The organism is Neisseria sp. HMSC064D07 (genome assembly GCF_001837185.1).
Taxonomy (GTDB): Bacteria; Pseudomonadota; Gammaproteobacteria; order Burkholderiales; family Neisseriaceae; genus Neisseria; species Neisseria flavescens_C.
Window position 1 is genome coordinate 20,290 of record NZ_KV831701.1, and the last position, 57,671, is coordinate 77,960.

General features: G+C 49.6%; 56 protein-coding genes (1 of these 56 running past the window's edge). 25 read left to right on the forward strand and 31 right to left on the reverse strand.

Going from position 1 to position 57,671, the window contains the following annotated elements; genetic code table 11:
• Positions 1–100: 100 nt before the first annotated feature.
• From HMPREF2608_RS07160 to lpxK, 13 genes are all read right to left on the reverse strand, one after another.
• Positions 101–388, reverse strand: a complete 288-nt coding sequence (locus HMPREF2608_RS07160) for a barstar family protein (protein WP_070826456.1) — start codon at positions 386–388, stop codon at positions 101–103.
• A 408-nt stretch (positions 389–796) separates the two neighbouring features.
• Complete coding sequence (locus tag HMPREF2608_RS07165; protein ID WP_070461500.1) at positions 797–1,141, reverse strand: hypothetical protein; 345 nt, start codon at positions 1,139–1,141, stop codon at positions 797–799.
• A 455-nt stretch (positions 1,142–1,596) separates the two neighbouring features.
• Entirely contained in the window at positions 1,597–2,601 is a 1,005-nt protein-coding gene (gene rfaD, locus HMPREF2608_RS07170; protein WP_070826457.1) for an ADP-glyceromanno-heptose 6-epimerase, read from the reverse strand.
• Positions 2,602–2,740: 139 nt separating this feature from the next.
• Positions 2,741–3,703, reverse strand: a complete 963-nt coding sequence (rfaE1, locus tag HMPREF2608_RS07175) for a D-glycero-beta-D-manno-heptose-7-phosphate kinase (RefSeq protein ID WP_070826458.1) — start codon at positions 3,701–3,703, stop codon at positions 2,741–2,743.
• Positions 3,704–3,807: 104 nt separating this feature from the next.
• On the reverse strand, positions 3,808–4,200 hold the full coding sequence (locus HMPREF2608_RS07180) for a DUF2185 domain-containing protein (RefSeq protein WP_070826459.1): 393 nt from the start codon (positions 4,198–4,200) through the stop codon (positions 3,808–3,810).
• Between the two features lie 94 nt (positions 4,201–4,294).
• Positions 4,295–5,026 carry an orotidine-5'-phosphate decarboxylase gene (gene pyrF, locus HMPREF2608_RS07185; RefSeq protein ID WP_070826460.1) on the reverse strand — a complete coding sequence of 244 codons (732 nt, stop codon included), beginning with the start codon at positions 5,024–5,026 and terminating at the stop codon, positions 4,295–4,297.
• A 110-nt stretch (positions 5,027–5,136) separates the two neighbouring features.
• Entirely contained in the window at positions 5,137–5,784 is a 648-nt protein-coding gene (gene adk, locus HMPREF2608_RS07190) for an adenylate kinase (protein WP_003682888.1), read from the reverse strand.
• Between the two features lie 57 nt (positions 5,785–5,841).
• Positions 5,842–6,375 carry a 3-deoxy-manno-octulosonate cytidylyltransferase gene (locus HMPREF2608_RS07195; protein ID WP_070826461.1) on the reverse strand — a complete coding sequence of 178 codons (534 nt, stop codon included), beginning with the start codon at positions 6,373–6,375 and terminating at the stop codon, positions 5,842–5,844.
• An 11-nt stretch (positions 6,376–6,386) separates the two neighbouring features.
• A complete protein-coding gene (gene kdsB / locus HMPREF2608_RS07200; protein ID WP_070826462.1) occupies positions 6,387–7,148 on the reverse strand; it encodes a 3-deoxy-manno-octulosonate cytidylyltransferase in 762 nt (253 codons plus the stop codon).
• Positions 7,145–7,327, reverse strand: coding sequence for a Trm112 family protein (locus HMPREF2608_RS07205; protein WP_002221286.1), 183 nt, complete (start codon positions 7,325–7,327; stop codon positions 7,145–7,147). The genes kdsB and HMPREF2608_RS07205 overlap by 4 nt, the downstream gene beginning before the upstream one ends.
• A gap of 61 nt (positions 7,328–7,388) precedes the next feature.
• On the reverse strand, positions 7,389–7,970 hold the full coding sequence (locus HMPREF2608_RS07210) for a DUF2059 domain-containing protein (RefSeq protein ID WP_070826463.1): 582 nt from the start codon (positions 7,968–7,970) through the stop codon (positions 7,389–7,391).
• A 46-nt stretch (positions 7,971–8,016) separates the two neighbouring features.
• Positions 8,017–8,682: a DUF2059 domain-containing protein gene (locus tag HMPREF2608_RS07215; protein ID WP_070826464.1), complete on the reverse strand. Its 666-nt coding sequence runs from the start codon at positions 8,680–8,682 to the stop codon at positions 8,017–8,019.
• Between the two features lie 64 nt (positions 8,683–8,746).
• Positions 8,747–9,757 (reverse strand): tetraacyldisaccharide 4'-kinase, encoded by a 1,011-nt coding sequence (gene lpxK, locus HMPREF2608_RS07220; RefSeq protein ID WP_070826465.1) that lies wholly within the window; start codon positions 9,755–9,757, stop codon positions 8,747–8,749.
• A 181-nt stretch (positions 9,758–9,938) separates the two neighbouring features.
• Here lpxK and xseA point away from each other — a divergent pair, with 181 nt between their 5' ends.
• From xseA to HMPREF2608_RS07235, 3 genes are all read left to right on the forward strand, one after another.
• Positions 9,939–11,288, forward strand: a complete 1,350-nt coding sequence (gene xseA / locus HMPREF2608_RS07225) for an exodeoxyribonuclease VII large subunit (RefSeq protein ID WP_070826466.1) — start codon at positions 9,939–9,941, stop codon at positions 11,286–11,288.
• 123 nt (positions 11,289–11,411) lie between these two features.
• Entirely contained in the window at positions 11,412–12,191 is a 780-nt protein-coding gene (gene pssA / locus HMPREF2608_RS07230; protein WP_070826467.1) for a CDP-diacylglycerol--serine O-phosphatidyltransferase, read from the forward strand.
• A 1-nt stretch (position 12,192) separates the two neighbouring features.
• Positions 12,193–13,002, forward strand: a complete 810-nt coding sequence (locus tag HMPREF2608_RS07235; protein ID WP_070826468.1) for a sulfite exporter TauE/SafE family protein — start codon at positions 12,193–12,195, stop codon at positions 13,000–13,002.
• An 86-nt stretch (positions 13,003–13,088) separates the two neighbouring features.
• On the opposite strand, the gene HMPREF2608_RS07240 is transcribed toward HMPREF2608_RS07235, so the two are convergent.
• The 6 genes from HMPREF2608_RS07240 to HMPREF2608_RS07265 all read right to left on the reverse strand — a co-directional run bounded on the left by HMPREF2608_RS07240 (position 13,089) and on the right by HMPREF2608_RS07265 (position 18,439).
• On the reverse strand, positions 13,089–13,769 hold the full coding sequence (locus HMPREF2608_RS07240; RefSeq protein WP_003680951.1) for a sulfite exporter TauE/SafE family protein: 681 nt from the start codon (positions 13,767–13,769) through the stop codon (positions 13,089–13,091).
• Positions 13,770–13,879: 110 nt separating this feature from the next.
• Positions 13,880–14,920, reverse strand: coding sequence for an ABC transporter permease (locus HMPREF2608_RS07245; protein ID WP_070826469.1), 1,041 nt, complete (start codon positions 14,918–14,920; stop codon positions 13,880–13,882).
• Positions 14,921–14,956: 36 nt separating this feature from the next.
• Entirely contained in the window at positions 14,957–16,012 is a 1,056-nt protein-coding gene (locus HMPREF2608_RS07250) for an ABC transporter permease subunit (protein ID WP_039862485.1), read from the reverse strand.
• A gap of 98 nt (positions 16,013–16,110) precedes the next feature.
• On the reverse strand, positions 16,111–17,040 hold the full coding sequence (locus HMPREF2608_RS07255) for a CobW family GTP-binding protein (protein WP_070461484.1): 930 nt from the start codon (positions 17,038–17,040) through the stop codon (positions 16,111–16,113).
• Positions 17,028–17,501, reverse strand: a complete 474-nt coding sequence (locus tag HMPREF2608_RS07260; protein WP_070826470.1) for a Fur family transcriptional regulator — start codon at positions 17,499–17,501, stop codon at positions 17,028–17,030. The genes HMPREF2608_RS07255 and HMPREF2608_RS07260 overlap by 13 nt, the downstream gene beginning before the upstream one ends.
• Positions 17,502–17,614: 113 nt before the next feature.
• A complete protein-coding gene (locus tag HMPREF2608_RS07265) occupies positions 17,615–18,439 on the reverse strand; it encodes an SDR family oxidoreductase (protein WP_070633432.1) in 825 nt (274 codons plus the stop codon).
• Positions 18,440–18,571: 132 nt separating this feature from the next.
• Between HMPREF2608_RS07265 and HMPREF2608_RS07270 the strand changes: the two genes are divergently transcribed.
• Together HMPREF2608_RS07270 and HMPREF2608_RS07275 are read left to right on the forward strand one after the other, a co-directional pair.
• Positions 18,572–19,033 (forward strand): c-type cytochrome, encoded by a 462-nt coding sequence (locus HMPREF2608_RS07270; protein WP_070826471.1) that lies wholly within the window; start codon positions 18,572–18,574, stop codon positions 19,031–19,033.
• 385 nt (positions 19,034–19,418) lie between these two features.
• A complete protein-coding gene (locus HMPREF2608_RS07275; RefSeq protein ID WP_070826472.1) occupies positions 19,419–22,181 on the forward strand; it encodes a TonB-dependent receptor domain-containing protein in 2,763 nt (920 codons plus the stop codon).
• A gap of 149 nt (positions 22,182–22,330) precedes the next feature.
• Here the strand turns inward: HMPREF2608_RS07275 and HMPREF2608_RS07280 are convergent, their stop codons facing one another.
• Positions 22,331–23,527, reverse strand: a complete 1,197-nt coding sequence (locus tag HMPREF2608_RS07280) for an acetate kinase (RefSeq protein ID WP_070826473.1) — start codon at positions 23,525–23,527, stop codon at positions 22,331–22,333.
• Positions 23,528–23,762: 235 nt separating this feature from the next.
• Between HMPREF2608_RS07280 and HMPREF2608_RS07285 the strand changes: the two genes are divergently transcribed.
• The 9 genes from HMPREF2608_RS07285 (at position 23,763) to trxA (ending at position 32,010) form a co-directional block, all read left to right on the forward strand.
• Positions 23,763–24,068, forward strand: coding sequence for an HLGFF motif protein (locus tag HMPREF2608_RS07285; RefSeq protein ID WP_003681461.1), 306 nt, complete (start codon positions 23,763–23,765; stop codon positions 24,066–24,068).
• Entirely contained in the window at positions 24,068–24,256 is a 189-nt protein-coding gene (ccoS, locus tag HMPREF2608_RS07290) for a cbb3-type cytochrome oxidase assembly protein CcoS (RefSeq protein WP_049333240.1), read from the forward strand. The genes HMPREF2608_RS07285 and ccoS overlap by 1 nt, the downstream gene beginning before the upstream one ends.
• Positions 24,253–25,569 (forward strand): MFS transporter, encoded by a 1,317-nt coding sequence (locus HMPREF2608_RS07295; RefSeq protein ID WP_070826474.1) that lies wholly within the window; start codon positions 24,253–24,255, stop codon positions 25,567–25,569. Before ccoS ends, HMPREF2608_RS07295 begins: the two co-directional genes overlap by 4 nt.
• A gap of 322 nt (positions 25,570–25,891) precedes the next feature.
• The gene (locus HMPREF2608_RS07300) at positions 25,892–26,872 is read left to right on the forward strand and encodes a DNA polymerase III subunit delta' (RefSeq protein WP_070826475.1); all 981 of its coding nucleotides are present in this window, start codon (positions 25,892–25,894) and stop codon (positions 26,870–26,872) included.
• Positions 26,873–26,882: 10 nt separating this feature from the next.
• Positions 26,883–27,236, forward strand: coding sequence for a PilZ domain-containing protein (locus tag HMPREF2608_RS07305; protein ID WP_003682949.1), 354 nt, complete (start codon positions 26,883–26,885; stop codon positions 27,234–27,236).
• A gap of 4 nt (positions 27,237–27,240) precedes the next feature.
• Entirely contained in the window at positions 27,241–28,026 is a 786-nt protein-coding gene (locus tag HMPREF2608_RS07310) for a TatD family hydrolase (RefSeq protein WP_070826476.1), read from the forward strand.
• Positions 28,027–28,346: 320 nt separating this feature from the next.
• Positions 28,347–29,900: a fatty acid--CoA ligase gene (locus HMPREF2608_RS07315; protein ID WP_070588366.1), complete on the forward strand. Its 1,554-nt coding sequence runs from the start codon at positions 28,347–28,349 to the stop codon at positions 29,898–29,900.
• 85 nt (positions 29,901–29,985) lie between these two features.
• Complete coding sequence (locus tag HMPREF2608_RS07320; protein ID WP_049335567.1) at positions 29,986–31,551, forward strand: ABC transporter ATP-binding protein; 1,566 nt, start codon at positions 29,986–29,988, stop codon at positions 31,549–31,551.
• Between the two features lie 126 nt (positions 31,552–31,677).
• A complete protein-coding gene (trxA, locus tag HMPREF2608_RS07325) occupies positions 31,678–32,010 on the forward strand; it encodes a thioredoxin TrxA (protein ID WP_070826477.1) in 333 nt (110 codons plus the stop codon).
• A gap of 61 nt (positions 32,011–32,071) precedes the next feature.
• On the opposite strand, the gene HMPREF2608_RS07330 is transcribed toward trxA, so the two are convergent.
• From HMPREF2608_RS07330 to HMPREF2608_RS07355, 6 genes are all read right to left on the reverse strand, one after another.
• On the reverse strand, positions 32,072–32,389 hold the full coding sequence (locus tag HMPREF2608_RS07330; RefSeq protein ID WP_049335566.1) for a DUF2322 family protein: 318 nt from the start codon (positions 32,387–32,389) through the stop codon (positions 32,072–32,074).
• A gap of 97 nt (positions 32,390–32,486) precedes the next feature.
• Positions 32,487–33,113: a uracil phosphoribosyltransferase gene (upp, locus tag HMPREF2608_RS07335; protein ID WP_004519527.1), complete on the reverse strand. Its 627-nt coding sequence runs from the start codon at positions 33,111–33,113 to the stop codon at positions 32,487–32,489.
• A 146-nt stretch (positions 33,114–33,259) separates the two neighbouring features.
• A complete protein-coding gene (gene grxD / locus HMPREF2608_RS07340) occupies positions 33,260–33,571 on the reverse strand; it encodes a Grx4 family monothiol glutaredoxin (protein WP_003681608.1) in 312 nt (103 codons plus the stop codon).
• 88 nt (positions 33,572–33,659) lie between these two features.
• Positions 33,660–34,910, reverse strand: a complete 1,251-nt coding sequence (locus HMPREF2608_RS07345) for a glutamate-5-semialdehyde dehydrogenase (protein WP_070826478.1) — start codon at positions 34,908–34,910, stop codon at positions 33,660–33,662.
• A gap of 9 nt (positions 34,911–34,919) precedes the next feature.
• Positions 34,920–35,723 (reverse strand): glutamate 5-kinase, encoded by an 804-nt coding sequence (gene proB / locus HMPREF2608_RS07350; protein WP_003683195.1) that lies wholly within the window; start codon positions 35,721–35,723, stop codon positions 34,920–34,922.
• 263 nt (positions 35,724–35,986) lie between these two features.
• Positions 35,987–36,772, reverse strand: coding sequence for an inositol monophosphatase family protein (locus HMPREF2608_RS07355; protein WP_070461469.1), 786 nt, complete (start codon positions 36,770–36,772; stop codon positions 35,987–35,989).
• A gap of 175 nt (positions 36,773–36,947) precedes the next feature.
• Here HMPREF2608_RS07355 and HMPREF2608_RS07360 point away from each other — a divergent pair, with 175 nt between their 5' ends.
• The 6 genes from HMPREF2608_RS07360 to HMPREF2608_RS07385 all read left to right on the forward strand — a co-directional run bounded on the left by HMPREF2608_RS07360 (position 36,948) and on the right by HMPREF2608_RS07385 (position 45,050).
• A complete protein-coding gene (locus tag HMPREF2608_RS07360) occupies positions 36,948–37,763 on the forward strand; it encodes an RNA methyltransferase (protein WP_070826479.1) in 816 nt (271 codons plus the stop codon).
• A gap of 39 nt (positions 37,764–37,802) precedes the next feature.
• Entirely contained in the window at positions 37,803–38,672 is an 870-nt protein-coding gene (locus tag HMPREF2608_RS07365) for a DUF1853 family protein (protein WP_070826480.1), read from the forward strand.
• A gap of 34 nt (positions 38,673–38,706) precedes the next feature.
• A complete protein-coding gene (locus tag HMPREF2608_RS07370) occupies positions 38,707–39,966 on the forward strand; it encodes an RsmB/NOP family class I SAM-dependent RNA methyltransferase (protein ID WP_070826481.1) in 1,260 nt (419 codons plus the stop codon).
• Positions 39,967–40,270: 304 nt separating this feature from the next.
• The gene (locus HMPREF2608_RS07375) at positions 40,271–41,500 is read left to right on the forward strand and encodes a TolC family protein (protein ID WP_070826482.1); all 1,230 of its coding nucleotides are present in this window, start codon (positions 40,271–40,273) and stop codon (positions 41,498–41,500) included.
• 42 nt (positions 41,501–41,542) lie between these two features.
• The gene (locus tag HMPREF2608_RS07380) at positions 41,543–43,732 is read left to right on the forward strand and encodes a type I secretion system permease/ATPase (RefSeq protein ID WP_070826483.1); all 2,190 of its coding nucleotides are present in this window, start codon (positions 41,543–41,545) and stop codon (positions 43,730–43,732) included.
• An 88-nt stretch (positions 43,733–43,820) separates the two neighbouring features.
• Positions 43,821–45,050 (forward strand): HlyD family type I secretion periplasmic adaptor subunit, encoded by a 1,230-nt coding sequence (locus tag HMPREF2608_RS07385; protein WP_070826484.1) that lies wholly within the window; start codon positions 43,821–43,823, stop codon positions 45,048–45,050.
• Between the two features lie 86 nt (positions 45,051–45,136).
• Here HMPREF2608_RS07385 and prfH read toward each other — a convergent pair whose 3' ends face one another.
• The 3 genes from prfH to pheA form a co-directional block, all read right to left on the reverse strand.
• A complete protein-coding gene (gene prfH / locus HMPREF2608_RS07390; RefSeq protein ID WP_070826485.1) occupies positions 45,137–45,775 on the reverse strand; it encodes a peptide chain release factor H in 639 nt (212 codons plus the stop codon).
• 2 nt (positions 45,776–45,777) lie between these two features.
• A complete protein-coding gene (locus HMPREF2608_RS07395; protein WP_070826486.1) occupies positions 45,778–46,911 on the reverse strand; it encodes an RNA ligase RtcB family protein in 1,134 nt (377 codons plus the stop codon).
• Between the two features lie 397 nt (positions 46,912–47,308).
• Positions 47,309–48,397 (reverse strand): prephenate dehydratase, encoded by a 1,089-nt coding sequence (gene pheA / locus HMPREF2608_RS07400; RefSeq protein ID WP_049323519.1) that lies wholly within the window; start codon positions 48,395–48,397, stop codon positions 47,309–47,311.
• 171 nt (positions 48,398–48,568) lie between these two features.
• Here pheA and tsaE point away from each other — a divergent pair, with 171 nt between their 5' ends.
• Both tsaE and HMPREF2608_RS07410 read left to right on the forward strand, forming a co-directional pair.
• Positions 48,569–49,039: a tRNA (adenosine(37)-N6)-threonylcarbamoyltransferase complex ATPase subunit type 1 TsaE gene (gene tsaE / locus HMPREF2608_RS07405; RefSeq protein WP_070826487.1), complete on the forward strand. Its 471-nt coding sequence runs from the start codon at positions 48,569–48,571 to the stop codon at positions 49,037–49,039.
• Positions 49,027–50,274 (forward strand): N-acetylmuramoyl-L-alanine amidase, encoded by a 1,248-nt coding sequence (locus HMPREF2608_RS07410; protein ID WP_070826488.1) that lies wholly within the window; start codon positions 49,027–49,029, stop codon positions 50,272–50,274. The genes tsaE and HMPREF2608_RS07410 overlap by 13 nt, the downstream gene beginning before the upstream one ends.
• Positions 50,275–50,440: 166 nt before the next feature.
• Here the strand turns inward: HMPREF2608_RS07410 and HMPREF2608_RS11150 are convergent, their stop codons facing one another.
• On the reverse strand, positions 50,441–50,899 hold the full coding sequence (locus tag HMPREF2608_RS11150; RefSeq protein WP_084824603.1) for a hypothetical protein: 459 nt from the start codon (positions 50,897–50,899) through the stop codon (positions 50,441–50,443).
• A 1-nt stretch (position 50,900) separates the two neighbouring features.
• Complete coding sequence (locus HMPREF2608_RS07420) at positions 50,901–51,503, reverse strand: DUF4230 domain-containing protein (protein WP_070826490.1); 603 nt, start codon at positions 51,501–51,503, stop codon at positions 50,901–50,903.
• A gap of 196 nt (positions 51,504–51,699) precedes the next feature.
• Here HMPREF2608_RS07420 and ribBA point away from each other — a divergent pair, with 196 nt between their 5' ends.
• The 3 genes from ribBA to HMPREF2608_RS07435 all read left to right on the forward strand — a co-directional run.
• Positions 51,700–53,043 (forward strand): bifunctional 3,4-dihydroxy-2-butanone-4-phosphate synthase/GTP cyclohydrolase II, encoded by a 1,344-nt coding sequence (ribBA, locus tag HMPREF2608_RS07425; RefSeq protein ID WP_180947866.1) that lies wholly within the window; start codon positions 51,700–51,702, stop codon positions 53,041–53,043.
• Between the two features lie 254 nt (positions 53,044–53,297).
• Complete coding sequence (locus HMPREF2608_RS07430; RefSeq protein WP_063068229.1) at positions 53,298–56,741, forward strand: TonB-dependent receptor domain-containing protein; 3,444 nt, start codon at positions 53,298–53,300, stop codon at positions 56,739–56,741.
• 159 nt (positions 56,742–56,900) lie between these two features.
• Positions 56,901–57,671: the 5' portion of a Slam-dependent surface lipoprotein gene (locus tag HMPREF2608_RS07435; protein ID WP_070826491.1), read on the forward strand. It continues 195 nt past the right edge of the window; the window shows 771 of its 966 coding nt (coding positions 1–771); it begins with the start codon at positions 56,901–56,903; its stop codon lies off the right edge, out of view.

The window sequence follows — 57,671 nt, forward strand, 5'->3', positions numbered from 1 at the left end:
CACATGCTACTTGTTGAGTTTAAGTTTTATATGGATTACGGCTTGCTTAATTGGCTTTGGGGAGTTTTAAGCCTGTGTACGTAATGTAATTAGGGTTTACTTACTCTAAAATATAATTAAATTTTTCTTCGAATCCATAATCCTCATCTTGTTTCTTAACTCTTTCTAAAACCTTTACTATTTCAATAAATATATTTTCTAATTGATTTTTTGAGAACATAGCATCTTTCCATACCAAAGTAATCGGTCGTTCTACATTTTTGCTTAATAAATCCCACAGAGCATCAAGATTGTTCCCATAATAATCTTGTATAGAAAATATTTTTGAAATTTGATTATGAAAATCTTGTTCCGTATAAATTTTACTACCGATAATCTCTAATTGCATAAGTTATACTCCTATTTCCAAGTTCCAATTTGTATTGCAGAGATATAATGATCAGTTGTTATATAGCAATCCATCATTGGAATATAACAATCTAGTACCAGCCTGATTCGATCTTGACATAGTGTTTATTAAGCTAATGTTCGCTTCATACCATATCCTACCCTGTTTAGCAGGTAAAATATTTGTAGAATTTACAAAATATCTCCCCTATGTTGCCTATATGGATGTGGAGGTAGGCTGCTTTTGTCTGATTGCTGTGGCAACTTATTAAAAGAAAGGTATTTGTTGTTTCAGACGACCTTTTGGCTCAAACCTTGAGAACCGCATGCGTGCGTTCTGCACACATGCTACTTGTTGAGTTTAAGTTTTATATGGGCTATGGTTTGGATTTCCAAATGCGCTTGTTATTTAAAAAAAGAAAAATAAACCTGTCTGTTTGGAAATAGCCAGCTGAGTTAAAAATAAAATATTTTGATATATTCTAAGAGGGATATCTGTCAATGCCTGATGGGAATTATCTTGTAAAAAATTTTTTAGAATAATTAATTTTCTTAAATCAATTATTTTTTCATCCTCATAATCATCTATATATGTATCTATTATCTCATTTATTTTATCGAAGAAATTTTTCTCAAATAACAAATTAACCTCTTGTTCTGAAAGTTTAAATACATATAGTTCATTATCATCAGCTTGATCGTAATCTAATTTTTTCATGGCTTCAACACTTAAAGGGACAACTATCTGTTTCATATCAATGACTCCTTATCTTAAAATGTGTTATTTCATTATATTCAGCTTGAGTGCGTCCCTGCTGCTTACCATTCGTATTAATTTTAGGGGCTTTACTAGATTAGCAGATATGCTAACCTCGAAATATGATTATAACATACTGAAAATTAAAGAAAAAAGTACAGAGGGATAATCTAGTACAGTCCCTAAATATAAATAGACTAAAAAACTTCCAGTCATTTTTATTTTACTGGTTATAGCATCGTCTCATTTCATCTATTCACACCTATAATATCTCAACAGCTTTTACAAATACTCCAGCAGATCCACTGCTACCCTATCTAAGCCTTTTTGAAACCTTTGTTGTAAAAAACGCTATTTCCATTCTTATCGAATAAAGGCAAATTTATAATTTTAAAGCCTCCCAAAATGATGAGGCCGTCTGAAAATCCTTTTTCAGACGGCCTGCAAAGAGACTAAACCAAGTTCTCCAGCATCCATTTAACGTAACGGCTGACGCCTTGTTTTACATCCAAGAATTCTTCTTTATACCCGGCTTCGCGCAGCTTGGTGATGTCCGCTTGAGTAAAGCTCTGATATTTGCCTTTAAGTGCATCTGGGAATGGGATATAACGGATAAGTTCTTCTTCAACCAACTCTTTCAAACTCATTTCAGGCTTGCCTTCGGCTGCACGGCAAGCGTTGACGGTTGCGGCGGCAAGCTCGTTAAATTGTTGGCTACGGCCTGTACCGAGGTTAAAGATACCTGAAAGCTCAGGATGATCGAAGAAGTAAAGGTTAACCTTGGCAACGTCTTCTACGCTGACAAAGTCGCGTGTTTGCTCGCCGTTACCATAGCCGTCATTAGCGCCAAACAGATTAACATAACCATGCTCGCAGTATTGGTGGAAATGATGGAAGGCGACTGATGCCATACGCCCTTTGTATTGTTCCTGTTGTCCGTAAACATTGAAGTAGCGGAAGCCGACAACTTGGGCGGTCAAGCCTTCTTCCATTCGGCGGCGCAATACTTGGTCAAACAAGAATTTAGAGTAGCCATACACATTGAGCGGTTTTTCCAGTTCGCGCTCTTCGCGGAAGGTTTCTCCCTTGCCATACACTGCGGCGCTGGAAGCATAAAGGAACGGAATACGCTCATCCTGACACCAGTCCAAGAGATCGAGCGTGTACTGATAGTTGTTGTCCATCATATAAAGGCCGTCATGATTCATGGTATCGGAACATGCGCCTTGATGGAAAACGGCTTCGATATCGTCGTAAGGCAGAAGATGGCCGCGCACTTGGCGGATAAATTCGTGTTTATCGAGATAATGGGCAATTTCACACTCGGCAAGGTTTTTAAATTTTTCGCCTTTGCTCAAATTATCGACGGCAACAATGTCGGTAATACCGCGTTGGTTAAATGCTTTGACGATGTTGCTGCCGATAAAACCGGCCGCGCCTGTTACGATAATGGTCATAATGAATTTCCTTTATTTTGATTTTTCAGACGGCCTTGAAGAAATCATGCCGTCTGAAAATAAAAACTTGTCTGTCTGGATTATTTTTCAACTCTATTTTCAGACAGCCTTTAGATTTTAAGGCCGTCTGAAACAGCAATTATTGCTCTTCCAATGCCTTGGTCAATTCGGCAAACGAGCAAACCGCCGTACCAAGTTTTGCCACGACAACCCCTGCCGCAGTATTGGCAAGGTGCATCGCTTCAGGCATGGTATAACCAGCGGCCAAACCCAAGCCCACTCCGGCAATAACAGTATCGCCCGCACCCGATACATCATAGACTTCTTGGGCCCGTGTAGGCTGATAAATCGGCTCACCCTCATTGAACAGGGTCATACCCTCTTCACTTCGGGTCAGCAAAATCGCGATCAAATCAAGATGACGGCGCAGGTTTTGGGCTTTGTCGGTCAAATCATTTTCGTTTTTCCAGCTGCCCACCACTTCTTTCAATTCTGCGCGATTCGGCGTAATCAGCGTAGCACCGGCATATTTTTCGTAATCATCGCCTTTCGGGTCGATTAAAACGGGTTTACCGGCCTGTTTCGCCCAATCAATCATATCGGAAATATGCGACAAACCGCCTTTGCCGTAATCTGAAAAAATAATGGCATCGTATTCAGGCAACACTTCTCGATATTGATGCTTGATTTGTTCCAACACCTCACGATGAGGCGACTCTTCAAAATCAAGTCGGATAAGCTGCTGGTTGCGGGCAACAACGCGCAATTTGACAGTAGTCGCAATTTGCTTGTCGCGCATCAGATAGGAAGCAACGCCGTCTTGCACCATCAATGCGTCCAGCGCATCTGCAGCTTCATCATCGCCAGTCACGGACAACAGCCCTGCTTTGCCGCCCAATGAGGCGATATTGCGCGCAACGTTTGCCGCTCCGCCCGCCCGCTGGTCGATACGGGCGATTTTCGCCACCGGTACAGGAGCTTCAGGAGAAATACGGGATACATCGCCAAACCAATAGCGGTCAAGCATTACATCGCCGACAACAAGGACTTTGGCTTGTACAAAACGAGATTTGAGGGTTTCTTGTTGGAACTTGGTGGGCATTTTATGCACTCCAAAATAAGTTGTTTTATATGTGTGAAAACTTCAATATATTCTCAACACTTATCTGGCAGATTTACTGATTAAAAATAAAATCTGACTTTTTATTATTCTTCAAAGTCGAAAGGAGACCAATCGGCAACAGGAGAAAAACAATCCTCTCCTTCTTTTTTCTCAAAAACACTACCAATATCCATCCAAAACAGCTCCCCAATATCTGCTTGATAATGAGTAAGCCGCGTTAAACTATGGAAAGAGAAATTTTCAGGATTATTCGTGTATTCATTATCTTCTGTTCCGGAAAATACTCGCCATCCACTGTCAAATGGTAAATTTCCTTGATACTCCCGATACATGAATCTAATAGGAAGCCCTTCTTTGACAATTTTATGTGATACGATTGCATACCATCCAACAGGTGCATCCGTTACAAGCAAATCATCTTCTGGAAATGCATCAAGATCAAAAATATTACTCACATCTAGACTACATTGAGACATCGGATAAATTCCTTTCCAAGCTAAAATTTTCTGGCTATTTATCTACCGTATCAAAGTGAGGTAGTTTCTTTGAACAACATCAAAATTGTTATACTTAAGCATTCGCCACGCGGTTCACTTCACGCAATACGGCTACCGGATCGGCAGCTTTGGTTACCGGACGGCCCATTACCAAATAGGTTGAACCGGCAGCTAATGCTTCGGCCGGTGTCATGATGCGGCGTTGATCGTCGTTATTGCCGGCAACATCTAAGCGGATGCCCGGTGTGACCAAGACAAAATCCTGCCCCAATTCACGGCGCAGCGGCGCGGCTTCTTGGGCGGAACATACCACGCCGTCCAAGCCTGAACTTTGCGCCAGTTTCGCCAAGCGGATGACTTGTTCTTCAGGGGCGATGTTCAAACCGATTTCTGCCAAGTCGCTTTGTTCCATGCTGGTCAACACGGTTACGCCGATCAAAAGCGGCTTGGTTTGATATCCGGCAACGGCTTCTGCTGCTGCTTCCATCATGCGGCGACCGCCCGATGCGTGCATATCGACCATCCACACGCCCATATCGGCGGCAACTTTACAGGCCTGAGCGACTGTATGGGGAATATCGTGGTATTTTAAATCGAGGAAAAGTTTGAAACCTTGATTGATTAAACTTTCTGCCAAATTGCGGCCGGTTGCGGTAAACAGCTCTTTGCCGATTTTGATTTGACACAATGTCGGGTCAAGATTGCGGACAAATCCGAGCGTATCTTTTTCGTTGGCAAAATCGAGGGCGACGATGACGGGAGTACGTTGTTGCTGAGTTTGGAAGTCGGAGATCAAGGGATTCATAAGATGCCTGCGGATAAACGGTTATAGCTTCGATTTTAACAGCTTTTGTACACAAAAGGCCGTCTGAAAGTATTTTTTCAGACGGCCTCATGATTTTACTTCGGCAAAACTTATTTGCCCAAACCTTTCAGTACTTCGGCTTTCACGGCCTCTACCGGTTGAGTGCCGTCGACTTTGATGTATTTAGGCGCGTGTTCGCCTTCCAGTTTGCTGTAAAAATCAACCAAAACTTCGGTTTGCTCGTGATAAACGGCAAGGCGTTTTTTCACGGTTTCTTCTTTGTCGTCGTCGCGTTGAATCAAGTCTTCGCCGGTTACGTCGTCTTTGCCTTCGACTTTAGGCGGATTGTAGGTAACGTGGTAAGTACGGCCGGAAGCCAAATGCACGCGGCGGCCGCTCATGCGGTCGACAATCACGCTGTCAGGTACGTCGATTTCAACTACGGCATCCAAATCCACACCAGCTTCAACCATGGCTTCGGCTTGTGCCAATGTGCGTGGGAAACCGTCAAACAGGAAACCGTTTTTGCAGTCGTCTTGGGCAATGCGCTCTTTAACCATACCGATAATGATGTCGTCGCGAACCAAACCGCCTTCATCAATGATTTTTTTTGCTTCCAAACCCAGCGGAGTGCCTGCTTTGATGGCAGCGCGGAGCATATCGCCGGTAGAGATTTGAGGAATGCCGAATGCAGCAGTGATGAATTGAGCCTGTGTGCCTTTGCCGGCGCCTGGTGCGCCCAACAATAATACTTTCATGATGAGTCCTTCTTGGTTTATGGATTTGATGTTTGTTTAATTCTACACGCCTTGCGTTTATCGTTCAAAACTGCAGACGGCCTGCTCTGCGCCAAAGTGCTGCCACGCATCATCGCGCATTTCGATAAACCAGCTGTCTTCGGGGAAGCGTTCCAATGCGTCTTTCAACGTGGAAAGTAGGTTTTGGGACAAGGCTTTTGCCAAATATTCTTCCTCGTTGGCTTCTGCCGCTTTGTCAGGCTGTTGCGCCAGACCGATTGCACGGGTTTGATGGCCATGAGCCAAATAGTTGAGCGCAATGATTTTTTGTGCCCAAAGCTGCGGAATATCGGGATTGTCTTGCAACAATACCGACAAAATCGATACGGCAACGGTCAAGCGTCCGCCGTTCATGCGTAAATCTAAAGACTGGTTGGGCGGCAGGGTGCTGAGTATTTCTGCCATGCGAAACCAAAATTCGCCGCTAGCCTCGTCGGGCGCAGCCACTTTCAACATTTCGTAGTTGAACTCTTGATCGTCGTCTTTGACCAGCAAAGCGACATCGGCAAGCAGTTTTTGTTCGTCACGGCTCAAATGGCGTAAATCATTCATGTTTTTTCCTTTCAGACGGCCTCGAACACAGCCCTTACCCTGTCCAAATCTTCCTGCGTATCCACGCCGGCGGCTGGCGCTTCTTGGACAATTTCAACAGCAATCGGATAACCGTGCCACAGGACGCGCAATTGTTCCAGAGATTCAATGGTTTCCAAAGGAGAAACTTCCATTTCCGAATAGCGTTGCAGGAAACCTGCACGATAGGCATAAATGCCGATGTGGCGCAAAACAGCTGTTTCTGAAGGTAATTCGCGTTTTTCGGCGCGCATGGCGTCGCGCGGAAAAGGAATCGGGGCGCGGCTGAAATAGATGGCGTTGCGGTTTTTGTCGAGGACGGCTTTGACAACGTTAGGATTCATAAACTCGTCAAAATAGTGCAATTCGTGGGCGGCCGTCGCCATTTGCACGTTGTTTTCCACTAAGACTTCGGCGGTGCGGTCGATGAGTTCGGGGGCAATCAGCGGCTCGTCGCCCTGTACGTTGACGACGACCAGATGTTGCGGCAGTTTTAGTGCGGCGGCGGCTTCGGCAAGGCGCGTCGTGCCGCTTTCGTGTCGGTTTGAAGTCATAACGACTTCGACGCCGTGCGCCTGACAGGCTGCATGAATATCGGGATGGTCGGTGGCAACGACGACGCGCGCGGCTTTGCTTTTTGCCGCCTGTTCGGCAACGCGCACGACCATCGGTTTGCCGTGAATATCCGCCAAAGCTTTTCCGGGCAGGCGCGATGAATCCAGCCGCGCCGGAATCAATACGACAAATTCGGTCATGCTTTGAGTTCCTCTTCGCTCAACGCTCGTGCTTCGTTTTCCAGCATATAGGGAATGCCGTCTTTAATCGGATAAGCCAGCTTCGCCTGACGGCTCCACAATTCCTGTTTGTCCTGATGATATTCCAGCCTGCCTTTGGTAACGGGGCAGACGAGGATGTCTAAGAATTTTTTTTCCATGGGGTTTCTTTCGGGTTTGATAAATTGGAGGTCGTCTGAAATATTTTCAGACGACTATAATTTATTTCTTATGCTTTTTTTCAACCTGTTTGGCTTGTTTGCAGCTTGCATCAGGGTTTTTGCCGCCGCACATGATACCTTGTATCTCTTTCGCAAATTCAGGCATATGACGCTGTACAGCTTTCTCTGTTAATGTAAATCCAAACGTCGTTATTTCACTCATCGCTTGATTGAACATAAGAGGTGTCTTGGCAACAATAGCCTGCCCGATAGGCGAACTATAAAAGGCAATCATGCTGTCAACTTCTTCTTGAGTGTATGTTGATTTGGCATTCTTTAATAAAGTATTGCGGACAGCCTGCTTCATTTCGGGTGTCATCAAATCTCTCAAAACATTCTCGCGATAACGGTCAATAGCTTTTGCCATTTGTTCTTTTTTCGCTTCAGGTACGTTGGCAAGGGCTTTATCTGCATATGGTTTAAATTCAATATTGAAACCATCAATCATATTTTTTTCCATATCCCGGTCGAAATTCTGCGTATCCAACCAACGCTCCAGCGACGCATCGCTGGGTGGGGCGGCAAATGCGTTGGCACACAATGCCAGCGCGGCGATGGGCAATAATAAGGTTTTCAGTTTCATCTTTTTCTCCTTTTCAATAAAAAAATATTTTCAGATAGTCGGAAAATTATTTGGCACAATTCGGCAAATGTTTGTTGCCTTTGCATAAAATACCATGTGTTTGCTCCTCAAAAGCAGGCGTATATTTATCGCTTGCATTGAGGTAATTTTGACTCATGGTTTTGTGGATAATCTCATCACTCAGCTTATCGAAATGCTTAATTTTCTCGAGCGCAGACTTACCGACACCATGCCCAAATGCTTCAGTCATCTTTTCTATATCCGATTGGCTCAACATATCCTCAAGATTTCCACCATGCTGTTGTAAATTTCTTATCTTTTTCAAAATATTTTTTCCCTGAGACGAAGAGAAAAAACGGTTGGTTACATCGACTTCTTCTTGTGTAAATACTTTCTGTACGGCACGCTTTTCTTCATCCAACCATTGTTTTTTTAACTCAGGGCGGCTCAAATCGTCTTGCATATTTTTCATATAACGGCTGATGACTGCCTTCATCTGCGCTTTTTGAGCTTTGGGCGTCATCGTTAACAAGCGTTCATTGTCTTCTTTATTCACCATCTCCAAAGAACGTTGTACTTTCTCGCTATAATTATTGCTTATCCCTTGAATATCCAACCATTTCATTGCAGATTCATCACTGGGTTTAGCAGCCAGGCTTTGAGTGGATACAAATAAAGCTGCGCAAGCGACCAACAAATATTTTAACTTCATGATTTACTCCTATCGCGTAGTTTGAAGATCATCTTTAAAACATCTGTGAAACATCCATAAGCATTTAGATTGAAACATTCGCGGATACAAACGCCGCCAAGTCCGGCTCAATTATCGCATAAACAGGCAAGACCCACACATGATTCAGGCCGTGGCCGTCTGAAAATTTGACCGCATCCTTTTCCGTGATAATCACCACATCTGCGTCCGGCAAATCCGCGGCCGTAATATCTGCATGATCAGGCAAGGCAACGGTTTGTTTTAAAGCAATATTCATGCTTTGCAACGTATTGAAAAAACGCTCCGGCTTGGCAATACCGGCAACGGCGGCGACGGTTTGATTTCCCAAACCCGCCAAATCCAATTTTTCAGACGGCCTGTTCAAACGGTAAATCTGCCCTGTTTCAATATGGCTGGCAAACATATTTTCAGACGGCCTAAATGCCGTATCTACTTTTCCTCCACTGACAACGACCGCATCAACGGAAGCCAATCGAGACAAAGGTTCGCGCAAGCTGCCGTTGGGCAGTAAATCCAAATTGGTGCGTCCTGTATCTGCCGCCGGGAAGACGGCAATTTCCATATCGCGTTGCAAGGCATAATGTTGCAAGCCATCGTCGGCCACAATCAATTCAAGCTCCGGATACGCCGCAAGCAATGCCCTGCCTGCTTCTGCACGGCTGCTGCCTACCGCCGTCGGCGCACCGATTTGGCGAAACAGTAATAAAGGCTCGTCGCCTGCATCTGCCACACTGCTGGCTGTATTCAATACATGAACCGCCTTACTCTTGCGCCCGTAGCCTCGGCTGATGATACCGACCTTAACACCCTTTTCCTGCAAGCCCGACACCAGCGCGGCGACTATCGGCGTTTTCCCTGTTCCGCCTGCATGGATATTACCGACCACCACCACAGGCACAGGCAATTTTTCGCTTTTCAGACGGCCTGAAACAAGATCATCGCGCCGTTTCGCTGCAATTTTGGCAAACAGCTTGGACAATGGTTTTAACAGCAAAGACAAAAACGGATTGGGGGATTGCCAATGGCGTTCGATAATTTGGTGGAGTTTGGGCATACGCACGGCTTTTGAAGCGAAAATCAAACGATAATATAACACAAGCCCGACCAGACAAGGCCGTCTGAACATGCGGCTTTGATAATATTAAAACAAAGGGCGCAAGTTTCATAAAAACGAATAAAACGAATCGCTCTAAAACCTTTATAATTCAACTTTCCAAAATTTTTCCTGTTTCGCAATGTCCGAACTCTTCGCGCCCTCCTCCATTTCTGTATCCGAACTCAACGCCCTTGCCAAAGCCTTGCTGGAAGACCATCTCGCAGGCTTGTGGATTGCCGGCGAAGTATCCAATCTAACCCGTGCCGCCAGCGGACATTATTACTTCTCGCTCAAAGACAGCCGCGCGCAGGTGCATTGCGCGATGTTTAAGGGTGCAGCCATGCGCTTGGCGAAGCCTTTGAAAGAAGGCGACCATATCGAAGTATCAGGAAAAATCAGTATTTATGAAGCGCGGGGCGAATTTCAAATTACCGTAAACGAAGTACGGCTCAAAGGTTTGGGGCAGCTTTACGAAGCCTATGAACGATTGAAGGCGCAGTTGCAGGCGGAAGGCGCGTTTTCAGCGGAACGCAAGAAACCTCTGCCCGCCCGTCCGCAATGTATCGGCATCGTCACCAGCCTGGCGGCGGCGGCTTTGCGCGATGTCGTGACCACCTTAAACCGCCGCGCGCCCGAAATTCCCGTTATCGTTTATCCGTCGCCCGTACAAGGCACAGGCAGCGAGTTGCAAATTGCCCAAGCGATTAAAACCGCTTCGCAACGCGCCGAATGTGACGTACTGATTGTCTGTCGTGGCGGCGGCAGCATCGAAGACTTGTGGGCATTTAATGAAGAGCCGGTCGTGCGCGCCATCGAAGCCTGCGCGATTCCCGTTGTCAGCGGCGTAGGACACGAAACCGATTTCACGCTCGCCGATTTTGTTGCCGACGTACGCGCACCCACGCCGACCGGCGCAGCGGAACTGGTCAGCCCCAACCGCCAAGAATCGTTACACCGCCTCGCCCAAGCCCAAGGCCGTCTGAAAACTGTTTTGGAACAACGCTATTTCGATGCCAGCCAAAAACTCGACTGGCTGGCGCGGCAAATCCGTCATCCGCGCCAAAAACTTGACGAGCAACGCGCCTCAATCAGCAAGCTGGCGCAAATGCTGTCTTACTCGATGACGCAAAACCTCCGCACCCATACCGCCCGTTTTGAACGCCAAACCCAAACTCTGAAGCATTGCCGTCCTGATGTTTCCGTTTACAAAAACAACATCACCCACTTTCAGACGGCCCTGTCGCATTCCTTCCGCCAGCTGCTTGCCCACCGCCGTCAAAGCCTGACCGCCCAAGCTGCATTGCTCGAAGCTGTCTCGCCGCAACATATTCTGGAGCGCGGTTTCTCCGTCGTCAAAAACACTCGCGGACAAGTCATCCGCAATGCCGATACGTTGAAACAAGGACAGAAACTGCACATCACTTTTGCCGACGGTGAAACCGACGTACGCGTGACCAAAGAGCAGGCGCAGGGCGAGTTGTTTGACTGATGGAATAAAGGCAGTCTGAAACTTTATGCGATTGAAGTGAAACTATGTCTGCCTTTTAAAAATCCTTAACCTGCCAATGCGGTATAATGCCTCATCTGCACACGCAGCATATACGGAAACATTATGGACAACTCACAAAATACAGAAAATCCGATTCCACCACGCAACTCCATCCGCAAAAACAGCATTTACCTGCTGCCCAATTCCTTTACCATCGCCGCGCTGTTTTGCGCGTTCTTCGCCATTACCCAGTCCATGCACGGACGTTATGAAACAGCGGCGATTGCAGTTTTCCTTTCCATGCTGCTCGACGGCATGGATGGACGCGTTGCGCGGCTGACCAACAGCCAAAGCGCGTTCGGCGAGCAGCTCGACAGCCTCGCCGATATGGTCAGTTTCGGCGTCGCGCCTGCCCTGATTGCCTACAAATGGCAACTTTGGCAGTTTGGCAAAATCGGCTATTCCGTCGCCTTTATCTACTGCGCCTGCGCCGCCCTGCGTTTGGCACTGTTCAACACGCTTATCGGCAAAGTCGATAAATGCTGGTTTATCGGTGTTCCAAGCCCGACCGCCGCTGCGTTGATTGTCGGCCTGATTTGGGTCAACCACAGCGTCGAGCGTTTCCCCGGCGTGCATTGGTGGGCATTGGGTATCACCCTGTTTGCCGGCATTTCCATGATTGTGCAGATTCCGTTTTGGAGCTTCAAAGAAATCAACATCCGCCGCCAAGTACCGTTTATGGGCATGGTGTTGGCCGTGTTGGTATTGCTGCTCATCAACTGGAAGCCTTCGCTCGTCCTCTTCTTGTTTTTCCTCGGTTACAGCCTGTCCGGTTATGTGATGGCAATCATCCGTTGGTTTAAAAAACGCCATAAAACACACAAACACGACAAGGCCGTCTGAAATGTGGTCTTGGGACATCATCCTTTCCCTGCTCGCCGTCGGCAGCGCATCGGGCTTTATTGCCGGACTGTTTGGCGTAGGCGGTGGCACGCTGATTGTTCCCGTTGTCTTATGGGCATTGCAACTGCAAGGCATAGGCGGCCACTCCTATGCCCAGCATCTTGCCATCGGCACTTCCTTTGCCGTCATGGTGTTTACCACCTTCTCCAGTATGTACGCCCAACATAAAAAACACGCCATCGATTGGGCGACCGTCCGCCGGATGACGCCGGGCATGATACTCGGCGTACTCCTCGGCGCGGTGTCGGCAAAATATATGCCGACGCTGGCTTTGCAGGTTTTCTTTATTGCATTTCTTGCATTTATCGCACTTAAAACCCTACGCGATTCCAAACCCAAACCTTCGCGCACCCTGCCTGCCCTCCCCGGCCTGACAGCCGTCGGCACGCTTTTTGGGGCGGCTTCAAGTTGGGTCGGTATCGGCGGCGGTTCGCTATCCGTTCCATTTCTGCTGTATTGCAACTTTCCGGCACACCGTGCCATCGGCACATCTTCAGGTCTGGCATGGCCGATTGCGATTGCCGGTACCATCGGCTATTTTGCCAACGGTTTACATGTTGCCAACCTGCCTGAAGGCGCGGCAGGCTTTATCTATCTTCCGGCTGTGGCCATATTGAGCGTTGCCACCATCCTCTTTGCTCCGCTCGGCGTAAAAACGGCGCACAAGCTGCCCGCCCGAAAACTCAAAATCGCTTTCGGCATTATGTTGCTGCTGATTGCCGCCAAAATGGCTTGGAATTTGATACATTAAATCTTTCTTGTGAAAAAGGCCGTCTGAAAATCTTTCAGACGGCCTTTTTGATTGCAAAACAACAAACTAAATAAAACCTTTTTACCTTACCCGATTTGCCCCATTGCAAATACAGCCAAGCGCCATATCGCCCATCCTGCCACCAACAATCCGGCGCACAAACGAACCATGCGTTTTTGCAAAAAGGTTTTCAACTGCGCTGCAAATATGCCCATCGCAAGCAGGTTCGGCAATGTCCCCAATGCAAACGCCAGCATATACAGTCCGCCGTGCAAAGCATTGCCGCTGCCCAAAGCATACAAAGACGCGCTGTACACCAAACCGCAAGGCAGCCAGCCCCAAAGCACACCCACGCCGAAACAGGCAGGCACCGATTTAATCGGCAGCAATTTGTTCAGCAACGGATTCAGGCGTTTCCATATCGGTTTGCCGATGCCTTCGATTTTGGTTGCGGCAGTCGAAATACCGGCAAGATACAGCCCGAGCAAAAGCAGCAAGACATTGGCGGCAATATACAAACCGTTTTGAACCGCACGCGTATCGTCCAAGGAAATGCCGACCTGCCCGACCAAGCCGACCAACAGGCCAATGACGACATAGCTGCTGATGCGCCCCAAGTTCAACAATACAATCAGCCCGATTCGGTTTAAATGTGGCGGCAGCTGCAAAGCAAATGCGCTGCTCAATCCGCCGCACATACCGACGCAATGCGTTCCGCCAAAAAAGCCGAGCAGAAAAAGAGTAAGAAATGTGATTTCTTGATTCATGGTTTTTAATGATTCAAACGAATGGATGAGGCCGTCTGAAACTTTTCAGACGGCCCTAAGAATGCAGGACAGGCTTTGCCACCCACCCTCTTCACGCTTTAGAAAAGCAATTAACTGCGTGCGCGTACGTCAAATGCCTGACGCAAACCTTCGCCAATCATGACCAGCAAAAGCAGCATCACCGTCAGCGTAGCAACGGCAGACAGGCCGATCCACCACGCATCCAAGTTGTCTTTGCCTTGCGCCAGCAACTCGCCCAAACTTGCCTGTGAGGCAGGTACGCCCAAGCCCAAGAAGTCCAAACTGGTCAGGGCAAGTACGGCACCGGAAATACGGAAAGGCAGGAAGGCCAGTACCGGCGTCAAGCTGTTGGGCAGGATATGGCGCCACATGATTTCACGGTTGCCCACGCCCATCGCGCGCGCCGCCAAAACATAATCGGTCTGACGGTTTTTCAAAAACTCGGCGCGGACATAGTCGGACAAGCCCATCCAGCCGAAAAGCGACAGCAACACCAGCAAAATCAACAGTCCCGGATTAAAGAATGAAGACAGGATAATCAAGAGGTACAGCTCCGGCATACCGCCCCAAACCTCGATAAAACGCTGCATTAGAAGGTCGGTTTTGCCGCCGAAATAACCCTGCACCGCGCCTGCAACCACGCCGATTACGGTAGTCACCACGGTCAACACCAAGGCAAACAGCAGCGAATCACGGAAACCGTAAACCAAGCGCGCCAACAGGTCGCGGCCGCGGTCGTCCGTTCCCAAGATATGCCGTTCGGACGGTTTGGCCGGATCGGGAGCCGTATCAAAATCGTTCAAGGTATCGGCATCGTAAGGATTGGGCAGGTAAAGGGCGAAATTGCCGTCTGAAGTAATGTTGTGGCGGATAAGCGGATCCAAATAATCCGCAGGCGTATCGAAATTGCCGCCAAATGCGGTTTCGTTGTATTCGTTTACCAAGGGGAAGAAATACTCGCCCTGATAGCGTATCCACAAAGGTTTGTCGTTGCTCCACAAAGGCGCAAGCAAAGTGACAACAAACAAAACGGCCAAAATCCGCAAAGCCAGCCAACCGCGCTTATGTTGCTTAAAGGCCTGCCAAGTAGGGTTTGAAGTAGATTTTTTCTTTTTCATGGTTCGAAACATTCTTTAATAATGGATTGAAGATATTTTTAGACGGCCTTATTTCTGTCCGCCAAAGTGAATGCGCGGATCGACCCACGAATAAGAAATATCCGACACCAATTTAGCCAACAACCCCATCAGCGTGAACACATACAGCGTGCCCATTACGACAGGATAATCGCGTTTCATCACTGCCTCGTAAGACAGCAAACCCAAACCATCCAGCGAGAACAACGTTTCAATCAACAGGCTTCCGGTAAAGAATGCGCCGATAAATGCGGCCGGGAAACCGGTAATCAGAGGAATCATGGCGTTGCGGAAAATATGTTTCCACAAAATCTGCTTCTCAGGCAAGCCCTTGGCTCGGGCGGTATAAACATATTGACGGCGGATTTCTTCAAGGAATACGTTTTTCGTCAATACGGTCATCACCGCCAAGTTGCCTGCCACTGAAGCGGTAATCGGCAAGGCCATATGCCACAGATAATCTTTGACTTTACCGGCCCAAGAGAGCGTATCGAAATCATCGCCGACCAAACCGCCCTGCGGGAACCAGGCAAAAAAGCTGCCGCCGCCAAACAACACCAGCAACACCAAACCCAATACAAACGGCGGTACGGTATAGCCGACCAAAATGATCATGCCCGTAATCGTATCGAAACGGCTGCCATCCCTAACCGCCTTGGCAATACCCAACGGAATACATATCAAATAAGTTAGGAAGAATGTCCACAAACCCAAACTCATCGACACCGGCATTTTCTCTTTTACCAGCTCAAATACGGTTTGGTGGTGGAAAAAGCTCTCGCCCAAATCGAAACGGGCGAATTTCCATACCATATCCACAAAACGCGTCACAGGCGGCTTGTCGAAACCGTATAAAGCATTCAACGCGGCCAAATCTTCCGCGCTGATGCGGTTACCGTTTTTAGCCAAAGTTCCGGGCATACTGTGTCCCGCCGTCTCGCCGCCAACCGCGCCCTGCGTCAGCTGCTGAACCATCTGCTCCACCGGGCCGCCGGGAACAAACTGAATCACGGCGAAAGTAATCGCCAAAATCCCCAACAGCGTGGGAATCAAAAGGAGCAAACGATGAAAGATATAACGCCACATGGTTAAGTGTTCCTCTATTTTTTTGATTTGAAGGCCGTCTGAAACCGCTGACTTCAGACGGCATATAGTAACGGATTAATAAGCGTTTGGCCGATGATTTACTTCTCCAACGCCTCCTGCAATTTCTTCTCAATCAAATCCGCATCAAACGATTTGGCAATCAGCTCAAAGCGGGAATCACGGCGCCATGAAACTTGGTTTGCGCCCCATTGACCGTCCACCCAGTTCAGCCATACCCATGTACCGAGGACTTGGAACACGCCTTTGGCACGCACGAGGCCGTCTGTAAATTTAGGCAGGTCGTTGAAGAAATCGGTCAGCTTTTCGCCGTCGAAATCACGTCCGGAAGGGAAAGTGAAACCTTGAGACTGGAAGCCCATGGTGTTGTCCGGCAAGGCTTTTAGGCGGTAGCGCGATTTTTCGACAACGGGAATATCAAGCCATTGGATGTCAAGTTGTGCATTTTGAACTTCAACCACTTTGGCTTTAGGCGGGAACAGCTTGGCCGCTTTATCGTGAAACTCGGCCAGCTGCTCGGGCGTACACAAGTCGGTTTTGCTGGCGACCAATACGTCGCAAATGCCGATTTGGTCTTTATACAAAGCCTGTTGCGCGTAATCAGGATTAATAAACTGGCGCGGATCGACAACAGTAAAGACGGCGCCGATTTCCAGCATACTATCGAGCGGTTTGGCTTTCAATTCGTCGATAACGCTGGCAGCGTGCGCCAGGCCGCTGGCTTCAATCATCAAGCGGTCGGGTTGGGCATCGCGTAGCATCTTTTGTACGGTCGTACCCATTTGCGCGCCGGCAGTACAGCACAAACAGCCGCCGGCGATTTCAGCTACGGGGATGCCGTTGTCGCTCAAGACGGCGCCGTCAATGCCGATTTCGCCAAATTCGTTGACGATGATGACCCATTTTTCATTCGGGTCTTTTTGCGCCATCAGACTTTTAAGGGCGGTGGTTTTGCCTGTTCCGAGGAAGCCTGAAATCAGGTGGACTTTAGTCTTTTTTACTTCTGACATTTTTTACAAATTCCTGTTAAAACAATATGTTCTTCTTTTAATGAGAAACCAGTTTCGGCCACGCCTGCACGCAATGCCGCCCATTCTTGGCTCAAGGTCTGCTCATCTGCCGTACCGCATTCGGTACAAACCAAAATAAACGCGCTGTGGTGCGCTTCGGCTTCTTCGTGGTCATGGCAATGGTCATTGCACTCGTGCTGCGCGTGGCTGCACAGAATATAGCCGTTGACCGCCGCCACTTTGTGCAAAACGCCCTGCTCCGCCCAAAAATCAAGGGCGCGGTAGGCCGTCGGCGGCGCAACCACGCCCTCGCTTTGCTGCTGCATCTGCGACAGAACGTTGTAGGCTTTAATCACGCCGCTTTGTTTCAAAACAATATCAAGCACTTGCTCGCGCAAAGCGGTTACCTGCACACCATCGCGCTGCGCTTGTTCTAAGATTTTTTGTTTGATTACGTTCATAACTGAAACAGCCTTTCAGACGGCCTTGTTAATAAAAAATTACATTATAACGTGTTTGTTCAATTTCAGATAACAAAGAGGCCGTCTGAAACGTTCAGACGGCCTGATGCCGATTACTTAAACCAAGATTTAATTTTTCCAAACAAAGACATGCTTTGTTTTTCAAACGTTTCTTCCTTCACCGGAGCAGGCTCATCGCGGTAAACTTTCATGCCTGCAAAGGTCTGGGCAACCGGCATGATTTCGATGGAATTGACGTTCATCCGCGCCGGACGCTGATAGAGCCATAAAGCGGTATCGGCAATATCTTGCGGCTGGATAAACTCGACATTCTCATAAACCTCGGCCGCACGCTGATCGTCGCCTTTGAAACGGACATTGGAAAACTCGGTATCGCCGCACAAACCCGGTTCGATATTGGTAATGCGGATATTTTTATCTGCCAATTCGGCGCGCAGGTTCATACTGAATTGGCGCACAAAAGCCTTAGTTGCACCATAGACATTACTGCCGGAATAAGCATAACTGCCGGCAATCGAACCCAAATTGATGATGTAGCCCTGTTTGCGCGCTACCATTTGAGGCAAAATCTGGCGGGTTAGAAAAGTCAGGCCGATGATATTGGTTTGAATCATGGTTTCCCAATCGCCAAAATCGGCTTTATCGGCAGAATCCAAACCTAAAGCCAAACCGGCGTTGTTGATCAGGCAATCGATTTCCGACAAATGCTCGGGCAGGCTGTTCAAAGCGTTTTGAATCGACTCAGTGCGCGAAACATCCATTTCCAAAGGGTAAAACTGCTCGCCCAATTCCTCTGCCAACTGCTGCAATTTGTCTTCGCGCCGTGCCGCGCCAATGACATGATAGCCTGCCGCAACAAAGGTGCGGCACATTGCCGCGCCGAATCCTGCCGATGCCCCGGTAATCAAAATTGCCATATCGTTTCCTTTCTATACTCGTTTCAGACTTGGGTTTAAGGTATGATAACGCCTTATCAGACGGCCTAAGCGTTTGGCCGGCTGATTCTAAATTTAACGATAATCATATCATCACAATAGGACACACTCCATATGAAAACCCGTTTTATCCCAGTTGCCCTGGCAGCAGTAGCGCTTACGCTTTCCGCCTGCGGCGGCAGCGGTGCGCCCTCCCAGCCTAAAGGCCCAATTTCCGAAGACCGTACGGCCGCATTCAAAACCATGATGCCTGAGTTTACCCACATGGGCAAAATGGTCAAAGACGAAGAGCCTTACGACGTTGAGAAATTCAAACAAGCTGCAGCCACTTTTGCCGAAAACAGCAAAAAACCGTTCACCCTGTTTGAATCCGACCCTCAAGGCAACGGCCGCGCCCTGCCTGCCATTTGGACAGACACAGCCACATTCAAAGCCGAAGAAGAAAAATTCGTCGCAGCAGTTGAGAAACTCAACGCCGCCGCCCAAACTGGCAAATTGGAAGAAATCAAAGCCGCTTACGGCGAAACCGGTGCAAGCTGCAAATCTTGCCACGATACATTCCGCGGTCCGGAATAAGGCTTAAAGCAATAAAGGCCGTCTGAAATATCATTTTCAGACGGCCTTTTCTTCAACTGCCTTCAAACCTTTCTATATCGACTTTATATTTTGCATTTCATGTTTTTTACCGGTTTCATTTGAAACCGACGGCCCAGTTCACATATCGCAATCAAATTTTCTTCTTCCGGCTGTTTAAATTCAATTAAATCTCCCTTCTTCTCAACCAACCCAATTCAAATTCAGACCTGCTTTATCTTTTCAGTCAGATTAATCATATGCGTGTGGATTATCTCCTAAAACAAGAATCTTCTTTATTTTTTAATAAATAAAAACCATTATTAAAATATTTGTAAAGTTTAATAATATGTTATAAAGTATCAACTTCGTTTCTGAGGTAACTATCATGAATCCGAATTTCAAATTAAATCTACTGACATTATCTTTACTGGCTATAACAAGTATCGCACACGCAGAAGACGAGGTTTCAACTCAAGAGCTTGATGAAATTCAAGTCAAAGGTAAATACATTGCCAAAGAGAAAAAAGTTTTTACCGAAGGCCAAGCCAAAAGTTCGCGTGAACGCATTTATCAATCCAGCGAAAACATCGATACCATCGTTCGGAGTATGCCCGGCGTTTTTACCCAACAAGACAAGGGATCGGGGGTATTGGCGGTCAATATCCGTGGCGATAGCGGTTTGGGACGCGTCAATACGATGGTTGATGGCGTCACCCAAACCTTCTATTCCACTTCTGCCGATGCTGGACGCAGCGGCAGCTCCTCGCAATTCGGTACTGCACTGGATCCCAATTTTATTGCCGGCGTGGATGTAACCAAAGGCAGTTTCACAGGTGCCAACGGTATCAATGCCTTATCCGGTACAGCCAATTTCCGTACTTTACGGGTAGACGATGTGGTACACGGAAACAATACCTTCGGCCTTTTAACCAAAGGATTGACCGGCACAAACAGCACAAAAAGCAATTTTATGGCAACCGGAGCGGTACAAAAATGGTTTGAAAGCGGTGCACGCCTTGGCGCCTTATATGGTTATAGCCACCGCAATGTCGAGCAAAACTATAAAGTAGGCGGCGGCGGTCAGCGTATCGGCAATTTTGGCGAGGAATATTTGGACCGTAAAAAACAAGAATATTTTGAGAGCAACTTATTAAAATTCGATCACGAACAAAATCGTTGGGTTCGCGACTTTTCCAAGCGCAATGCGGTCGGTAAAAGCTATTGGGACTACCCTTTCTCCAAAAAATATAACGATCCTGAGGTTTTGCAAAGAGATTATGTCGATGATTTGGAAAGAAGCTGGAAAGAGAATTTAGCACCGCAATGGGACCTGACTCCAATCGACCCGACCAGCCTGCAACAACGCTCAAACAGCCATTTGGTCAAAGTGGAATACGAAAACGACAACAACAAGTTGGATCTTCAGCTTCGTACCATGAACAACCGTATCGGCAGCCGCAAAGTAGAAAACCGCAACTATCAAGCCAATTACAACTTAAACATTGGCGATTATGTCGATTTAAACGTATTGGCCGCCCATAATCTGGGAAAACAAAAATATCCGAAAAACTCACGTTTTTCAGGATGGGGGCTGCTTGATTATTTGGAAACCAAAAACACAGCCAATCTTTTGGATATCAACAACCGCTTCTCTTTCAACCTTCCCAACAAAACAGATTTAAAAGCCACCGTCGGTTTCAATTTCTTTAAAAACCAATACAGTAAAAACCGCTTTCCGGAAGAGCTGAGCCTTTTTTACGACGGCCCGGATCAAGATGCCGGCCTGTACAGCTTTTTAGGCCGCTTCAAAGGCGACAAAGGAATATTTCCTCAGAAATCAACCATATTGCAACCTTCAGGCCAGCAAAAATTCAATACGTTCTATTTTGATACTTCCTTGAAAAAAGGCATTTATCAATTGAATTACAGCGCCAATATGGTCAACTACCGCTACAAAGGCGAATATACCGACTACTTCAATACCCAAGAAGATTTTAAAAAAGCATTTGGAGAAGATTCTGAAATTTATAAACAGCATTGCACGCCAAGCTGCGACCTTTACGAACCGGTTTATACCAAATCCGGTAAAAAACATGCGGTAAACCATTCGGTGGCATTAAACATCAATGTCAATGACTACTTTATGCCGTTTATCAGCTATTCTCGTACGCATAGAATGCCGAATATTCAAGAAATGTATTTTTCACAAATCGGCGACTCAGGCGTCAATACAGCCCTCAAGCCGGAACAGGCCAATACTTACCAAATAGGCTTCAATACCTTCAAAAAAGGGATTTTCAAGCCGGACGATGTATTGGGTTTCAAACTGGTCGCCTATCGCAGCAGGATAAACAACTATATTCACAATGTTTATGGCAAATGGTGGGATTTGGATAAAGCACCCAGCTGGGTAACCAGTACCGGCCTGCAATACTCTATCCAGCATCGAAACTATGCCAAACCTGTCCATAAAAATGGTTTGGAAGTGGAAATGAACTATGATTTCGGCCGCTTTTTTACCACCCTGTCTTACGCCTATCAAAAAACCAACCAGCCAACCAACTATAGCGATGCCAGCGAATCACCCCGCAACTCTTCTAAAGAAGACCAAATCAAACAAGGCTACGGCTTAAGCAAAATTTCCCGCCTGCCCCGAGATTATGGCCGTTTTGAATTAGGGTCCCGATGGTTAGGCAATAAATTGACCATCGGCGGCATTATGCGCTATTACGGCAAAAGTACACGGGCAACGACTGAGGAGGAATTTGTTGACGGTACAACCGGCGCCAATACCTACTCTTCACATCAAATGGGCAGAAGGGTGATCAAAAAAACAGAAAGCATCAACAGACAGCCGATGATTTTTGATTTCTATGCCAATTATGAACCAAAGAAAAACCTTATCCTTCGTTTTGACATTCAAAATGCGTTCAATAAACGCTATGTCGATCCTTTGGATGCCGCAAATGATGCCGCAACCCAGCGCTATTTCAGCGTATTTGAAAGAAAAGGCGGTTTAGATGATGAGGAAGTCGAATGCGATGCCAACGGTTTATGCAATGGCAAATATGGCGGTACGACACGCTCCGTCTTGAACAACTACGCACGAGGCAGGACTTTGCTGTTTACCATCAGCTATAAGTTCTAAACCTATCCATCAGCATTCTTAATATTGCACTGATTAAAAAGCCGGTAAACACAATGTTTTCCGGCTTTTTTCGATATATCCTCAAAATTTTCTTCATCTATACACAATAAAAAACCTGCCCTTGCGGGCAGGTTTTCAATAATGACGGATTACAGGCCGCTCAGACGGGCAGTATCGTGTGCAATCATCAATTCTTCGTTGGTAGGAATCACAACGGCAACAGCTTTGCTGTCGGTAGTGGTAATCACACCAGCATTACCGAAGCGGGCTTTCAGGTTGGCTTCTTGGTCAATGTGCAGACCGAGGAAGCCCAAGTAGCCCAATACACGTTCGCGGATGATGTCGGAGTTTTCGCCGATACCGCCGGTAAAGACCAATGCGTCCAAACCGCCTGCAGCGACTGTCATGCTGCCAATGTATTTAGCCAAGCGGTAGATGAACATTTCCAGAGCCAGTTTGGCACCCGGATGACCTTTGGCAGCTTCTTCTTCGATGGTACGGCAGTCGTTGGACAAACCGGAGATACCGAGCAGGCCGGATTTTTTGTTCAGCATTTCAGTAATTTGGGAAATGGTCATGTTGGCGTTTTCAGCCAAGAAACTGAAAACTGATGGGTCGATATCGCCGCTACGGGTACCCATTACCAAACCTTCCAGCGGAGTCAGACCCATGCTGGTATCGCGTGATTCGCCGTTGGCGACGGCGGTAATAGATGCGCCGTTACCCAAGTGGGCAATCACCATGCGCAGGTCTTTTTTGTCTTTACCGAGGAAACGGGCGGTTTCATCAGAAACGTAGCGGTAGCTGGTACCGTGCGCGCCGTAGCGACGCAAGCCGTATTTTTCATACAATTCATGTGGAACAGCGTAGGTGTAGGCATGTTCCGGCATGGTTTGGTGGAAAGCGGTGTCGAATACGACAACGTTAGGCAAACCTTTGAAAATGCTTTGTGCGGCACGCAGACCCAAGAGGTGCGCAGGGTTGTGCAGCGGAGCGAGCGGAATACATTTTTCGATGCCGGCGATAACTTCGTCATCAACGAGGATGGATTCGCTGTACAACTCGCCGCCGCTGACGACACGGTGGCCGATGGCGCCGATACGGCTGTCGAGATCATGCGCTTTCAGTTCTTCCATCAGGGCTTCAACGGCACCGGTATGGTCAGGTTTGGCAGAAAGATCGACTTTGCGTTTTTCACCGTTGAATTTAAAGGTGATATAGGCATCAGGCAGATTGAGTTTTTCTGCCAAGCAGCTCAACAATACTTCGCCGCTGTCGTTATCCAATACGGCACCTTTGAGGGAAGAGCTGCCGCAGTTCAAAACCAAGATTAATTTTTGTGTCATTTTATGCTCCTTGAGGTTTCAGACGGCATTTTTGTCGGGACCTGACTGCGGCTCCGACTATGTTGCACCCCTTGTGGGACGTAGTGGGTAGCGGTCTGAACAGATTAACAAAGTAAACGCCGTATTCTAACAAAAAATGTAATCGGCTGCTTGACTTAATATTTGATGTAAAATGGACGGAATTTTATTTTAAGGCCGTCTGAAAAAATGACGGCGGTTTTGAAGATTTCCCGATATGCATTATTTCAGTATCCACACTCAAGACGGCGAACACGCCGGATTTTTTATTATGTTGGCAGATGATGAATCGCAAAATCCGCCGCAAAGCGGACGCTTCGCAATCAAGCTGCAAAGCGAAGACGCAGCCGAAGCGGCGGTATTGTCGCCTTTTGAGCAAACCGATATCCCACAATACTGGCGCGTGGTTAAAGACCGTATCGAATTGTTTTTTGACGATAAAAATATCGGTGCGTTGCGCAACGAATACCTGACCATCAGCGGTAAAACCTTTATCCTGACCGATTTGACCGGAGCGATGTAATGGAAAGTATGTTTATCCTTGTCCCCATCAGCATTATTTTGGCCTTTATCATCGGTTGGTTTTTCTGGTGGTCGGGTAAAAACGGACAGTTTGACGACCTTGAAGGACCTGCGCACCGCATTTTGATGGATGACGACTCCACTGAAAAACTGATCGAAAAAGACGAAGACAAAGAATCCAAACGATGAGCCTTAAAAAAGACAATCTGAATTTCCACACGACCCGCCGTTTTGCGCCGCTCTTTGGGACGCAGTTTTTGGGCGCGTTGAACGATAATATGTTCAAAACCGCATTATTCGTGATGATCAGTTTTTACGGTTTGGGTAAAAACGACTTTCTGCCGCCCAGCCAAATGCTGAACTTGGGCGCAATGCTGTTTATTCTGCCCTACTTCCTGTTTTCCGCGCTGTCAGGACAGTTGAGCAACAAATTCGATAAAGCAGTTTTGGCACGCTGGATCAAGCTGTTGGAAATCATCATCATGGCAGTGGCAGCGTATGGCTTCTACATCCAATCCGCGCCTTTGCTTTTAATCTGCCTGTTTTGCATGGGTACGCAATCGACCTTGTTCGGCCCTCTGAAATATGCCATTTTGCCCGATTACCTCAACGACAAAGAGCTGATTATGGGCAACAGCCTGATTGAATCGGGTACGTTTATCGCCATTTTGCTCGGCCAGATTTTGGGCACCGCAGTCGCAGGCGTTCCGCCGTATATTGTTGGCGGTTTGGTGTTATTGGTCGCTATCGGCGGCACGATGACCAGCCTGTTTATGCCGTCTGTACCCGCTAAAATGCCGGACACAAAAATTGAATGGAACATCATCAAAGGCACAAATTCACTGATTCGTGAAGCGGCGGCCAATCGTCCCGTATTCACTTCCATCATCGGTATTTCATGGTTTTGGTTTGTCGGCTCGGTTTATACCACCCAACTGCCGACGTTCACGCAAATCCATTTGGGCGGCAACGATAATGTGTTCAACCTGATGTTGGCGCTGTTCTCCATCGGTATCGCCATCGGCTCGGTATTATGCGCCAAACTCAGCCATGAACGCCTGATTTTGGGCTTGGTTACCATCGGCACTCTGGGGCTGACCGTCTGTGGATTATTGCTGGTGTGGCTGACCCAAGGCCAACGCTTTACCGAATTAAACGGCATTATTTGGTTCTTATCGCAAGCCAAGGCGTATCCGATTATGCTGGTGATGTCGGCCATCGGCTTTTTCGGAGGCTTTTTCTCCGTACCGCTCTACACTTGGCTGCAAACTGCCAGCAGCGAAACCTTCCGCGCCCACGCGGTCGCCGCCAACAACATCATCAATGGTGTGTTTATGGTGTCGGCCGCTATTTTGAGCGCGGTTTTGCTGATGTTGTTCGACAGCATCACGCTGCTATATTTGATTGTTGCCGTGGGTAATCTTCCGTTGATTGTTTACCTCATCAAACGGGAACCGAAATTTATCGGGGATTTAACCGCTTTGTTGAAAATCAGCAAATAAGGCCGTCTGAAATATATCCCCACCATGCACATTTTCACTGTTCAATCGCGTGGACAGCTTGTGCATAAATCAGATTACTGTCTGATTTAAAATTAAAAAACACATCTGCCTAAATTTTAAGCACAACTTTACCGCCAAACAAAATGCACATTATCCCCAAACAAGCGTGTGCAAAGGCTGTGCATAAATCATCTTAATCATTGATATTTCAAAGAAAAACGATATTTGATTAATTTTTAGGCAGTTTATTAAAGGCCGTCTGAAACCTTTTTCAGACAGCCTGAGAGTATAATAACTACCTACCTAATAGTTCCCAAACAATATGATTTATCCATGGCATGAAACACAATGGCAACAGCTCGCCGCCCATTGGCAAAACCGTCCCAACGCCTGGCTGTTTACCGGCAAAGAAAATACCGGCAAAACCAAGTTTGCCCGCTTTGTCGCGCAGGCATTGCTGTGCGAATCGCCCAAGTCCGGCCATGAACCCTGCGGCGAGTGCGCTTCGTGTCATTTGTTCAGCCAAAACACGCATCCCGACTTTTACGAACTCACGCCGGAAATGCCCGAAGGCGAGGCAACGGGGCGCAAACTCCTACAAATCAAAATCGATGCCGTGCGCGATATTGTGGAAAACATTTACCTGACTGCTGTCCGAGGCGGCCTGCGCGTGGTATTGGTACATCCGGCCGAAAGCATGAATACACAGGCGGCAAACGGTTTGTTGAAAGCTCTGGAAGAGCCGCCGCAACACGTCGTTTTCCTGCTCGTTACCCATGCGCGCGACAAACTTCTTCCCACCATCAAAAGCCGTTGCCGCCAGTTGGTGCTGCCCTCGCCTACCCATGAGCAGGCTGCGGCATACCTGCACCAACAGGGCATGGAAAATGCAGAAGCCTTGTTGGCATTCCACAGCGGCGCTCCTTTATTCACGCCGACTCCCGAATTGGACGCATTGCGCGAAGAGTTGCTGACGCTGCTGGCCGCCCCGCGCCTGTTAGCCATACTCGACTACGCCGCCGCGTTCGACAAACAAAAACAACCGCTGGCCGTTTTCATCGACTGGCTGCAAAAGTGGCTGATGGATGTCGGCTTGGCACAACAAAACATGGCGCCGCTTTATTATCCGCACCATGCCCAAGCCCTGCTTCAGACGGCCTCTAAAACCGATTCACGCAAGCTGTTTGCCCTATTGGGCCGTCTGAATGCGCTCAACCCTTACGGATACCATACCTTGAGTGTTAAAATGCAGCTTGAGTATCTGCTTATCGAATATTTGGATTTTTGGCAAAACAAACCCTAACAGGTAATAAATGATGAATAAAAAAGACATTCCGGCGAAGATGTTGGCTTTGCAACTCAAAGACCCCAATCTGTTGTACAACTGCTATATGCCGTTTTTAGAACACGGCGGCCTGTTCGTACCGACCGATGACGTATTCTCACTAGGCGAAGACATCCTCTTGGCCGTCGAAATCGCCGACTATCCCAAACGCTTCCTGCCAACTAAAGTCGTTTGGATCAATCCGGCGCGCACCTCGGCCCATCGCCCCAAAGGCGTAGGCCTTGCATTCTCCGAACACGAAAGCTGCCTGCAGGCAAAAAACCTGATCGAAGCCGAGCTTGGCCCGCGCCTGCGCAGCGACCGCACTACTTTTACCCTGTAATACCATGTATTTAATCGATTCACATTGCCATCTCAACTTTGACGGCTTAAAAGACCGCCTGCCCGAAGTCTTTGCCAATATGGAAGCGCAAAGCGTCAAACAGGCGCTTGCCATCAGCGTCAGCAAACAAAGTTTTGCCGAAGTCTTCGACATTGCTCAGGCAAATGACCACATCTACTGCACCATCGGCATACATCCCGACAGCCAAGAAGCAGAAGAATTTACCATTGCCGAAATGGTAGAGGCCGCCAAACATCCGAAAATCGTCGGTATCGGCGAAACCGGTTTGGACTATTACTGGTGCAAAGGCGATTTGTCATGGCAACATCAACGCTTTGCCGACCATATCCAAGCAGCCAACGAAAGCGGCCTGCCCGTTATCGTCCACACGCGCGATGCAGCCGAAGACACGTTGCGGATTTTGAAAGAATGCCACACTAATTCCGGCGTGATTCATTGCTTCTCTGAAGACGTCGCCTTTGCCAAAGCCACTTTGGATTTAGGGTTATACATCTCCTTCTCCGGCATTGTGACGTTTAAAAACGCACCGCTGATTCAGGAAGCCGCCAAATACGTCCCAGCCGATAGAATCTTGGTAGAAACCGATGCACCCTTCCTCGCGCCGGTTCCCAAACGCGGTAAACAAAACGAGCCTTCCTACGTCCGCTATACGGCTGAGTTCTTAGCCAATCTGCGCGGCGAGAGCTTGGAAACATTGGCACAAAACACCAGCGACAATTTCTATCGCCTGTTTAAGAAAGTACCCGATGGCCGTCTGAACAATGGCTAGGTCTCAAAGTCTCTAAACATTGGCTCTGCCAATCCGTCATCAGGATTCTGCCTCAAACTCAACGGTAAACTCGAAATGGCTTGAGACAGAAACGCAATCGGCTTGCGCTATCTTCCGAACGGCAAACTTTGAAGAATGGGAATATTCCCATCAACACAATAAATAAGTTTAAATTCAAAATATTGCTTTCCTAAGCCCAGCAAAGCTCAAGGCCGTCTGAAAGTATTTTCAGACGGCCTCTTGCTTATTTTACCGATAGGATGTAAAACCTATCCTTCGAAATAAACGGTTCATCGAAACCGTACACCCATCGACACAATATGGACACGAACTCCGAAATGCACACCCACTCTAATTTTTACGCCATGTTGACAGCCGCCTGCCAAAAAAACGGTAAAGGCACGGTCATTTTCAACGACAAAGAAAAAATCAGCTATTCCTCCCTCAAACACGAAGTAGAAACCGTCGCCGCCTATCTGCAACACGAAGGCGTACAATATGGCGACAAGGTCGCCCTTGTCGTTTCCAACTCTCCCGAATTTATTGCCGCCTATTTCGCCATTACTTCCATCGGCGCAGTAGCCGTCCCACTCAACGTCTTTTTGAAAAGCGAAGAATTTTCCTACATCCTCAATGACTGCGACGCACACTTTATGTTCGCCTCCGCGCCGTTGGCCAAAGAACTCAAAAACATCAAAGCCAAAACCAAAGTCCGTAAAATCATCTGGATTGGCGAAACCCAAGCCGCCAGTGGCGAAGACAGCTATTTCGATGCCGCACGCACATTCCCCGGCAAGCCGAATCTGAGCCGTCAGCCGTCTGTCAACGATTTGGCGCACATTATCTACACCTCCGGTACAACCGGCCATCCCAAAGGCGCATTAATCAGTTATAGCAACCTGTTTTCCAACCTTTCGGGCATCGAACAAATTTTCCAAATTTCAAGCAAAGACCGCTTCGTCGTCTTCTTGCCGATGTTCCACAGCTTTACGCTGACTGCCATGGTTTTGCTGCCGATATATCAAGCCTGCTCGATTATTTTGGTCAAATCCGTCTTCCCGTTCTCCAACGTGTTGAAACAGGTTTTGCTCAAACGCGCTACCATTTTCCTCGGCGTACCGGCTATTTACACCGCCATGAGCAAGGCCAAAATTCCTTGGTATTTCAGATGGTTCAACCGCGTCCGCCTGTTTATCAGCGGCGGCGCGCCTTTGGCCGGACAAACCATTGACGACTTCAAAGCCAAATTCCCGCGTGCCAAATTGCTGGAAGGCTACGGCTTGAGCGAATGCTCGCCCGTCGTGGCCGTCAATACGCCCGAACGCCAAAAAACCGCCAGCGTCGGCGTCGCCCTGCCCGGCCTGACCGTGAAAGCCGTCGATGACGAATTGGTCGAAGTGCCGCGCGGCGAAGTGGGCGAACTGATCATCAAAGGCGGCTCGGTCATGCAAGGCTACCTCAATATGCCTGACGCCACAGATGAAACCATCGTCAACGGTTGGCTGAAAACCGGCGACTTTGTCACCATAGACGAAGACGGCTTCATCTTCATCGTCGACCGCAAAAAAGACCTAATTATCTCCAAAGGCCAAAACGTCTATCCGCGCGAAATCGAAGAAGCCATCTACAAACTCGAAGCCGTGGAAGCCGCCGCCGTCATTGGCGTGAAAGACCAATACGCCGATGAAGAAATCATTGCCTTTATCCAACTCAAAGAAGGCATGAAGCTGGAAGAAGCCGAAGTCCGCAGCCACCTGCGCGGCCTGTTGGCAAACTTTAAAATCCCCAAACAAATCATCTTCCAAGACGAGCTGCCGCGCAATGCCACCGGCAAAGTGTTAAAACGCAAACTCAAAGAACAGTTTCAAGACTAAACCGCTGTTTCAGACGGCCTCTTGATTCATGCAGGCCGTCTGAAAACAACCTGTATTCCACAAACCTTTTCAGACGGCCACAACCATGACGACACCTATACTCGAAATCGAAAACCTAAACGGCTCCTTTCCGAGCAAGCAAGTCCTGCACAATATCAACCTGACCTTGCAACCCGGCCGCAAGCTGGCATTGGTTGGTGAGAGCGGCAGCGGCAAAACCGTATTGTCGCAAGGCATTATGCGCCTCAACCCGATGGTTAGCTTTGAAGGCCGTCTGAAATATTGCGGAACCGACCTGCTGACCCAGTCCGAACGCGCCCTGCAAAAGCTGCGCGGCTGCGAAATCGGCATGGTGTTTCAAGAACCCATGACCGCCCTCAACCCCGTGATGCGCGTCGGCGAACAAATCGCCGAAGTCCTGACCCTGCATTTGGGTTTGGATAAAAAACAGGCATGGGCGCGCGCCATCGAACTCCTAGACGAAACCGGCATCCACCAGCCCGAGCAAAAAGCCCAGGCTTATCCGTTCCAACTTTCCGGCGGCCAACGCCAGCGCGCCATGATTGCCATGGCCGTATCCGCCCAACCCAAGCTCCTGATTGCCGACGAACCGACCACTGCTTTGGACGTTGCCGTTCAAGCCCAAATCCTCGACCTGCTCTCACGCCTGCAGGAAGAACACGGCATGACCATGCTCTACATTACGCACGACTTAAACCTCGTGCGCCGTTTTGCCGACGATGTCGCCGTTATGCGTAACGGCCGCATCCTTGAAACCGGCAAAGCAGCCGAAGTCTTCGCCAATCCGCAGCACGAATACACCAAAATGCTGCTCAACGCCGGCACAACGCGCCGAGTGGCCCCCTTGCCTGAAAACCCGGCCACCGTACTTAAGGCCGAGCACGTCGCCTTTTCCGTCAAAGAATCGGACGGTTGGTTTAAAAAACGCGACAAAACCATTCTCAACCCCATTTCTTTCGACCTCAAATCCGGCGAAACCTTAGGCATCATCGGCGAAAGCGGCAGCGGCAAAACCACACTGGCCAAAGCCGTTATGCACCTTATCGATTCCGAAGGCAGCCTGATTGTCAACGGCGAACCATGGAAACACGAATTGAGACGCGAAATCCAAATGGTGTTCCAAGACCCGTTCGGCGCATTCAATCCGCGCATGAACGTCTTCGATACCGTTTCCGAAGCCTTACGCGTGCACGAACCTGAAATGCCGCGCGAAGAAATGCGCCGCCGCGTCGAAGAAGTCCTCAAACAAGTCGGCCTGCCCGAAGACGCACTCGAACGCTATCCGCACGCATTTTCCGGCGGCCAACGCCAACGCCTCGCCATCGCCCGCGCCATCATTGTCCGCCCGAAAATCCTCGTATTGGACGAACCAACCAGTGCGCTCGATGTCCAATGGCAACAACAAATCCTTGAATTACTCAGCGGCCTGCAAAAAGAATACGGCCTCGCCTTCATCATCATCAGCCACGACCTCGCCGTCATCCGCGCCATTTCCCACCGCGTGATGGTGTTGAAAGACGGTCAAGTCGTTGAAGAAGGCGAATGCGAAAGCGTATTTGCCAATCCGGCCAGCGACTACACACGTCATTTGATTGCCCACTCCGGCCACATGGTCCAAGAGGCCGTCTGAATCTTTAAGGATTACGATAGACGCATTTCAAAAAAACTATTACCGAGTGGCGGCACTTGAAATTTTCCCAGTCTGCCACTATCCTGAACAACATATTTATCGATCCCCATTCAAAAGGAAACAAACATGAGCAGCGAATTGATTATCCACGCCAGCGATGCCAGCTTCGAACAAGACGTTTTGAAATCCGACGTACCTGTATTGCTGGACTTCTGGGCACCATGGTGCGGCCCTTGCAAAATGATCGCCCCAATCTTGGACGACATTGCCTCCGAATTCCAAGGCCGTCTGAAAGTCGTTAAAATCAACATCGACGACAATGAAGCCACTCCTGCCAAATTCGGCGTTCGCGGCATCCCTACCCTGATGGTGTTCAAAAACGGCAAAAACGTTGCCACTAAAGTCGGCGCATTGGCTAAAGGTCAACTGACTGCATTCGTTGAAGCCTCTATCGCTTGAGGCTTTAAGCATATAAAAAGGCCGTCTGAAAATTGTTTTCAGACGGCCTTTTTTGTATTCATTAAGCAGCCAATGGTTTCAAAGTCAGGCTGGCATTTTCAGCTTTCACTTTAAACAGCAAATCAATATTCGGATGTTTGCCCGGATTGGCTTCGGCATCGGCAACATGTTCGGCAAACCATGCCAGGCCGCGTTCTGCCGCCGCTGCGTCAAGTTTACCGCCAAACTCTTGCGCCAAAGCATGGTAAAGCTTGAGCGAGCCTTGTTTGCCGGGTGCATTGGGAATGTGATGAACCACATTGCCCTCTTTGTCGAGAATATCTAAGCCGCTCAAATGATCGATGGCAGGCATGGCGGCAAGATTATCTTGGAAGCTCATGATTGTCCTTTCTGATGTGGGTTTTAAAGCAAACCATATAACAAGGCCGTCTGAAAGTTTAGGTTTGACACTTTTCAGACGGCCTTAAACATTTCAATTAACGTGTACCGAAAATCTTATCGCCGGCATCGCCCAAACCGGGAATGATGTAGCCGTGTTCGTTCAAGTGGCTGTCGAGCGCGGCAGTGTAGATGGTTACATCAGGATGCGCGTCATTGACGGCTTTTACGCCTTCCGGAGCGGCAACCAATACCAATGCTTTGATGTTACGGCAACCTTTGGCTTTTAAAAGGTCGATGGTGGCAACCATAGAGCCGCCGGTCGCCAACATTGGGTCAATAATCAGTGCGGGACGTTCGTCCATGCTGTCGACAAATTTTTCAAAATAAGAAACCGGTTTCAAAGTTTCTTCATCGCGCTGCAAGCCGACAACGCTGATTTTGGCAGTCGGAATCAGGTCGAGTACGCCGTCAAGCATACCCAAACCGGCACGCAAAATCGGGACGACGGTCAGCGTTTTGCCTTTGATGCGGTCGCCTTCGATAGAGCCGCACCAGCCGTCAATAATGTATTTTTCAATTTCAAAATCACGGCTGGCCTCATATGCCATCAGACGTGCCAACTCGGTGGTAAGCGTGCGGAATTTGTAAGTGCTGCAATCCGCTTCACGCATCAGCGTGAGTTTGTGGCGGACTAAAGGGTGGTTGATAACGGTAACGTTCATGTTGATTTTCCGAATTGCGTTGATGGAGGTGGATTATACTTTTTTTCGCATGGCGCGCAAAGTGCGTATTCATGCGAAAGGCCGTCTGAATCAGGGTTTCAGACGGCCTTTGTCAACAATTTTACATTACGGAATATTGTGGATAATTAAGCTTTCAGCAATTCTTGCAGTTCGCCGGCTTCGTACATTTCCATCAAAATGTCAGAACCGCCGACAAATTCGCCGTTGACGTACAGTTGAGGAATAGTCGGCCAGTCGCTGTATTCTTTAATGCCTTGGCGTACGGCATCGTTTTCCAATACGTTGACAGTCACATAGTCGGTGCAACCTGCCGCATTCAGGATTTGTACGGCACGGGAAGAGAAGCCGCATTGCGGGAATTGCTTCGTGCCTTTCATGAACAATACGACGCGGTGTGTGGTAACGACTTCTTTGATTTGATCGTGGATAGAGGACATGGTGTGTTCCTTTTTACTAAATCGGTTGTTCGGGAAAAATCAAATTTCCCGCCATTATACGCAAATTGATGGAATTGAGGGGCGTTTCTCAACGTCGAATCTGACCGTTGCCGTTGATATAGAATTTGGTCGAAGTCAGCGCTTCCAAACCCATCGGGCCGCGAGCGTGCATTTTTTGGGTGGAAATCCCGATTTCCGCACCCAATCCGAATACAAAGCCGTCGGTAAACCGAGTGGACGCATTGACATAAACCGCCGCCGCATCAATGCTTTCTTGGAAATACTCGGCATGGGCAATGCTTTGGGTCACAATCGCTTCCGAGTGATGCGTCGTGTGGTCGTTAATCCAATCGACGGCTTCTTCCACCGATTTTACTGTCTTGACCGACATAATATAGTCAAGAAACTCGGTACTGTAATCTTCCTCGGTTGCCAAAACAGCATTTTTAAACATACGCAATGCTTCCTGATCGGCTCTAAATTCGACCGGATGCACTTTGGCAACGGCTTCTTCCAGTTTGGGCAAAAACGCTTCCGCTATCTTTTCGTGGACAACCAAAGACTCCGCGGCATTACACACGCTCGGACGCTGCGTTTTCGCATTGACGACGATATCGACCGCCATCTCCAAATCGGCGCTGTCATCGACATAAATATGGCAATTACCGACTCCGGTTTCAATGACGGGGACTTTCGATTTCTCTTTCACCGTCTGAATTAAGCGTGCACCGCCGCGCGGAATCAGCACATCAATATAATCAACCGCCTGCATCAATTCCTCGGCAGCGGCATGACTGGTATCTTCAACCAGCTGCACCACATCGGCATCCATTCCCGCTTTTACCAAAGTCTGCCTGATGACGGCAATCAATGCGGTATTGGAATGAATGGCGTCGCGACCGCCGCGCAAAATAATGGCATTGCCGGTTTTAAAGGCCAGTGAAAACGCATCGACTGAAACATTCGGGCGGCTTTCAAAAATCATGGCGACCACACCCAAAGGCACGCGTTTTTGAACAATCTTTAAGCCGTCCAAATTGGTATAACCGCGGACAACCTGCCCAATCGGGTCCTGTAAATCGGCAACCTGCCCAACGCCTTCCGCAATGCCTTTGATGCGTTCGTGATTCAAGCGCAGCCTGTCGAGCATAATGTCCGAAATGCCGTTTTCTTTTGCAGCGGCCAAATCGCGGGCATTTTCCGCCAAAATCATCTCTGCCTGTTCAACCAAAGCCGCCGCAACCTGACGCAGCAGATTGTTTTTTTCCACGCTTCCCAAGCTGATTAACGTTTTACTGGCTTTTTGGGCATTCTTGCCCAACTGTTCGATATAGCTCATCAAACCTCCCTATTTCTCTTGTGCAAACCACGTTCCGATAGGCGCACCATCTAAAACCTGAAGAATATCGCGCGGATTGGCGCTGTTCATCAACACCATCTGGCCGTGATGTTCAAACATCATCTGCGCGCTCTTAATCTTACTGAGCATACCGCCCGTACCAAACTTACTGCCCGAGCCGCCGGCAGAAGCAATAATTTCTTCGGTAATATCGGCCACATGGCTGCGCAGCTTGGCATCGGCGTGAACGGCCGGATTTTTATCAAACAAACCGTCGATATCGGACAACATAATCAGTAAATCGGCTTTAACGATTTTCGCCACGACTGCCGACAAACGGTCGTTATCGCCAAACTTGGTCGCATGGTCCATCTCGTCCACGCTGACCGCATCGTTCTCATTGACAATAGGAATGACACCGATGGAAAGCAGGGATTCAAAAGCATTGGTAACGTTTGCCAAACTTTCCGGATATTCGACCACATCACGCGTCAGCAGGATTTGCGACACCGTCATCCGATAATGGGAAAAAATCTGCGAGTAAAGGCTCATCATGGCCACTTGGCCGACACTGGAAACAGCCTGCTGCTGCGCCATTTCCGCCGGACGTTTTTCCATATTGAGGACATTCAGCCCGAAGCCCATAGCGCCGGAAGACACCAGCACAATTTCTTTGCCCTTACTAACTAAGCTGGAAATGACAAAGGCCAGTTGGTCGATTTTTGCCAAATTGATTTTGCCGTTTGGCAACACCAAAGAACTGGTTCCAATCTTAATGACAATGCGTTTTACTGCTTCAAAATCTCGTTTCATTATTCTCCTCTGCTTTCTATTTTTATGATTGCATACGGCATTATTTCAGCCAAACGTATCCACATCATAACTGCGAAGCAATAGAAAATACAGACAAAATTAAAAATGCTTCCTTTAAAAGCCGTATTTTCAGCTCTTATCCGAATCCGTTAACAACAAAACAAAAGGCCGTCTGAAACCCGATTTCAGGTTTCAGACGGCCTTTTACCGATTGTTGAGAACATGGCCTGCAAAGATAAATACAGACTGTTCCCTATAAACGCTTATTGGTGTTCAGAAATAATTTTCAGCATTTGCGCCAATACTTTAGGATTGGCCGCCACAATATCGCCGCTTTCCAACCAGCCTTCATTGCCGGACATATCGGTAACGATACCCCCTGCTTCTTGGACAATCAATGCACCGGCGGCAATGTCCCAAGGTTTGAGGTTGAACTCGAAGAAACCGTCCAAACGGCCGGCCGCAACGGCACACAAATCCAAAGAAGCCGCGCCTTCACGACGGCCACCGGCGGTTTTTGCCAAGAAATCTTTCAAAATCGCCAGATACTTGTCCATCATGCTTTGATCGACAACAGGGAAGCCGGTACCGATCAGGCAGCGGTTCAATTCGATGCGGTTGGAAACGCGGATGCGGCGGTCGTTGAGCAACGCGCCTTTGCCGCGGGATGCCATGTACACGTCGTTGCGCTCAGGTGCGTACACCAAAGCTTCTTGCAATACGCCTTTGTGCAGGAGTGCCATAGAGATAGCGTATTGAGGATGGCCGTGGAGGAAGTTGGTTGTGCCGTCGAGCGGATCGATAATCCATTCGTACTCGGCGGTGGCTTTACCGTGGGAGCCGCCTTCTTCGCAAGTGATTTTGTGATGCGGATAGGCTTCTTTAAGCGCTTCCACCAAAATCATTTCGGAGCTGCGGTCAACATCGGAAACGAAGTCGTTGAATGCTTTGCTGTCTACTTTGACGGCATCCAGATTGCCGGCGGCGCGAATCATCATTTGCCCTGCTTTACGGGCGGCTTTGAAAGCGGTATTTAAAAACGGATTCATGGTTTTCTTTCTAATTCAGGTAAAATACGCCCTAATGCGCCGAACAAGGCACACAAGAGGCTGTTAATCGTTTCCGATGCTGTTAAAGAACATTTCAGACGGCATGGAAAAAGGCCGTCTGAAAACAAAAAGATGGCGCATTATACCTGATTCCCGAACAAACAGAAAATAAAACATGACTTCCGAAAAACCCGCCCTGCCCGCTTATCTGGACAACATCCGCATCATCCTCACGCGCACCAGCCATCCCGCCAATATCGGTTCTGCCGCGCGTGCCATGAAAACAATGGGCCTGCACAAACTGACCATCGTCGCCCCCAATCTGATGGCAACGCCGATGACGGAAAATCCGCCCGTATTCGATCCAGAGCACCCGCAATCATTTGAATTACCGGAAGAAAGTTTCATCCTCGCTTCCGGCGCAGCAGACGTTTTGGAAAATGCCACCATTGCCGCCTCTTTGGACGAAGCCCTTGCCGACACCACCATCGCCTGCGCCCTGACCAGCCGCCGCCGCGAAATTACCGCGCCGTTGCAAACCCCGAGCGATTTGGTGCCCGAATTACTGCAGGCCGCCAACCGAGGCGAGAAAGTGGCGCTGGTCTTTGGCAACGAAACTTTCGGCTTGAGCATCGAAGAAGTACAAGCCTGCAACCGACTGATGACCATCAACGGCAATCCCGACTATTTCTCGCTCAACCTCGCCCAAGCCGTGCAGGTCGTGTGCTACGAAATCTTCAGCCAAACCGATTCGCCCATGACCCATCTTCAACAAGAAGACCACGCCGCAACCCATGAGCAAATCAAAGGCATGGTCGCCCACATGGAAAGCGTGATGAACGACATCGGCTTTTTCAACCGCCGCAACGGAGAGCGCCTGATGCGCCGTATGCAGAGCCTGTTCGGACGCGCCAACACGCAAACCGAAGACATCGATATCCTGCGCGGTTTTTTCAATACCGTCAGCCACCGTATCCATAAAAAAGACTGATTAAGGCCGTCTGAAAACGTTTCTAGCTTTTCAGACGGCATGACTGATATTCGGATAAGCATGAATTACGCCCTAGACGCATTATGGTGGAAACTCACCAGCCAACCTGTCCGCGACCTCGCCTCACTGCTGACTGCGCCGCCTTTGTGGCAAAGCGGTTGCGAATTGAGCGTGCGCGAACTATTGGGGGAACACGGTTTCCGCTACCTTTTGGCATTGGATGCCAATCCCGCGCCGCTGAAGGAACACCTCGCCCAACGCGCCCCGTTCGGCCACCGTCTCGGCATTTATGCCGAAGAGCTGCTTGCTTTTTGGTTTGCCAACGCGCCGCACGCCAAACTGCATGCCTACAACCTGCCCGTTTTTTCAGACGGCCAAACTTTGGGGGCTGCGGATTTTGTCGTTTCCCTCAACCAACAGCCCTACCATATCGAGCTGGCGTGTAAATACTACGGCGGAGACCAAGTGCAAAACCTGCGCGGCCTCAATCCTAAAGATACGCTGACGGACAAAGCCGCCAAACTGGTGCAGCAATCCAAACTGCTGCATACGCCGCAAGGCAAAGCGACCTTAGCGACACAAGGCCAGCCGGAAAATCCGCTCCCTGCATCCATCGTGCGCGGCATCGGATTTTTCCCACACGGTTTCCATGCTTTTGAGCCGCCGCTTAATCCATACGGTTGGCGCGGCGTCTATATTCAAGATTGGGCGGAATACGGGGTTGAACGCCAAGAAGCGCGCTACCACCTGATCGACCGCATGGCCTATCTCGCCCCTGCGCGTGTTGCCGAAACCGAAGCATTGAACGCAACCGAAATCCGCCGTATCGACCAAGGCTTGATTGCCGTTTTAGAATTACGGCCGGACGACTTTTGGCACGAAATTGAACGCATTATGAAGGCCATCTGAAACCCTTTACCAACTTAAGAGAACCCATTACATTATGAACGCCGCACAACTCGACCATACCGCCAAAGTTTTGGCTGAAATGCTGACTTTCAAACAGCCTGCCGATGTCGTCCTCTCCGCCTATTTCCGCGAACACAAAAAGCTTGGCCGCCAAGACCGCCACGAAATCGCCGAAACTGCCTTCGCCGCGCTGCGACACTATCAAAAAATCAGCACTGCCCTGCGCCGTCCGCACGCGCAGCCGCGCAAAGCCGCTCTCGCCGCACTGGTTCTCGGCAGAAGCACCAACATCAGCCAAATCAAAGACCTGCTTGATGAAGAAGAAACAGAGTTCCTCGGCAATTTGAAAGCCCGTAAAACCAAGTTTTCAGACGGCCTGAATACCGCCGCAGAATTGCCGCAATGGCTGGTAGAACAGCTGCAACAGCATTGGAGCGAAGAAGAAATCCTCGCCTTCGGCCGCAGCATCAACCAACCTGCCCCGCTCGACATCCGCGTCAATACCTTGAAAGGCAAACGAGATAAAGTGCTGCCATTATTGCAAGCTGAAAGTGCCGATGCAGAGGCAACGCCTTATTCGCCTTGGGGCATCCGCCTGAAAAACAAAATCGCGCTTAACAAACACGATCTGTTTTTGGACGGTACACTGGAAGTTCAAGACGAAGGCAGCCAGCTGCTTGCGTTATTGGTGGGCGCAAAACGCGGCGAAATCATTGTCGATTTCTGTGCCGGCGCCGGCGGTAAAACCTTGGCTGTCGGCGCGCAAATGGCCAACAAAGGCAGAATCTACGCCTTCGACATCGCCGAAAAACGTCTTGCCAACCTCAAACCGCGCATGACCCGTGCCGGACTGACCAATATCCACCCCGAACGCATCAGCAGTGAACACGATACCCGTATCGCCAGACTGGCAGGCAAAGCCGACCGTGTGTTAGTGGACGCGCCCTGCTCCGGTTTGGGTACTTTACGCCGCAATCCCGACCTCAAATACCGCCAATCTGCCGAGACCGTGGCCAACCTTTTGGAACAGCAACACAGCATCCTCGATGCCGCCTCCAAACTGGTAAAACCGCAAGGCCGCTTGGTGTACGCCACCTGCAGCGTGTTGCCGGAAGAAAACGAGCTGCAAGTCGAACGTTTCCTGTCCGAACATCCCGAATTTGAACTCGTCAACTGCGCCGAACTTCTGCAAAGCCTAAAGGTCGATTTGGATACCGGCAAATACCTGCGTCTCAACTCCGGAGAACACCAAACCGACGGCTTCTTTGCCGCTGTATTGCAACGTAAGGATTAAGGTTGAAAAAAGGCCGTCTGAAATCCTTTCAGACGGCCTTTTTGATAGATTTTTTACATTAAAATCATTAAATACGATAGTCGCGCTCTGCAATAATATACTTTAAGGCATGTATCTCGACCTTTCATCAGAATATTGTGAAAAGCTGGAAAAAATGCTTTATGCTTTGTAAATGTATGTGTTCTCGTTCAAAATTCGCCCGGTCATGCCTCAGGCGATACCCGATACAGACAACGATAATATATAAATCATTTGGTTAAAAATCATGTCGCATATTTATTCTTCACCCACAAAGCCCCGTTTATTGTCATCGGCCATTGCCGTCGCCTGCTGTCTGTTGCCGTTTCAGACGGCCTCTGCATACAGCCTGCAAGACATCCTCAGGGACGCTTTAATCAGCGATCCGATTGTGCGTGAAGCCAAAGCCACTCAAGAAGCTGCGCAAAGCACGACCAAAGCCACGCGTGCGCGCCATTATCCTGTCGTTACCCTGACCGGCACGAAAGTGCTGGCGCAACACAATAAATACAACAGCAACGACATGGATGACGGTATCGGCGTACGCGGCAGCGTGAACATCTACTCATGGGGTGCGATTGAAGCCGCCGTCCGCCGCGACCGCAGCCGCGAAGAATACTATCAACACAAATACACCGAAAGCCAAGAGCAGCTGGGCAGCGATATCGGCCGCCTCTACCTGAGCGCATTGCGTGCAAAAGAAACCCTGATCCTCAACGAACAGACTTTGGAGCGCCATAACGCCCTCATAAAAACCCTGACCTCAATCGTCAAACAGGATGCCGGCCGCCACTTTGAACTGATTGAAGCGCGCGCACGCCAGCTGCAAGTAGCCAACATTATCGCCCAACAACGCCGCACCATGGATTTGGCGCTGAGTCGCCTGTCTCGCTATACCTCGCGCCAACTGACCGCCAACGATTTGGAAGATCCGTTTAAAAACGACACGGCGAAATCCATCAGCGAACGCTTCAACACCCCCAATCGCAACAACAATCCATCCTATCAGGCGCAATTAGCCGAGCGCGACAGCGTCCGTGCCGATTTGGACGCTTCCAAAGCTGAACGCCTGCCTGCCCTCAATTTGGAAGGCAGTGCAACGCGCAACACCAGACAGCTTTATTTAAACGTTGCATGGAATGTGCTGGATATTGCCGCAAGACACAATGTGGAACGCAATGCCAAATCATTGATTGCCGCCGAGGCCAAGTCCGAACAAATTCTTCGCGACATGAACGAACGCGTTCAAACGTCGGCCATCGATATGCAGGAAAGTGAACAGCGCACCGCATTAACAGCTCAACATATTCTCGCTCAAAAAGATGTTATCAAAGCCTATGAAATGCAATTTAAAGTTGCAAGACGTACGCTGACCGATGTTTTGAGCGCATACAGCGAGTTATCCTCCATCGAGCAGGATTACGTTGCCGCCCGCAACGATTTCCGCGATGCGGCACTCGACTATTTAAATACTCAGGCCAAAATCTCCGCTTGGGTCGGTTTGGCAAAAAAATAAAGCCATATCCGCCGGTTAAACCAAAAACATTACGCGAAAAATATGAAAGCCATCATTGAACACATCGTTTTAGTGACCCGCCTTTTGGGTGCGCCCGTATCCGAAGCCGCTTTGTCCGCCGAAGTCGTGCGCGATAAAAAGCTCAAGGTCAACTATCACTCACTTGTCGAAGTCCTGCGCAGCCACGGCTTTGAAAACATCTTATCCAAACGCAATCTAGAAGACATCCCCTCGCTCGCCGTGCCGGTCATGATTATCCTGCACAACGAAGAGGCAGCGGTCATCACCCAAATCGAAGGTTCCGGCCAAGACCGCAAATACCATATCCGCCAGGTTGACGGTTTGGAACAAGAACTCAGCCACGAGCAGCTCTCCGGCCTGTATTTGGGCTACTGCTGGTTTATCAAACCCAAAATGGCGACCGATATGCGCTCGGAGCTGCCTGAATACCATTTGCCCAAAGCATGGTTTTGGAAAGTCATTTGGCGTTTCCGCAGCTACTACTACCAAGTCATCTTGGCCACCATCATCATTAACTTCCTTGCGCTCGTCAGCTCCCTGTATGTGATGAACGTGTACGACCGCGTGATTCCCAACCAAGCCTATGAAACCTTGTGGGTATTGAGCATCGGCGTGGTATTGGCGATTTTGTTTGAATTTGCCGCCAAGATGATTCGCGGTCATTTGACCGATATTGCCGGTAAAAAAGCTGACCTGATCATCAGCTCCGCCCTGTTCCGTCGCGTGATGGCATTGCGTTTGGCAGACCGTCCTGCTTCCTCCGGTTCATACGCCAGCAATTTGCGCGAATTTGAAGCCGTGCGCGAGTTTATGACCAGTGCCAGCTTGTTGACCATCGTCGACTTGCCTTTCCTGTTGCTGTTTATCTTCGTGATTTCCATGGTCGGCGGCAAACTGGCACTCGTTCCCCTGACCATCATTCCGATTGTCGTGATTGTCGGTTTTGTCGTACAACGCCCGCTCTCTCGCCACATCAATGAATCGATGAAAGAAGGTTCGCAACGCTCCGGCCTTGCCGTTGAAGCTATCGAAGGCATCGAAACCCTGAAAACCAACAACGCCACATCTTGGGCGCAACAACGTTGGGACGAATACACCGCCAAAACTTCCGCTTCTTCCATCAAAGTCAAAGACACCAGCAACTTTATGGTCAACTTCGCCGTTGCCATGCAGCAGCTCAATACCGTCTTCTTGGTTGTCGTCGGTACCTATCTGATTCATGCTGACAACCATGCGGAACGCATCACCATGGGTGCATTGATTGCCTCCGTGATTCTGTCCGGCCGCGCTTTGGCGCCGTTGGCACAAATCGCCGGTTTGGCTACCCGCTTCCAACAGGCCAAACTTGCCCTTAAAGGCGTAAACGACATCGTTACCCGCCCTATCGAGCGTAATCCGGAACGAAAATACATTACTTTGGACAATGTTCAAGGCAGTATTACCTTTGAAAACGTATCGTTCAAATATCAAGCCGACAACAACAGCGCCGTCGAAGATTTGCGCCTGACCATTAAACCGGGCGAAAAAGTCGGTATTTTGGGCCGTATCGGCAGCGGTAAAAGCACCATGCTCAAACTGGCCAGCGGTCTGTACGACACTGAAAAAGGCAACGTTACCCTTGACGGCGTCGATATGCGCCAGCTTGACCCCAACTTCCTGCGCGATCAACTCCTGCTGTTGAGCCAATCGCCACGCCTGTTCCTCGGCACATTGCGTGAAAACATGGACTTGGCGCGTACCGGCAGCTACTCTACCGACCAAGACTTACTGACTGCGCTCAACCGTTTCGGCCTCGACAAAATCATCCGCAACCATCCGCGCGGTTTGGATATGCCTCTGGGTGAAGACGGCTTAGGCTTGTCCGGAGGTCAAAAACAAATCATCGCCTTGGCGCGCATGACCTTGCGCAACCCAAAAGTCGTCCTGCTGGATGAGCCGACCACCAGCCTGGATCAAGCTACCGAACGCATGGCGCTCAATGCCATCGCCCAATGGGGCCGCAACCGCACCATGCTTTTGGTGACCCACCGTCCGCAAGTGCTGCAAATCGTCAACCGCATCATTGTGATGGACAATGGTAAAGTCGTGATGGACGGCCCGCGTGACCTGGTATTGCAAAAACTCATGCAAAACGAACAGGCCAAAGCAGCCAACGTCAAACAACAACAGCAACAACAAGCTGCCACAGCCCCTCAATCGGCAGCACAATAAAGCAAAAGGCCGTCTGAAACCTACTTGCCCTTTCAGACAGCCTGCCCTAATGGTTAAAATCCACCAAACACAATAAAGACACACGATTATGAGCCGCGAAAACAACGTCAAATCCAAAGATCTCGACCTTATCAACGACCTCAACGCCGCCCTTCAAAAAGAAAAACACAGTGGCCAGTTTATTGTCATCATCCTGTTTTTTATTCTGATGATTGTCTTCGTTATTTGGGCTTACAACAGCCCTGTCGAAGAAGTTACCCGTGGCAACGGCAATATCATTCCCAGCAGCCGTGAGCAAGTAATCCAAAGCCTGGATCCCGGCATCGTAACCGAAATCATGGTTAAAGAAGGCGATATGGTCGAGAAAGATCAGATTCTGATGAAACTCGACGACACGCGTAGCTCCGCCGTTTTGCGCGAAAGCGAAGCCAAAGTCGCAAACCTCGAAGCCACTATTGCCCGCCTTAAAGCTGAAGCCTACGGCACCAAGCTCTCCTTCCCAGACAGCGTGAGCCCTGAGCTTCGCCGTCGCGAAATTGCCGCCTACAAAGCACGCCGCCAAGTCATGGTGGATGCCATCAACGGCCTATCCCAAAGCAAGGCCGCACTTGATCGAGAGATTGCCATTACTGCTCCTCTTGTTTCCGAAGGTTATGTTTCCGAAGTCGAACTTTTAAGAATGCGCCGCGATTCCGCAGACTTGGCCACCCAAATCTCCGAACGCCGCAACCGCTACAAAGCCGATGCCAACAACGAACTCTTGCAAGCCGAATCCGAGCTGGCACAATCCAAAGAAAACGTTGCCATGCGTGCCGACCCGGTTGAACGCTCGCAAATCCGCGCACCTATGCGCGGCATCGTCAAAGGCATAAAAGTCACGACCATCGGCGGCGTTGTGAACCCAGGCGAAGACATCATGCAAATCGTCCCGGTTGACGACAAACTGCTGGTCGAAGCCTATATCCGTCCGCAAGACATCGCCTTTATCCGCGCAGGCCAACCTGCATTGGTTAAAGTCAGCGCATACGACTACTCCATCTACGGCGGTTTGGAAGGCAAGGTTACCCTCGTCGGTGCCGATACCGTCAGCAATTCCATGCAAAACCGTGCCAACGACTTAAAACTTGACCCGAACCAAGTTTATTACCGCGTTCTCGTCCAAACTGAAAACAACTCCCTGAAAGACAAAAACGGCAAACCTATGCCGATTATTCCGGGTATGGTTGCAACGGTGGACATCAAAACCGGTGAAAAAACCATCTTCCAATACCTGATCAAACCAATTACGCGTATGAAACAAGCGCTAAGCGAACGCTAATCGGTAAAACGATAAAAGGCCGTCTGAAAGTTTTCAGACGGCCTTTGATTTATGTTTTCACTATGCCTGCTTATCCGGCAGATAAATTATTTCTCCTTAAACGTAGCTCCGATAAACGTCCTTTTCGGATTGCCGCGCTCAACTTGATAGAGTTGCGCGTGCTGTTCCTGCGCAAAATTTCCTGCCTGTCCGGCATGATGCTCCGCCAACTTTTGCGCCAATAACATGACCGCCAATTTTTTATTGGCATGCTGGCTGCGTTCGCTCTCGACCCGCACGGAAATACCGCTTTCTTTATGGGTGGCGCGGACGGCGCTCTCGGTTTTATTGACGTGTTGCCCACCCTTGCCACCCGAACGACAGGTTTGAAACTCGATTCCGTTTTCAGACGGCATTTCATACGTCTGCGGCATATCGGGCAAGCGGAAAACGCCTATATACCAATTTTTGCGCGGATGTTTCGGGCGGACTGGGCTGGGGCATATCCATTGGAGCGTCCCCTGCCAAGTTTGCGCTAAACTTTCGGCTTTTTGCCCTGCCAATTTGAGTGTTGCCGACAAAATACCGTACTTATCGGCGGTTTTGTTAACAAGTTCGGCATCAATGCCTTTAGCTTGGGCTTCGGCAAGCAATTTGCCCAAGACGAAACGGGCAAATATACGGCACTCTGCCGGTCCTTGCGCGGTGGAAATTTGCAGATAAACCGCTGGTGTATTCTGTTTCATCTTTACGCTCCACACTCGCCGCCGGTTTTATAAGTCAAAACAGGCTTGAACCGCGCGACCAATTCAATCAAACCAGCGTTTTTCATGGCGGCAATAACGCTGTCGATGCTTTTATAAGCCTGCGGCGCTTCTTCAAAAATCAAAGTTTTATCCTGACAAACGACCACACTACCGAATTCGGTCTGGCGCAGGCTGTCAGCAGTATATTTGTGCGACAGCCTGCCTTTGCATTCGCCGCGCTGCCATTTCCGGCCTGCGCCGTGAGCCAAGGTATTCAACGAAATTTGGCAGTCTTCGGCAGGTCGGACCAGATAGCTGTAATCGCCGCGCGAGCCGGGTATCATGACCAAGCCTTTATCGGTGGGTGTTGCGCCTTTTCGGTGCAGCCAACCGATTGTGCCGTCAATCTCGGTTTGTTCCAAAAAATTATGATGGACATCAAGCAGGCATGTTCCTTCTGCGCGCCAACGGTCAAGCATTCTGGCCGCAATCAAACGACGGTTAAGGCTGGCAAATTCCAGGGCTGCTTGGTGTTCGGCTAGATAAGCTGCCGCCGCTTCGCCCTCTTCCGCCAAACCTTGATGCCCGAAGGCGGCAATATGGCGTTGCAAAATCTGCTGACCCAATCCGCGCGAACCGCTATGCACCAACAGTTGCAGATGGTTTTCATCAAAATCGGGCGGAAGCAAATCGGCGCGATAAACGGTATCAACGGTTTGCAACTCGGCAAAATGGTTGCCGCCGCCAATCGTACCTACGGCAAGGCCGTCTGAAAATTGGCGCATATCGACAGCGTCGCCTAACAAATCAACCTGTTCGTCTTTGTCCAACGGCGTATCGATATTGCCCAGCTGTTTGGCGAGTTTGGCCGGTTTGAGTTTGGCTGCGCGTAAATCGGTCTGCCAAAACGCCATGCCGCAACCGATGTCGTTCCCAATCAGGGCAGGATAAAAATGACAGTCGCTGAAAAATGCCGCACCAACCGGATAACCGCGCCCTGCGTGTAAATCCGGCATTCCGGCAACGCGTAACATATGCGGTAATCGGGCGGTGGTTTCGAGCTGTGCGACAGCGTTGCCTTCAATCCATGTATTTGAATCGGCAATAATTTGAATATGATGGGGATAATTGCCCATGTGTTTATGCTTTCTTTAAAACGGATAGAAACCGTCAACAGATGACAATAAGCATCCACCGTCTGCGAAATGTTCAGACGGCCTGGTTTCTAGCCGATAATCGTAGGGAAAGCAGCCCGAAGCGGGCGACATGGAATGCGAAAAGCGTTATCCGAAAATCAGACCGACGCTTGGGCTGCAAAGAATGTGATTGAGCGGATTGAAGTATTACGTGTCATGGCTTGCTCCTTTCTTTGCATGAAAATATTAAAAACGTTCGGATTATAGAGTGTTCATTTCCAATCATGCAAACTTACTGACATCAATCTGCCAATAATGTTGCATAAATGGCAACTATTGCGAACATGATTTAGGCCGTCTGAAAACTTTTCAGACGGCCTTTGATACCCAATAATCCTTACAAAACAACGGTCGGATAAGAGCCGACAACTTTCACGAAGGAAGCGCGTTCGCCCAGTAACTGCAAGGCTTTTTGGACATTTTCATCGCTTTGATGTCCTTCGATATCGATGAAGAACAGGTATTCCCACAAAACCGATTTGCTTGGGCGGCTTTCAAATTTGGTCATGGAAATGCCCAACTCGGTGAAAGGTTGCAACAACGAAGTAACGGCACCGGCACGGTTGGGCGCGGATACGACCAAAGAGGTTTTATCGTTGCCGCTGCGGCCGGTTTCTTGATGACCCATCACCAAGAAGCGCGTGGTGTTGTTCGGTTCGTCTTCAATGCACTCGGCGGCAAAGCTCAACTGATAAATTTCCGCGGCAATACGTCCGGCAATGGCGGCCACATTCGGGCTGTCAGATTCAGCAACCAGACGCGCTGCTTCGGCATTGCTGGCCACGGCGATACGCTCGGCATTGGGCAGATTGCGGCCAAGCCAGTCGTTGCATTGCGCCAAGGCTTGGGCATGGGCGAAAACCTTGGTAATGCCGCCGATTTCGTGGCTGTCTTTACGCAACAGGTTGTGATGGATGCGGACAACCACTTCGCCGCAGGCTTTCAACGCAGTTACTGCCAACAAGTCCAAAGTGCGCCCCACTGAGCCTTCGGTCGAATTTTCTACCGGCGCCACCAAATAATCGGCTTGACGCGTTTCAACTTGTTTGAAGCAGTTGTCGATGGTGGTACACGCCATGGTGTGTGCGGCGTGGCCGAAATGTTTGATGGCAGCTTGCTGGGTAAATGTTCCCTTCGGGCCCAAATAGGCAATCGTCAGCGGACGCTCCACCGCCAAACATTCGCTCATAATCTCGCGAAACAGCCGGGTGACCGATTCATCCGGCAAAGGGCCGCGGTTCAAATCCTGAATCCGGCGCAAAACGGCCACTTCCCGTTCAGGACGGTACACCGCGCCTGTCCCTTTCAATTCGCCGATAGCATGCGCATGACCGGCGCGCTCGTTGAGCAAACGGAGGATTTCCGCATCAATGCTGTCGATGGCATTGCGGTGCGGCAATAATTGTTCGTCTATGGATAAAGGCATAAGCTGTCTCGCAATTTTGTGAGGGATATTTTCATTTTAACATTAAAGGCCGTCTGAATTCCGTTTTCAGACGGCCTCAACACTATCTTTATCTAACTTTATCGTCTATCAGGTTTGCAAACGCCGCTAAATCCATCATAATTAAGCCTTTTGAACGACAAGGCCTATTCCATGCACTCAAACGGACTGTACACCCGTTTTCTGCCCGATGAAGAAGCAGCCCTGCAACTGGGTGAAGAATGGAGCAAGCAGCTTTCCGCTCCGCTGACCATCTATCTCGAAGGCGGACTGGGTGCAGGCAAAACCACGCTGACACGCGGGATTTTGCGCGGACTGGGGCATACGGGCGCAGTTAAAAGCCCGACTTACACCATTGTCGAATCTTATCCGCTGGATACATTCACCCTCCACCATTTCGACCTCTACCGCTTTACCATGCCCGAGGAATGGGAAGATGCCGGTTTGGACGAATTGTTTGCACCCGACAGCGTCTGCCTCATCGAATGGCCGCAGCAAGGTGGGGAATTCACGCCTCCGGCAGACATTACCATTACATTGACGTACACCGATAAGGGCAGAACCTGCACCTTTTCCGCCCACACAAACCAAGGCCGAAAAAGTTTAGAATCATGGTCAAATTAACTAGAAGACACATTCTCCGTCAAGGCACAGGACTATTTCTCACCCTCACGCCCGTTGGTGCCGCATTGGCCAAACCGGCCTCTCCTGCGCAATTCCTTGCCGTCCGCATTTGGCCGGCGAACGCCTACACACGCGTTACCCTTGAGAGCAACCACTCGATGAAATACCAACATTTTATGTTGGACAACCCCAGCCGGTTGGTCGTGGATATTCAAGGCGCGGAAATCAACAGCGTCCTGCAAGGCATTTCCAGCAAAGTGCTGTCTAACGACCCTTTTATCCGCAGCATTCGTGCCGGTCAAAATACGCCCAATACCGTGCGTATCGTCATCGACCTCAAACAAAGCACCCATCCGCAAGTCTTTGCGCTCACCCCCGTCGGCAACTTCAGAAACCGCTTGGTTATCGACCTTTATCCGCACGGCGCAGATGCCAACGACCCGATGATGGCCTTGCTCAACGGCAATGTCCCCAAACAACGTCCGAATACCAATATCGCATACGATACCCCTGCCCCTAAAAACAATCGCGGCAGCAGCGGCAACCGCCGTCCTGTGATTATGATCGATCCCGGGCATGGCGGCGAAGACCCCGGCGCAATCGGCCCGAGCGGCCTCAAAGAAAAAAACGTTGTACTCTCCATTGCCCGAGAAACCAAAAAACGCCTCGAAGCCTTGGGTTACAACGTATTCATGACGCGCAACGAAGACATCTTTATCCCATTGGGCGTACGCGTTGCCAAAGGCCGTGCGCGCAATGCCGACGTATTCGTATCCATCCACGCCGATGCCTTTACCAGCCCGTCCGCTCGCGGTACCGGCGTATATATGCTCAATACCAAAGGCTCAACCAGCTCGGCGGCAAAATTCCTTGCCCAAACCCAAAACAACGCCGACGCCATCGGCGGCGTACAAACCAGCGGCAACCCAAATGTCGACAACGCCATTTTGGACATGACCCAAACCGCGACCCTGCGTGACAGCCGCAAACTCGGCCATTCCGTCTTGACCGAATTGGGCAAACTCAACCAATTACACAAAGGCCGCGTTGACGAAGCCAACTTCGCTGTCCTCCGCGCGCCGGATGTTCCGTCCATTTTGGTGGAAACCGCCTTCCTCTCCAACCCTACCGAAGAGCGGCTACTCGGCAGCGAATCCTTCCGCCAACAATGCGCCCAAGCCATTGCCACCGGTATTCAAAAATACATCAATACCGCTGTTTTACGACGCGGATAATGGCTTGATGAAACAAAGGCCGTCTGAAAAGTTTTCAGACGGCCTTATCTTTTCAAGCAATCTATTGGCATGAACAATACAGCAAAATGGGAGAATGGCGGCAAAATAACAATTGAGCCAAACCCTGTCAATCTTTGCTATTACATGTTCTACACTCATATGCGTGCTATTTATTGTTGGTACCTGATTTACCAAATGCCGGCTGTAATTGATCAGCAAGATCGTCTTCAATCAATTGCAGCACATCAGAGGGAAGTGTATCGGCATATTGATGAATCGTTATTTTATATTGGCCTTGATACCATTGATTTAAATGCAATGCATAGGTACTTTTATGCCCGAAGCCCAAATGCTGTGCCAATCTATTCCGAATACTGTGGCGTGAAGACCCTACGTATAGAACCTGACTTGGGCGATTTAATTTTGCGCAGGCATGTGTTTTAAGTAAGCGAAAATTTTGAAATTGCTGAAAAGTTGTATTAATGTCGCCTTCAATCTGTTGGATAACATAAATAAAGCATCCATGACTGGGCAATTGTTCCAACGTTGTAAATTCAAAGGTACGGTCAGGTACAAGCTTTTTTGCTTGTATACAATGTTCAATCAATCGGTCAAGATAACGCATATTAACCGCACTTCCCTACCGCAGCCGGATAGACAGATACCTTCGTCTGCGTTAATGCAAATAAGTTTTCCAATTGCGTTTGCGCCTGACGGTTGGCATGTTCCAAAATCTCAGCCTTGCACGCGCTTTGCAATACCTGCCGTTTCGCCTCTTCCTGCACCGTCTTAAATACAGACTTATCCATAGGCAGCAAATTAAACGAGCCGGTCTGAATATCGTACACTTCGATATTTTCCAAATCCACGCTCAAAATTTCCACCGCCGGCAGGCTGATTAAGACCTTGTCGTCCACAATATTGACATTGTCCGCGCCTAACTTGTCCAAATCCAAACCGGCCAACACCTTACCGCGCACAATAAAAATACCGCTTTGAGAATCCTGCCAAAGCCTGCGCCAATCCCCTTTTTTCTCCGTACGGATAATCGTATCGATATAAAATGCCGTACTTTCCAAGCGGTTCATCTGCTTAATCTGCATCAAAACCCCCTCACGGGACAAAACCTGATGTTCTTCGTTCTGACCATGCAGGGCATAAAACCAGCCGCCTGCAGCCGTCAACGCACACAACACCAGCACGACCAATCCGCGCCCAAACATTTTCATTTCAAATATCCCCCGTTAAAATAATCATCAAAACATTCCCCATATTCTCCCAAAACCGTCAATTTCAAGCCATACCCAGGCCGTCTGAAACATTAAAACTTATTACCAAAAAGTAATAAAAAAATCTCAATAAACAAAGTTTGCCTTTTGGTAAAGACAAGACTACAATCCATTACACACAATTCAATTTCATCTCATCATGAATACCACCGACCTGCGCCGCCACAACCTGCGGCAATGGATAACACAACACCACAACGGCCAGCAGACCAAGTTTGCCCAAGCCATCGCCATCAACCAAGGCGAGCTGTCCGCCCTGCTGAAAAACAAATCTTTCGGCGAGAAAAAAGCCCGAAAAATCGAGCAGACAGCCAATATGCCTGACATGTGGCTGGATCAAGACCACCAAGACCGCCACACCCCCACCATCAGCCAAGAAAGAAATACCATGTCCCACATCTCCACCATCCCCGAAATCCTAGCAGACATCAAAGCCGGCAAAATGGTCATCATCACCGATGCCGAAGACCGCGAAAACGAAGGCGACTTGCTGATGGCCGCCCAATTCGTTACCCCCGAAGCAATCAACTTCATGATCAAAAACGCACGCGGCCTGGTCTGCCTGCCGATGAACGGCGAAATGGTCGAAAAACTCGGCCTGCCCATGATGACCCAGAAAAACGGCGCACAATACGGCACCAACTTTACCGTCTCCATCGAAGCCGCCCACGGCATTACCACCGGCATTTCTGCCGCCGACCGCGCCCTGACCATTCAAACCGCCGTTTCCCCATCCGCCAAACCTGAAGACATCGTCCAACCCGGCCACATCTTCCCACTGCGCGCCCAAAAAGGCGGCGTACTCGTCCGCGCCGGACACACAGAAGCCGGCGTCGATCTGGCACAAATGAACGGCCTGATTCCCGCCGCTGTCATCTGCGAAATCATCAACGACGACGGCACCATGGCGCGTATGCCCGAACTGATGAAGTTCGCCGAAGAACACAATCTCAAAATCGGCACCATTACCGACCTCATCGAATACCGCAGCCGTACCGAAAGCCTGCTTGAAGACATGGGCAACGCACCCGTACAAACCCCATGGGGCGAGTTCCAACAACACGTTTACGTCGACAAACTCTCCGGCGAAACCCACCTCGCCCTCGTCAAAGGCACACCAACCGCCGACGAAGAAACCCTCGTCCGCGTCCACGAACCCTTCAGCGTCATGGACTTCATCCAAGCCAATCCGCGCCATTCATGGTCGCTGCCCAAAGCCCTTGAGCGCATCCAACAAGCCGAAAGCGGCGTAGTCATCCTCCTACACCGTACCGAAGACGGCGCCACCCTGCTCGACCGCACCCTGCCCAAAGGCGCAAACCAAGCCTACAAATGGGACAGCAAAAGTTACGGCATAGGCGCACAAATCCTCGCCGGCCTCAACGTCAAAAAACTGCGCGTCCTCGGCCAGCCATCATCCTTCACCGGCCTCACCGGCTTCGGCTTAGAAGTCGTCGGTTTTGAAGAAGCTGAAAAATAATCTTGCTTGATTGATTCTCAAAGTAAATGAAACAAAAGGCCGTCTGAACATTTTCAGACGGCCTTTTCATATTTCTATTTATCTGAATATTATCCAAATAAAATTATGATAAAAACGACTATTTATTAGATTATTTCAATAATGATAAGAATAATCAATTATGATATAAATATTAATAATATTTAAAAATTTTATATTTTTTATATAAAAGAGTATTTTAACCTCTTATATTAAGTTCTTAACAAAGAGAAACTATGTCTACTTTTACTCCCAAACCCAAAATAATTATTCTCAGCCTTGCCAGCGCATTCAGTACATTAACCGTTGCTAATGCCATCGAAACCTCAGCTCAACCCAAACAATACCAAGAATTGGATACCGTTGTTGTCAGTGGCAAACGTACCAACGACCAAAAAGGCGCGGACGACGTGTATTACAAAAACGTCTCCAACGCCTATGTTGGCAAAGAATACCTCGAACGCTACCGCGTCCAATCCGCCGGCGACGTACTCAAAGGCTTAAACGGCGTGTACAACATGAACACCCGCACCGCCGGCGGCGCGATTACGCCCAACATACGCGGCATCACCGGCAAGGGCCGCATCCCCGTTACTGTGGATGGTACAGAGCAAACCATAGACGTATGGATGAACAACTACGGCGTGGGCGACCGCAACTACCTCGACCCCGCCCTATTCCGCAGCATCGCGGTGGAAAAAAGCCCCGCCCTCACGCGCGGCGTGAAATCGGGCGTCGGCGGCGCGGTAACCATCCGCACCATCGAACCCGCCGACATCATCCCCGAAGGGAAAAAATTCGGCTTCCAACTGAAAACGGAGTTCTCCAACAACAGCAACAAACAGGCCAACAACCTCAACCAATGGCTGGGCTGGGAAGACTACCGAACCCTGCCTTTCGGCGCGACGGCCGACGGCGCGGGCGGCGGCGTCGACCCGCATACCGGCAAACAAAGCCCGCAGGCCTTGGTGGCTGACGGCCTGACCCCGCCCAAACATAAAAGCGGCCGCGACAATTGGCGTTTCGGCAATGACCGCAGCTATATGGCCGCCGCCGCCTTCAAAACCGAACTTTCAGACGGCCTGGCCGCCTACAGCTACCGCGACAAGGGCAACTACTTTGCCGGACGCAAGGATGCGGAAGGCTACCTGCACAATCCGGTATACGACCTGCAAAAATGCGGCGATGAAGGCGGCAGCGAATTCGACTGCAAAAACTCCGCCACCTTCGTGCCCAATATGGCCAAGGTCTACCACCCCGGTGTGGAAGTGTTCAACAGCAACATCAGGACCAAAACCCTGCTGCTGAAAAACAACTGGCATCTGCCTAGCAACCATAAACTTGGCTGGCAGTATATGCGCACCGACGTGCGCTTCGGCGAAATCAACCCCTTCCACGCCACCTATGTGATGAATATGGAAGAGCACAACCCCAGCAGCCGCCCCAGATCATTGTCGCCGCAGATGCAAAGTATCGATTCCAATATCCGCACCGACACCTACAAACTCGGCTGGGACTGGAAGCCCGAAAACAGCCGCTGGATAGACCTGCAGGCCAACTTGTGGCGCATCAAAACCAACTCCACCCGCCACCAGAGCGGCGGCATGGATTTGTCTGCCGCCCGCCCCGACCCCTATTACGATGCCTGGTACTGGTGTACCAAACGCGGACAACTTCCGCCAGATTATGCTGACAACTACAGCAGCTGCGGCAGCCTGCTGAACGATTACGGCATCAACGGTTTGAGCAAAGAAGAAGTGATGAAAATCCTGCCCAACGAAAACGGACAATACCGTGTGCTTTCCGGAGCAGAACAGAAAACCCGCGTCAGCCGTACGGGCTTCGACCTCAACAACCGCTTCCGCCTACACCCGCGCCTGAACATGACCCTGTCCGCCGACTATCAGAACGAGAAGCTTGAGGAAGAAGTGGATGTGGTTAACTCTCAGGATTTGTTCAATCTTGCCGGCATGGCCACCGGCATGACGAAAATCGCCGGCCCGCGCGGTGGCAAACGGCGCGAATGGGGAACAAACTTGGTATTCGACTGGCAGGCCACCGACCGTTTGAAAATCTCCGCCGGCATCCGCTACCACAACTTCAGGGGCTTCGATACCGCCCTGGCCGAAGGCCGCGCCCGCCGCGACCCACGCTATCAGGCCGGAGGTGGCGACAGCGGCACTTATTCGGACGGTGTGTACATCCCATATTTCGAGCTGGTTGGCGATCGGGAGCGGCGCGATTGGGACGCGGTATCCGAACAGAGCCGACGTGCCCACCAGTCAGGCGATGATGCCGCCATCGCCGCCGCCAACCGGGCTATGCAGGCGCACGGCGCACGCTATAAACTGCCGAAAGAGTATAATAGTTCGGAATATAAGGTATACGACCAGTATCAATATATCGGCAGTGACGGGCTTGCTTATGGTGACGGTACAGGTTATTATGGTAATAATTCTCAAAATCATCCGTTGTACCGGGTGCGCCCCGTATATGTGCCGTTTGTGAACGGCAAGCTGGACAGCGGTTCGCTGCCCGAACATTTCCATGATTTTGTGAAAAATTATCAGGAAAAGGTTGCCAATCCACAGGGATTGAATCAGTCACATTACCGATATTGGGCAGGGTTGGGGAATTCTGAGAACTGTATAAGAAATAGCGTAATAACCTGTCTTGATCATTACAAAGCAGGAAAACTATCCAACATGGGTGTCGGTTATCCGGAAACCGGCGGTGATACCGGATCAGAACATAAGATTATCAATAAACACTACACTGAAGAGCAATACTGGGCGCAGCCCAAACCGATACGCGCCCATGCCTGGGCGCCGACCGTCGCCGTCAGCTACGACCTGACCGACAACAACCGCTTATTCGTGCGCTACGCGCAGATGACCCGCTTCCCCAGCGTGTACGAAGTCGGCAGCTTTTACAACGACCTGGACTATGTCGGATCGCCCAAAGCGCCGAATTTCCGCTTCAAGCCGGAACGCAGCCGCAGCCTGGAAATCGGCTACAACTTTAACTTCGCACCGCACTTTGCCCGGCTGCGCCAAGGCGATATGCGCCTGACCTACTACCGCAACCGCATCCGGAACGTAATCGAGACCACCGACCATTTCCGCACCGTGCAATACGACAGCAAGGATACCGCCGGGCTGGAATGGCAGGGCCGCATCGACAGCGGCCGCTTCTTCGCCGCGCTGGGCGCGACCTACCGCCTGAAACAGCAGATGTGCGACCGCGACACGGCCTTCGATTTCGACCCCTACGGCTACAAAGGCATACCGGTCTGCATCGAAGGGGGCTACGGCAGCACGCGCGGCTACCAGGCACTGCAGCCGAAGTATTCGGTCAACCTTGATGCGGGCATGCGCGCCTTGGGCGAGAAACTCGAATTCGGCCTGCGCGGCATCTACCACAGCCGCGTCAATACCAAGCAATACGACCAACTGTTGAAGCGGGGTTTGGGGCATATCTTCAACAGCACCGGCAAGCCCTACCATTGGAACCCCTCGCTGACATGGGACGTGTACGGCCGCTATCAGGTGCACAAAAACCTCAACGTCAACTTAGGCATTACCAATCTGACCAACCGCTACTACCTTGACCCGATGTCCAACGTGCCCGCCCCCGGGCCGGGCAGGACGGTTACCTTCGGGCTGACGGCGAAATTTTAGCCGGACGGATAACGACAGGTGCGGCAAACGCGCCGGACATAGGGATACACAAACCAAACCGCCCCGCAGGGGAAGGCTTTTTGCCGTTTTTTCCGCCAGCCGGCGGCAATAAAGCGGATGTTTGTTGTTATTCACTTAATGTTTAAAAGGAGACTTATCATGTCTATCTTCAAACAAACCCTGTTGGCCGCGACGCTGTGCGGTGTTTTTGGCGCAGCCGTCGCCGCTCCGGAAGGTGGTTCAAGTCAAAAAAGAAAGGATGGCTATTGGATAACGGTCAAACCAGGTACCTCCAGTTGGCAGCCCTTCGGTGCTGGCAAGGCAGGCTTAGCATTCAGTACCGACAACGGCCATAGTTGGTCAAACTCCATCAATCTGGAAGACGGCCCGGTTAAACATATCGGTATCAAATATAAACAGGGCACACAGAAAGTTCCGATTAACGGCAACGACCCCTATGCCAATGTGGACGGCTCGCGCAATCCGCATTATCTGACCTTAAAGGATGTGAAACCGGTAATCGGCTGGTTCTATAATCCGCCGTTGGGACAGGTGTGGTATGAAAACCGCCACAACAACACCGAAGTATACAGCGTGCGCCAGATGGCCAACCCGGCCATTCCCGCCGCACCCAAGTTCGGCGGCCTAGTCATCGCCAAGGTGCCGGGTATGAACGGCAGCGACGGCAACGTGTTCTTCGGCGAATGGGCACCGCGCAAAGGCAATCCGCCGCAAAACAGTACGGATTTGAATATGGCGGACGGCAAACGCACCGTTTGGTATGTAGGCGACAATCCGACCCGAAATATGCCGAAGCTCGTTAATGCTAAATACAATGTATTGGGCGTGAACAAACACACTCCCGGCCGCAACGATTTCTACACCGGTACACTTACCGCTAATTACGGGACAGGGTCAGGTTCACTGACA

What these genes read in the sequence shown, in the direction of transcription:
- HMPREF2608_RS07160 (WP_070826456.1), bottom strand. Translation starts at nt 388, where the DNA reads ATGCAATTAGAGATTATCGGTAGTAAAATTTATACGGAACAAGATTTT.
- HMPREF2608_RS07165 (WP_070461500.1), bottom strand. Translation starts at nt 1,141, where the DNA reads ATGAAACAGATAGTTGTCCCTTTAAGTGTTGAAGCCATGAAAAAATTA.
- rfaD (WP_070826457.1), bottom strand. Translation starts at nt 2,601, where the DNA reads ATGACCATTATCGTAACAGGCGCGGCCGGTTTTATCGGCAGCAACATC.
- rfaE1 (WP_070826458.1), bottom strand. Translation starts at nt 3,703, where the DNA reads ATGCCCACCAAGTTCCAACAAGAAACCCTCAAATCTCGTTTTGTACAA.
- HMPREF2608_RS07180 (WP_070826459.1), bottom strand. Translation starts at nt 4,200, where the DNA reads ATGTCTCAATGTAGTCTAGATGTGAGTAATATTTTTGATCTTGATGCA.
- pyrF (WP_070826460.1), bottom strand. Translation starts at nt 5,026, where the DNA reads ATGAATCCCTTGATCTCCGACTTCCAAACTCAGCAACAACGTACTCCC.
- adk (WP_003682888.1), bottom strand. Translation starts at nt 5,784, where the DNA reads ATGAAAGTATTATTGTTGGGCGCACCAGGCGCCGGCAAAGGCACACAG.
- HMPREF2608_RS07195 (WP_070826461.1), bottom strand. Translation starts at nt 6,375, where the DNA reads ATGAATGATTTACGCCATTTGAGCCGTGACGAACAAAAACTGCTTGCC.
- kdsB (WP_070826462.1), bottom strand. Translation starts at nt 7,148, where the DNA reads ATGACCGAATTTGTCGTATTGATTCCGGCGCGGCTGGATTCATCGCGC.
- HMPREF2608_RS07205 (WP_002221286.1), bottom strand. Translation starts at nt 7,327, where the DNA reads ATGGAAAAAAAATTCTTAGACATCCTCGTCTGCCCCGTTACCAAAGGC.
- HMPREF2608_RS07210 (WP_070826463.1), bottom strand. Translation starts at nt 7,970, where the DNA reads ATGAAACTGAAAACCTTATTATTGCCCATCGCCGCGCTGGCATTGTGT.
- HMPREF2608_RS07215 (WP_070826464.1), bottom strand. Translation starts at nt 8,682, where the DNA reads ATGAAGTTAAAATATTTGTTGGTCGCTTGCGCAGCTTTATTTGTATCC.
- lpxK (WP_070826465.1), bottom strand. Translation starts at nt 9,757, where the DNA reads ATGCCCAAACTCCACCAAATTATCGAACGCCATTGGCAATCCCCCAAT.
- xseA (WP_070826466.1), top strand. Translation starts at nt 9,939, where the DNA reads ATGTCCGAACTCTTCGCGCCCTCCTCCATTTCTGTATCCGAACTCAAC.
- pssA (WP_070826467.1), top strand. Translation starts at nt 11,412, where the DNA reads ATGGACAACTCACAAAATACAGAAAATCCGATTCCACCACGCAACTCC.
- HMPREF2608_RS07235 (WP_070826468.1), top strand. Translation starts at nt 12,193, where the DNA reads ATGTGGTCTTGGGACATCATCCTTTCCCTGCTCGCCGTCGGCAGCGCA.
- HMPREF2608_RS07240 (WP_003680951.1), bottom strand. Translation starts at nt 13,769, where the DNA reads ATGAATCAAGAAATCACATTTCTTACTCTTTTTCTGCTCGGCTTTTTT.
- HMPREF2608_RS07245 (WP_070826469.1), bottom strand. Translation starts at nt 14,920, where the DNA reads ATGTTTCGAACCATGAAAAAGAAAAAATCTACTTCAAACCCTACTTGG.
- HMPREF2608_RS07250 (WP_039862485.1), bottom strand. Translation starts at nt 16,012, where the DNA reads ATGTGGCGTTATATCTTTCATCGTTTGCTCCTTTTGATTCCCACGCTG.
- HMPREF2608_RS07255 (WP_070461484.1), bottom strand. Translation starts at nt 17,040, where the DNA reads ATGTCAGAAGTAAAAAAGACTAAAGTCCACCTGATTTCAGGCTTCCTC.
- HMPREF2608_RS07260 (WP_070826470.1), bottom strand. Translation starts at nt 17,501, where the DNA reads ATGAACGTAATCAAACAAAAAATCTTAGAACAAGCGCAGCGCGATGGT.
- HMPREF2608_RS07265 (WP_070633432.1), bottom strand. Translation starts at nt 18,439, where the DNA reads ATGGCAATTTTGATTACCGGGGCATCGGCAGGATTCGGCGCGGCAATG.
- HMPREF2608_RS07270 (WP_070826471.1), top strand. Translation starts at nt 18,572, where the DNA reads ATGAAAACCCGTTTTATCCCAGTTGCCCTGGCAGCAGTAGCGCTTACG.
- HMPREF2608_RS07275 (WP_070826472.1), top strand. Translation starts at nt 19,419, where the DNA reads ATGAATCCGAATTTCAAATTAAATCTACTGACATTATCTTTACTGGCT.
- HMPREF2608_RS07280 (WP_070826473.1), bottom strand. Translation starts at nt 23,527, where the DNA reads ATGACACAAAAATTAATCTTGGTTTTGAACTGCGGCAGCTCTTCCCTC.
- HMPREF2608_RS07285 (WP_003681461.1), top strand. Translation starts at nt 23,763, where the DNA reads ATGCATTATTTCAGTATCCACACTCAAGACGGCGAACACGCCGGATTT.
- ccoS (WP_049333240.1), top strand. Translation starts at nt 24,068, where the DNA reads ATGGAAAGTATGTTTATCCTTGTCCCCATCAGCATTATTTTGGCCTTT.
- HMPREF2608_RS07295 (WP_070826474.1), top strand. Translation starts at nt 24,253, where the DNA reads ATGAGCCTTAAAAAAGACAATCTGAATTTCCACACGACCCGCCGTTTT.
- HMPREF2608_RS07300 (WP_070826475.1), top strand. Translation starts at nt 25,892, where the DNA reads ATGATTTATCCATGGCATGAAACACAATGGCAACAGCTCGCCGCCCAT.
- HMPREF2608_RS07305 (WP_003682949.1), top strand. Translation starts at nt 26,883, where the DNA reads ATGATGAATAAAAAAGACATTCCGGCGAAGATGTTGGCTTTGCAACTC.
- HMPREF2608_RS07310 (WP_070826476.1), top strand. Translation starts at nt 27,241, where the DNA reads ATGTATTTAATCGATTCACATTGCCATCTCAACTTTGACGGCTTAAAA.
- HMPREF2608_RS07315 (WP_070588366.1), top strand. Translation starts at nt 28,347, where the DNA reads ATGGACACGAACTCCGAAATGCACACCCACTCTAATTTTTACGCCATG.
- HMPREF2608_RS07320 (WP_049335567.1), top strand. Translation starts at nt 29,986, where the DNA reads ATGACGACACCTATACTCGAAATCGAAAACCTAAACGGCTCCTTTCCG.
- trxA (WP_070826477.1), top strand. Translation starts at nt 31,678, where the DNA reads ATGAGCAGCGAATTGATTATCCACGCCAGCGATGCCAGCTTCGAACAA.
- HMPREF2608_RS07330 (WP_049335566.1), bottom strand. Translation starts at nt 32,389, where the DNA reads ATGAGCTTCCAAGATAATCTTGCCGCCATGCCTGCCATCGATCATTTG.
- upp (WP_004519527.1), bottom strand. Translation starts at nt 33,113, where the DNA reads ATGAACGTTACCGTTATCAACCACCCTTTAGTCCGCCACAAACTCACG.
- grxD (WP_003681608.1), bottom strand. Translation starts at nt 33,571, where the DNA reads ATGTCCTCTATCCACGATCAAATCAAAGAAGTCGTTACCACACACCGC.
- HMPREF2608_RS07345 (WP_070826478.1), bottom strand. Translation starts at nt 34,910, where the DNA reads ATGAGCTATATCGAACAGTTGGGCAAGAATGCCCAAAAAGCCAGTAAA.
- proB (WP_003683195.1), bottom strand. Translation starts at nt 35,723, where the DNA reads ATGAAACGAGATTTTGAAGCAGTAAAACGCATTGTCATTAAGATTGGA.
- HMPREF2608_RS07355 (WP_070461469.1), bottom strand. Translation starts at nt 36,772, where the DNA reads ATGAATCCGTTTTTAAATACCGCTTTCAAAGCCGCCCGTAAAGCAGGG.
- HMPREF2608_RS07360 (WP_070826479.1), top strand. Translation starts at nt 36,948, where the DNA reads ATGACTTCCGAAAAACCCGCCCTGCCCGCTTATCTGGACAACATCCGC.
- HMPREF2608_RS07365 (WP_070826480.1), top strand. Translation starts at nt 37,803, where the DNA reads ATGACTGATATTCGGATAAGCATGAATTACGCCCTAGACGCATTATGG.
- HMPREF2608_RS07370 (WP_070826481.1), top strand. Translation starts at nt 38,707, where the DNA reads ATGAACGCCGCACAACTCGACCATACCGCCAAAGTTTTGGCTGAAATG.
- HMPREF2608_RS07380 (WP_070826483.1), top strand. Translation starts at nt 41,543, where the DNA reads ATGAAAGCCATCATTGAACACATCGTTTTAGTGACCCGCCTTTTGGGT.
- HMPREF2608_RS07385 (WP_070826484.1), top strand. Translation starts at nt 43,821, where the DNA reads ATGAGCCGCGAAAACAACGTCAAATCCAAAGATCTCGACCTTATCAAC.
- prfH (WP_070826485.1), bottom strand. Translation starts at nt 45,775, where the DNA reads ATGAAACAGAATACACCAGCGGTTTATCTGCAAATTTCCACCGCGCAA.
- HMPREF2608_RS07395 (WP_070826486.1), bottom strand. Translation starts at nt 46,911, where the DNA reads ATGGGCAATTATCCCCATCATATTCAAATTATTGCCGATTCAAATACA.
- pheA (WP_049323519.1), bottom strand. Translation starts at nt 48,397, where the DNA reads ATGCCTTTATCCATAGACGAACAATTATTGCCGCACCGCAATGCCATC.
- tsaE (WP_070826487.1), top strand. Translation starts at nt 48,569, where the DNA reads ATGCACTCAAACGGACTGTACACCCGTTTTCTGCCCGATGAAGAAGCA.
- HMPREF2608_RS07410 (WP_070826488.1), top strand. Translation starts at nt 49,027, where the DNA reads ATGGTCAAATTAACTAGAAGACACATTCTCCGTCAAGGCACAGGACTA.
- HMPREF2608_RS11150 (WP_084824603.1), bottom strand. Translation starts at nt 50,899, where the DNA reads ATGCGTTATCTTGACCGATTGATTGAACATTGTATACAAGCAAAAAAG.
- HMPREF2608_RS07420 (WP_070826490.1), bottom strand. Translation starts at nt 51,503, where the DNA reads ATGAAAATGTTTGGGCGCGGATTGGTCGTGCTGGTGTTGTGTGCGTTG.
- HMPREF2608_RS07430 (WP_063068229.1), top strand. Translation starts at nt 53,298, where the DNA reads ATGTCTACTTTTACTCCCAAACCCAAAATAATTATTCTCAGCCTTGCC.